Source organism: Paraburkholderia sp. RCC_158 (genome assembly GCF_041355255.1).
Classification (GTDB): domain Bacteria; phylum Pseudomonadota; class Gammaproteobacteria; order Burkholderiales; family Burkholderiaceae; genus Paraburkholderia; species Paraburkholderia graminis.
Map to the genome: position 1 here is coordinate 113646 of NZ_JBFUPM010000013.1, position 56112 is coordinate 169757.

Annotated in this window: 57 protein-coding genes (2 of these 57 running past the window's edge); 43 read left to right on the forward strand and 14 right to left on the reverse strand. The window is 63.5% G+C overall.

The window, feature by feature from the left end:
- Positions 1–19, forward strand: partial view of a Na/Pi cotransporter family protein gene (locus AB6809_RS23605; RefSeq protein ID WP_006048103.1) — the 3' end only. It extends 1649 nt beyond the left edge of the window; the window shows 19 of its 1668 coding nt (coding positions 1650–1668); its start codon lies beyond the left edge, outside the window; it ends in the stop codon at positions 17–19.
- A gap of 44 nt (positions 20–63) precedes the next feature.
- On the opposite strand, the gene AB6809_RS23610 is transcribed toward AB6809_RS23605, so the two are convergent.
- Entirely contained in the window at positions 64–834 is a 771-nt protein-coding gene (locus tag AB6809_RS23610; RefSeq protein WP_006048102.1) for a DeoR/GlpR family DNA-binding transcription regulator, read from the reverse strand.
- Positions 835–1142: 308 nt separating this feature from the next.
- Between AB6809_RS23610 and ugpQ the strand changes: the two genes are divergently transcribed.
- From ugpQ to AB6809_RS23650, 8 genes are all read left to right on the forward strand, one after another.
- A complete protein-coding gene (gene ugpQ / locus AB6809_RS23615) occupies positions 1143–1907 on the forward strand; it encodes a glycerophosphodiester phosphodiesterase (protein WP_371027328.1) in 765 nt (254 codons plus the stop codon).
- Positions 1908–2052: 145 nt separating this feature from the next.
- Positions 2053–3165, forward strand: coding sequence for an ABC transporter substrate-binding protein (locus AB6809_RS23620; protein ID WP_310400091.1), 1113 nt, complete (start codon positions 2053–2055; stop codon positions 3163–3165).
- A gap of 96 nt (positions 3166–3261) precedes the next feature.
- On the forward strand, positions 3262–4200 hold the full coding sequence (locus AB6809_RS23625) for an ABC transporter permease subunit (protein ID WP_006048099.1): 939 nt from the start codon (positions 3262–3264) through the stop codon (positions 4198–4200).
- Positions 4197–4988, forward strand: coding sequence for an ABC transporter permease (locus AB6809_RS23630; protein ID WP_006048098.1), 792 nt, complete (start codon positions 4197–4199; stop codon positions 4986–4988). Before AB6809_RS23625 ends, AB6809_RS23630 begins: the two co-directional genes overlap by 4 nt.
- Positions 4989–5007: 19 nt before the next feature.
- On the forward strand, positions 5008–6078 hold the full coding sequence (locus AB6809_RS23635) for an ABC transporter ATP-binding protein (protein WP_006048097.1): 1071 nt from the start codon (positions 5008–5010) through the stop codon (positions 6076–6078).
- Between the two features lie 393 nt (positions 6079–6471).
- Complete coding sequence (locus tag AB6809_RS23640; protein WP_029969651.1) at positions 6472–7752, forward strand: dicarboxylate/amino acid:cation symporter; 1281 nt, start codon at positions 6472–6474, stop codon at positions 7750–7752.
- Between the two features lie 61 nt (positions 7753–7813).
- Positions 7814–9814 carry an ATP-binding protein gene (locus tag AB6809_RS23645; RefSeq protein WP_307251323.1) on the forward strand — a complete coding sequence of 667 codons (2001 nt, stop codon included), beginning with the start codon at positions 7814–7816 and terminating at the stop codon, positions 9812–9814.
- A gap of 16 nt (positions 9815–9830) precedes the next feature.
- Positions 9831–11183, forward strand: a complete 1353-nt coding sequence (locus AB6809_RS23650) for a sigma-54 dependent transcriptional regulator (protein ID WP_006048094.1) — start codon at positions 9831–9833, stop codon at positions 11181–11183.
- A gap of 100 nt (positions 11184–11283) precedes the next feature.
- Here AB6809_RS23650 and AB6809_RS23655 read toward each other — a convergent pair whose 3' ends face one another.
- Positions 11284–11817, reverse strand: a complete 534-nt coding sequence (locus AB6809_RS23655) for a TlpA disulfide reductase family protein (protein WP_307251325.1) — start codon at positions 11815–11817, stop codon at positions 11284–11286.
- Between the two features lie 257 nt (positions 11818–12074).
- On the opposite strand from AB6809_RS23655, the gene AB6809_RS23660 reads away from it, so the two are divergent.
- Complete coding sequence (locus AB6809_RS23660) at positions 12075–12731, forward strand: hypothetical protein (protein ID WP_307258393.1); 657 nt, start codon at positions 12075–12077, stop codon at positions 12729–12731.
- A gap of 342 nt (positions 12732–13073) precedes the next feature.
- Here AB6809_RS23660 and AB6809_RS23665 read toward each other — a convergent pair whose 3' ends face one another.
- Together AB6809_RS23665 and AB6809_RS23670 are read right to left on the reverse strand one after the other, a co-directional pair.
- A complete protein-coding gene (locus AB6809_RS23665; RefSeq protein ID WP_307251327.1) occupies positions 13074–14657 on the reverse strand; it encodes a YifB family Mg chelatase-like AAA ATPase in 1584 nt (527 codons plus the stop codon).
- A 123-nt stretch (positions 14658–14780) separates the two neighbouring features.
- Positions 14781–15038 carry an accessory factor UbiK family protein gene (locus AB6809_RS23670; RefSeq protein WP_371027330.1) on the reverse strand — a complete coding sequence of 86 codons (258 nt, stop codon included), beginning with the start codon at positions 15036–15038 and terminating at the stop codon, positions 14781–14783.
- 466 nt (positions 15039–15504) lie between these two features.
- On the opposite strand from AB6809_RS23670, the gene AB6809_RS23675 reads away from it, so the two are divergent.
- The 7 genes from AB6809_RS23675 to ptsP (AB6809_RS23705) all read left to right on the forward strand — a co-directional run bounded on the left by AB6809_RS23675 (position 15505) and on the right by ptsP (AB6809_RS23705) (position 23248).
- The gene (locus tag AB6809_RS23675; RefSeq protein ID WP_006048089.1) at positions 15505–15843 is read left to right on the forward strand and encodes a P-II family nitrogen regulator; all 339 of its coding nucleotides are present in this window, start codon (positions 15505–15507) and stop codon (positions 15841–15843) included.
- Between the two features lie 44 nt (positions 15844–15887).
- Entirely contained in the window at positions 15888–17387 is a 1500-nt protein-coding gene (locus tag AB6809_RS23680) for an ammonium transporter (protein WP_006048088.1), read from the forward strand.
- A 275-nt stretch (positions 17388–17662) separates the two neighbouring features.
- The gene (gene gshA / locus AB6809_RS23685; RefSeq protein ID WP_006048087.1) at positions 17663–18952 is read left to right on the forward strand and encodes a glutamate--cysteine ligase; all 1290 of its coding nucleotides are present in this window, start codon (positions 17663–17665) and stop codon (positions 18950–18952) included.
- Positions 18953–19097: 145 nt separating this feature from the next.
- Entirely contained in the window at positions 19098–20054 is a 957-nt protein-coding gene (gene gshB, locus AB6809_RS23690; RefSeq protein ID WP_307251408.1) for a glutathione synthase, read from the forward strand.
- Positions 20055–20394: 340 nt separating this feature from the next.
- Complete coding sequence (locus AB6809_RS23695) at positions 20395–20883, forward strand: PTS sugar transporter subunit IIA (protein WP_006048085.1); 489 nt, start codon at positions 20395–20397, stop codon at positions 20881–20883.
- A 98-nt stretch (positions 20884–20981) separates the two neighbouring features.
- A complete protein-coding gene (locus AB6809_RS23700) occupies positions 20982–21251 on the forward strand; it encodes an HPr family phosphocarrier protein (RefSeq protein ID WP_006048084.1) in 270 nt (89 codons plus the stop codon).
- Between the two features lie 248 nt (positions 21252–21499).
- Entirely contained in the window at positions 21500–23248 is a 1749-nt protein-coding gene (ptsP, locus tag AB6809_RS23705) for a phosphoenolpyruvate--protein phosphotransferase (RefSeq protein ID WP_053857456.1), read from the forward strand.
- 93 nt (positions 23249–23341) lie between these two features.
- Here the strand turns inward: ptsP (AB6809_RS23705) and AB6809_RS23710 are convergent, their stop codons facing one another.
- The 3 genes from AB6809_RS23710 to gpmA all read right to left on the reverse strand — a co-directional run bounded on the left by AB6809_RS23710 (position 23342) and on the right by gpmA (position 26817).
- A complete protein-coding gene (locus tag AB6809_RS23710) occupies positions 23342–24100 on the reverse strand; it encodes a HesA/MoeB/ThiF family protein (protein ID WP_307251414.1) in 759 nt (252 codons plus the stop codon).
- A 63-nt stretch (positions 24101–24163) separates the two neighbouring features.
- Positions 24164–25741, reverse strand: coding sequence for a S41 family peptidase (locus tag AB6809_RS23715; RefSeq protein WP_006048081.1), 1578 nt, complete (start codon positions 25739–25741; stop codon positions 24164–24166).
- Positions 25742–26070: 329 nt separating this feature from the next.
- A complete protein-coding gene (gene gpmA, locus AB6809_RS23720; protein WP_006048080.1) occupies positions 26071–26817 on the reverse strand; it encodes a 2,3-diphosphoglycerate-dependent phosphoglycerate mutase in 747 nt (248 codons plus the stop codon).
- Positions 26818–26954: 137 nt separating this feature from the next.
- Here gpmA and AB6809_RS23725 point away from each other — a divergent pair, with 137 nt between their 5' ends.
- The 5 genes from AB6809_RS23725 to AB6809_RS23745 all read left to right on the forward strand — a co-directional run bounded on the left by AB6809_RS23725 (position 26955) and on the right by AB6809_RS23745 (position 29969).
- Positions 26955–27380, forward strand: coding sequence for a rhodanese-like domain-containing protein (locus AB6809_RS23725; protein ID WP_029969654.1), 426 nt, complete (start codon positions 26955–26957; stop codon positions 27378–27380).
- A complete protein-coding gene (gene grxC / locus AB6809_RS23730; RefSeq protein WP_006048078.1) occupies positions 27377–27637 on the forward strand; it encodes a glutaredoxin 3 in 261 nt (86 codons plus the stop codon). The genes AB6809_RS23725 and grxC overlap by 4 nt, the downstream gene beginning before the upstream one ends.
- A gap of 154 nt (positions 27638–27791) precedes the next feature.
- The gene (secB, locus tag AB6809_RS23735; RefSeq protein WP_006048077.1) at positions 27792–28262 is read left to right on the forward strand and encodes a protein-export chaperone SecB; all 471 of its coding nucleotides are present in this window, start codon (positions 27792–27794) and stop codon (positions 28260–28262) included.
- Positions 28263–28283: 21 nt separating this feature from the next.
- Entirely contained in the window at positions 28284–29282 is a 999-nt protein-coding gene (locus AB6809_RS23740; protein WP_114155757.1) for an NAD(P)H-dependent glycerol-3-phosphate dehydrogenase, read from the forward strand.
- 138 nt (positions 29283–29420) lie between these two features.
- Positions 29421–29969 carry an O-acetyl-ADP-ribose deacetylase gene (locus tag AB6809_RS23745; protein WP_307251422.1) on the forward strand — a complete coding sequence of 183 codons (549 nt, stop codon included), beginning with the start codon at positions 29421–29423 and terminating at the stop codon, positions 29967–29969.
- Here the strand turns inward: AB6809_RS23745 and trmL are convergent.
- On the reverse strand, positions 29942–30412 hold the full coding sequence (gene trmL, locus AB6809_RS23750) for a tRNA (uridine(34)/cytosine(34)/5-carboxymethylaminomethyluridine(34)-2'-O)-methyltransferase TrmL (RefSeq protein ID WP_307251424.1): 471 nt from the start codon (positions 30410–30412) through the stop codon (positions 29942–29944). The two genes, AB6809_RS23745 and trmL, sit on opposite strands and share 28 nt — an antisense overlap.
- 18 nt (positions 30413–30430) lie before the next feature.
- Positions 30431–31216: a ComF family protein gene (locus AB6809_RS23755; protein WP_307258396.1), complete on the reverse strand. Its 786-nt coding sequence runs from the start codon at positions 31214–31216 to the stop codon at positions 30431–30433.
- Between the two features lie 83 nt (positions 31217–31299).
- On the opposite strand from AB6809_RS23755, the gene AB6809_RS23760 reads away from it, so the two are divergent.
- From AB6809_RS23760 to AB6809_RS23795, 8 genes are all read left to right on the forward strand, one after another.
- Positions 31300–32265: a methyltransferase domain-containing protein gene (locus AB6809_RS23760; protein WP_029969662.1), complete on the forward strand. Its 966-nt coding sequence runs from the start codon at positions 31300–31302 to the stop codon at positions 32263–32265.
- 279 nt (positions 32266–32544) lie between these two features.
- Positions 32545–33018, forward strand: coding sequence for a DUF2244 domain-containing protein (locus AB6809_RS23765; protein ID WP_006048071.1), 474 nt, complete (start codon positions 32545–32547; stop codon positions 33016–33018).
- 80 nt (positions 33019–33098) lie between these two features.
- The gene (gene coxB, locus AB6809_RS23770; RefSeq protein WP_006048070.1) at positions 33099–34757 is read left to right on the forward strand and encodes a cytochrome c oxidase subunit II; all 1659 of its coding nucleotides are present in this window, start codon (positions 33099–33101) and stop codon (positions 34755–34757) included.
- A 43-nt stretch (positions 34758–34800) separates the two neighbouring features.
- A complete protein-coding gene (ctaD, locus tag AB6809_RS23775; RefSeq protein WP_006048069.1) occupies positions 34801–36414 on the forward strand; it encodes a cytochrome c oxidase subunit I in 1614 nt (537 codons plus the stop codon).
- 126 nt (positions 36415–36540) lie between these two features.
- On the forward strand, positions 36541–36675 hold the full coding sequence (locus AB6809_RS23780) for a cytochrome oxidase small assembly protein (RefSeq protein WP_006048068.1): 135 nt from the start codon (positions 36541–36543) through the stop codon (positions 36673–36675).
- A gap of 41 nt (positions 36676–36716) precedes the next feature.
- Positions 36717–37331 carry a cytochrome c oxidase assembly protein gene (locus AB6809_RS23785; protein ID WP_006048067.1) on the forward strand — a complete coding sequence of 205 codons (615 nt, stop codon included), beginning with the start codon at positions 36717–36719 and terminating at the stop codon, positions 37329–37331.
- Between the two features lie 54 nt (positions 37332–37385).
- Positions 37386–37595, forward strand: a complete 210-nt coding sequence (locus tag AB6809_RS23790; protein WP_053857464.1) for a DUF2970 domain-containing protein — start codon at positions 37386–37388, stop codon at positions 37593–37595.
- Positions 37596–37746: 151 nt separating this feature from the next.
- Complete coding sequence (locus AB6809_RS23795; RefSeq protein WP_006048065.1) at positions 37747–38604, forward strand: cytochrome c oxidase subunit 3; 858 nt, start codon at positions 37747–37749, stop codon at positions 38602–38604.
- 190 nt (positions 38605–38794) lie between these two features.
- Here AB6809_RS23795 and AB6809_RS23800 read toward each other — a convergent pair whose 3' ends face one another.
- A complete protein-coding gene (locus tag AB6809_RS23800; protein ID WP_006048064.1) occupies positions 38795–39004 on the reverse strand; it encodes a twin transmembrane helix small protein in 210 nt (69 codons plus the stop codon).
- 111 nt (positions 39005–39115) lie between these two features.
- Between AB6809_RS23800 and AB6809_RS23805 the strand changes: the two genes are divergently transcribed.
- From AB6809_RS23805 to AB6809_RS23825, 5 genes are all read left to right on the forward strand, one after another.
- The gene (locus AB6809_RS23805; protein WP_006048063.1) at positions 39116–39832 is read left to right on the forward strand and encodes an SURF1 family protein; all 717 of its coding nucleotides are present in this window, start codon (positions 39116–39118) and stop codon (positions 39830–39832) included.
- 69 nt (positions 39833–39901) lie between these two features.
- Positions 39902–40630 (forward strand): SCO family protein, encoded by a 729-nt coding sequence (locus AB6809_RS23810; RefSeq protein ID WP_370882094.1) that lies wholly within the window; start codon positions 39902–39904, stop codon positions 40628–40630.
- 22 nt (positions 40631–40652) lie between these two features.
- On the forward strand, positions 40653–41762 hold the full coding sequence (locus AB6809_RS23815) for a heme A synthase (RefSeq protein WP_371027333.1): 1110 nt from the start codon (positions 40653–40655) through the stop codon (positions 41760–41762).
- 6 nt (positions 41763–41768) lie between these two features.
- The gene (gene cyoE, locus AB6809_RS23820) at positions 41769–42674 is read left to right on the forward strand and encodes a heme o synthase (RefSeq protein WP_371027334.1); all 906 of its coding nucleotides are present in this window, start codon (positions 41769–41771) and stop codon (positions 42672–42674) included.
- Between the two features lie 6 nt (positions 42675–42680).
- On the forward strand, positions 42681–43298 hold the full coding sequence (locus AB6809_RS23825) for an SCO family protein (protein WP_371027335.1): 618 nt from the start codon (positions 42681–42683) through the stop codon (positions 43296–43298).
- Between the two features lie 54 nt (positions 43299–43352).
- Here AB6809_RS23825 and AB6809_RS23830 read toward each other — a convergent pair whose 3' ends face one another.
- Positions 43353–43643, reverse strand: coding sequence for a YciI family protein (locus AB6809_RS23830; protein WP_371027337.1), 291 nt, complete (start codon positions 43641–43643; stop codon positions 43353–43355).
- Between the two features lie 279 nt (positions 43644–43922).
- Here AB6809_RS23830 and AB6809_RS23835 point away from each other — a divergent pair, with 279 nt between their 5' ends.
- On the forward strand, positions 43923–44735 hold the full coding sequence (locus tag AB6809_RS23835) for a MetQ/NlpA family ABC transporter substrate-binding protein (protein WP_006048057.1): 813 nt from the start codon (positions 43923–43925) through the stop codon (positions 44733–44735).
- Between the two features lie 9 nt (positions 44736–44744).
- Here AB6809_RS23835 and AB6809_RS23840 read toward each other — a convergent pair whose 3' ends face one another.
- Positions 44745–45671, reverse strand: coding sequence for a helix-turn-helix domain-containing GNAT family N-acetyltransferase (locus AB6809_RS23840; RefSeq protein WP_006048056.1), 927 nt, complete (start codon positions 45669–45671; stop codon positions 44745–44747).
- Between the two features lie 365 nt (positions 45672–46036).
- Between AB6809_RS23840 and AB6809_RS23845 the strand changes: the two genes are divergently transcribed.
- The 5 genes from AB6809_RS23845 (at position 46037) to nagE (ending at position 53374) form a co-directional block, all read left to right on the forward strand.
- Positions 46037–46771 carry a GntR family transcriptional regulator gene (locus AB6809_RS23845; RefSeq protein ID WP_029969675.1) on the forward strand — a complete coding sequence of 245 codons (735 nt, stop codon included), beginning with the start codon at positions 46037–46039 and terminating at the stop codon, positions 46769–46771.
- Between the two features lie 56 nt (positions 46772–46827).
- Positions 46828–47931: an N-acetylglucosamine-6-phosphate deacetylase gene (nagA, locus tag AB6809_RS23850; RefSeq protein ID WP_006048054.1), complete on the forward strand. Its 1104-nt coding sequence runs from the start codon at positions 46828–46830 to the stop codon at positions 47929–47931.
- A complete protein-coding gene (locus tag AB6809_RS23855) occupies positions 47924–48931 on the forward strand; it encodes an SIS domain-containing protein (RefSeq protein ID WP_371027347.1) in 1008 nt (335 codons plus the stop codon). Before nagA ends, AB6809_RS23855 begins: the two co-directional genes overlap by 8 nt.
- Positions 48932–48969: 38 nt before the next feature.
- The gene (ptsP, locus tag AB6809_RS23860; protein WP_307251441.1) at positions 48970–51534 is read left to right on the forward strand and encodes a phosphoenolpyruvate--protein phosphotransferase; all 2565 of its coding nucleotides are present in this window, start codon (positions 48970–48972) and stop codon (positions 51532–51534) included.
- 73 nt (positions 51535–51607) lie between these two features.
- Positions 51608–53374 carry an N-acetylglucosamine-specific PTS transporter subunit IIBC gene (gene nagE, locus AB6809_RS23865; RefSeq protein WP_371027338.1) on the forward strand — a complete coding sequence of 589 codons (1767 nt, stop codon included), beginning with the start codon at positions 51608–51610 and terminating at the stop codon, positions 53372–53374.
- A 127-nt stretch (positions 53375–53501) separates the two neighbouring features.
- Here the strand turns inward: nagE and rpoH are convergent, their stop codons facing one another.
- Positions 53502–54437, reverse strand: coding sequence for an RNA polymerase sigma factor RpoH (rpoH, locus tag AB6809_RS23870; protein ID WP_006048050.1), 936 nt, complete (start codon positions 54435–54437; stop codon positions 53502–53504).
- Between the two features lie 360 nt (positions 54438–54797).
- On the opposite strand from rpoH, the gene AB6809_RS23875 reads away from it, so the two are divergent.
- Both AB6809_RS23875 and AB6809_RS23880 read left to right on the forward strand, forming a co-directional pair.
- Complete coding sequence (locus AB6809_RS23875; RefSeq protein ID WP_053857471.1) at positions 54798–55361, forward strand: acyloxyacyl hydrolase; 564 nt, start codon at positions 54798–54800, stop codon at positions 55359–55361.
- A 39-nt stretch (positions 55362–55400) separates the two neighbouring features.
- Positions 55401–55784 carry a nuclear transport factor 2 family protein gene (locus tag AB6809_RS23880; RefSeq protein WP_006048048.1) on the forward strand — a complete coding sequence of 128 codons (384 nt, stop codon included), beginning with the start codon at positions 55401–55403 and terminating at the stop codon, positions 55782–55784.
- Between the two features lie 2 nt (positions 55785–55786).
- Here the strand turns inward: AB6809_RS23880 and ybiB are convergent, their stop codons facing one another.
- A protein-coding gene (gene ybiB / locus AB6809_RS23885; RefSeq protein ID WP_371027339.1) for a DNA-binding protein YbiB crosses the window boundary here: on the reverse strand, positions 55787–56112 show its end. 646 nt of this gene lie beyond the right edge of the window; 326 of the gene's 972 nt are visible here — the last part of the coding sequence; the start codon falls outside the window, past its right edge — the gene reads right to left on this strand; it ends in the stop codon at positions 55787–55789.

A 56112-nucleotide genomic window follows, 5' to 3' on the forward strand; every position in this document is an offset into this window, starting at 1 on the left:
GATGCATGTGAAGGAATGAATCGCGAAGCGCGGCAATGCGCGTGAAGCTTCACGCTCCGCGCTTCACGCCAGCACCACTTCTTCCAGCTTCTTTTTCAGCGCACCGAAATCAGCCGCATCGGCGGCCTTCTTATTGGTGACGAGCACGTCGATCTGCTCAACGGGGCAATACGAAATCCGGCTGCGTTGCCCGATCTTGCTGTAGTCGGCGAGGATCACCACACGGTCCGCATTCGCGACCATCGCGCGCGCCACTTCGGTTTCGGCGTGATCGTAATTCGTCGCGCCATGCCGGTGGTCGATGCCGACCGGCGACAGCAGCGCGAGGTCCGCGCGATACCGCTGAATGTCGAGCACGGTGGTCGCGCCGGTGGTCGCCATTGCGCGGTCGCTAATCGTGCCGCCGAGCAGAATCACTTCGTTGCCGGCTTCCGACTGCTCGGCCGCGCCGCGCATTTTCAATGCGACGTCGATTGAATTTGTGACGATGGTCAGATTCGCGAGCTTCGCGAGTTCCTCGGCGAGCGCGGCGGTGGTCGTGCCCGCGTCGATAAAAAGCGTCTGGCCGCTCGCAATCAACCCGATTGCCGCTTTGGCAATGGCCGTTTTCGATTTGACGCGCATGTGGGCGCGCTCGGCGATCGGCGCTTCGTCGGCGGGTTTGATCGCGCCGCCGTGCACACGCCGCAGTTCACCGAGCGCTTCGAGATCGAGCAGGTCGCGCCGCACCGTTTCGCGCGACACGCCCAGGTCCGCCATGATCCGTTCGGTCGACACTCTATGGAGCGTCGACAATAACGCGCGTATTCTCTGATGACGGTCTTCCTGCCACATGCATTTTCCTTGGATGCGAAGGCGCTCGCACAACGTGTTTCGACTGACGACATCGTGGACATGAATGTGTGTCGAGACGATGTCAAGCGTACTACTTCAGCCGGATTGTGTTGTATTTTTTTGGTAGCTTGCAAGTTTGTGTATTTGACTTTAGCCTTCGCAAATCGAAGCGCCGCCTGATTCGAACATCGAATCGTCGAAGGGAAAGTTAATCTGTGCTTTCGCGCTTTGTCATGGCGTTTTTTGACAAGACCGTTGGCGTCGGCGCGCGGCGAAACGCGCTTATTCTGAGTGAAAGGTGACGGGACGTGGCAAACGGGATCGATCGTGCATCACCTGCAGACTGGCCGTATCCGCCGCTCGTCGCGCATCGCTGCGGCGGCACGCTTGCGCCGGAGAACACGTTAGCGGGCTTCGACGCCTGCGTGCGTTACGGTTACCGCATGGTCGAATTCGACGCCAAGCTTTCCGTCGACAACCAGCTTTTCCTGCTGCACGACGACACGCTCGAGCGCACCACCAACGGGTATGGCGCGGCGGCGGTCTACACATGGGCGCAGCTTGCGTTGCTCGATGCCGGCGCCTGGTACGGGCCGCAATTCGCGGGCACGCGTCTGCCGACGCTCGCCGATGCGACCGCGCGTTGCGCGCGCGATGGCATCGCGGCGAACATCGAGATCAAGCCCTGTCCTGGCCGCGATGAGATCACCGGCCAGCTCGTCGCGAGCGCCGCGCTCGAGTTGTGGAAAGACCAGACGCCGCCGCTGCTGTCGTCGTTTTCTTTCGACGCGCTCGCAGCCGCGCGCGATGCCGCGCCTTCATTGCGGCGCGGCATGCTGTTCGAGGAAGTGCCCGCGGACTGGCTGCGTATCGTGCGCGAACTGGACTGCGTGTCCTTGCACGCGAGCCATCTTTATCTGACCGAACCGCTCGTCGCGGAAATTCGCGCGGCCGGCTTGCATGTACTCGCTTACACCGTCAACGATCCCGCGCGCGCCGAATTGCTCGCGCAATGGGGCGTCGACATGATTTGTACAGATCGCATCGATAAGCTGTCGCACGACATGCTTTGAGCGCCGCAGCCGGCGCGGGCATGGCGTGGGCACGAAAGCACGAAAGCACGAAAGCACCAGCGGACGAGTGCGAGCGAGCTGTGCCCTTGAAGTCGAACCAGCAACTTTCCAAACGCAACAACTTCGGCAGAGGATGGGGAAAACTATGAACCGCACCGTGTTAGCTCGGATACTTTCGATGTCGGCCGTCGCGGGTGTCGCCGCCGCCGGCGTGAGCAGCGCATCGGCCGCGCCGCTCGACGCACTGATCGCCGCCGCGAAGCAGGAAGGCCAGCTTACCGTGATCGCGTTGCCGCACGACTGGTGCAACTACGGGCAACTCGTCGCGGGTTTTCAGAAGAAGTACGGCATCAAGATCAACGAACTGAATCCGGACGCGGGCTCGGGCGACGAAGTGGAAGCCATCAAGGCGAACAAAGGCAACAAAGGTCCGCAAGCGCCCGACGTGATCGACGTGGGCCTGTCGTTCGGTCCGACCGCGAAGGCCGACGGCCTGCTGCAACCGTACAAGGTGTCGTCGTGGAACTCGATTCCGAAGGAGTCGAAAGATCCGGACGGCTACTGGTACGGCGATTACTACGGCGTGCTTGCGTTCGAAGTCAACGCCGACATGATCGACAAGGCGCCGTCCGACTGGAGCGATCTGCTCAAGTCCGATTACAAGAACGCCGTGTCGCTCGCGGGCGATCCGCGCTCGGCGAATCAGGCGATCCAGGCGGTCTATGCGGCGGGCTTGTCGCAAAGCAAGGGCGATGCGGCGAAGGCGGATAAAGCCGGCCTCAAGTACTTCGCCGACCTGAACAAGAGCGGCAACTTCGTGCCGGTGATCGGCAAGGCGGCATCGCTTGCACAAGGGACGACGCCGATCGTCGTCCGTTGGGATTACAACGCGTTGGCCGATCGCGATACGCTGAAGGGCAACCCGAAGGTGCAGGTCGTGATTCCGAAAACGGGCGTCGTCGCAGGCGTCTATGTTCAGGCAATTAGCGCCTACGCGCCGCATCCGAACGCAGCGAAGCTGTGGATGGAGTACCTCTATTCCGACGAAGGCCAGCTTGGCTGGTTGGCCGGCTATTGCCATCCGATGCGCTACAACGAACTCGTGGCCGCGAAGAAAGTGCCGCAAGCGTTGCTCGACAAATTGCCGCCGCCGTCGTCGTATAAGAACGTGGTGTTCCCGACGCTTCAGCAGCAGGACGCGTACAAGGAAACCATCACGAAGCATTGGGACGAAGTGGTCGGCGCGAACGTCAAGTAAGCGCAGCTTTAGAAAGCGCGAAGTCATGTGTGCGCCGCGGCGCCGTTCGCAAAGAGCGGCATTTGCGGCGTTAGTCATCAAGCCCAAAGGTGAGCTATGAGCGCTTCATCGGATGCTGGATCGGTGCCGCCGGATCTGCTGGTGCCGCCCGTGCCCACGCCGACGCCGCGCGTCGACGGTCCGGGCCGCGCGTCGCAGATGCTGGCGTGGATCGGCGTCGTGCCGTTCTTCACGTTCGCGCTGCTGTTCCTGATTCTGCCCACCGGCTTTCTGATGATCGGCGCGTTCCAGGACGCGCAAGGTCACTTCACGCTCGCCAATCTACGCGATCTGTTTCAGCCGTCGATACTCGACGCCTACTGGATCAGCTTCAAGGTGAGCGCGGCGTCCGCGGCGGGCGGCGCGCTGATCGGCTCGCTGCTCGCGTGGGCGGCGGTGCAGGGCAAGCTGCCCGGCTGGATTCGTCCGACGTTGATGACATTCTCGGGCGTCGCGTCGAACTTCGCGGGTGTGCCGCTCGCGTTCGCGTTCATCTGCACGCTGGGGCGCGTCGGGCTCGTCACCGTGCTGCTGAAGAAATACCTCGGCTTCAATCTTTACTCGACGGGCTTCAGCATCTTGAGCTTTTCGGGGCTCACGCTCACTTACCTCTACTTCCAGATTCCGTTGATGGTGCTGATCGTCACCCCCGCGCTCGACGGCCTGAAACGCGAATGGCGCGAAGCATGCGATTGCCTCGGCGGCACCGCGTATCAATACTGGCGCCACGTCGCGTTGCCCGTGTTGTGGCCTAGCGTGCTGGGCGCGACGCTGCTGCTCTTTGCCAATGCGTTCGGTGCGGTGGCCACGGCTTACGCGCTGACGGGCAGCTCGCTGAACATCGTGCCGATCCTGCTGTTTGCACAAATACGCGGGGACGTCATGCATAACCAGAACCTCGGCTACGCGCTCGCGCTCGGCATGGTGCTCGTGACCGGGCTGTCGAATGGCGGCTACATCTGGCTGCGTTCGCGCGCCGAAAGGGGCCGTCGATGAAAAGCCAATCTCGCGTCGGAGCATGGACCGCGACGGTGATCGGTTCGCTGTACTTCCTGATTCCGCTGATCGCCACGTTCGAATTCAGCTTGCGGATGAAACGCGGCACCTACAGCTTCGAGGCGTATAGCGTCGTGCTGAGCGATCCGCGCTTTCAGGCCTCGTTCGGCTATTCGATCCTGATGGCGCTGCTGACCATCGTCGTCGGCATATTGCTGGTGGTGCCGACCGCTTACTGGGTGCAATTGCGTTTGCCGAGGCTGCGGCCGGTCGTCGAATTCATCACGCTGCTGCCGCTCGTCGTGCCGGCTATCGTGATCGTGTTCGGCTATCTGCGCATCTACAACAGCAGTTCGATTCTGCCGCTCACGGGCAACGAGCGCGCGACCGATCTGCTGCTCGTATTCGGCTACGTGACGCTCTCCTTGCCCTACATGTACCGCGCGGTCGATGCGGGCCTGCGCGCCGTGGACGTCCGCTCGCTCACCGAAGCCGCCGAATGTCTCGGCGCGAACTGGCCGACCATTCTGTTCAAGGTGATCTTTCCGAATATCCGCTCGGGCATTCTGTCCGGCGCCTTTCTCACCTTTGCGGTCGTGATCGGCGAGTTCACGCTCGCGAGCCTGCTCGACCGTCCCGCATTCGGTCCGTATCTGCAACTGATCGGCGCGAACCGCGCGTATGAGCCCTCGGCGCTGGCGATTATCGCGTTCATGATTACGTGGGCGTCGATGGGATTGATCCAGGTGTTCGGCTCGGCCCGCGCGTTGAGCGGCCAGAAAATCTGACGCACTGAGGCAGCGAACCATGGCATTTCTCGAGATAGAAAATCTGCACAAGTCCTTCGCGTCGAACATCGCGCTGCATCACTTCGACATGAAGATCGAGCGCGGCGAGTTCGTCACGTTCCTCGGACCGTCCGGTTGCGGCAAGACGACCGTGCTGCGCATGATCGCCGGATTCGAGACGCCGACGCGCGGCATTATCCGGCTCGACAACAAGGACGTCACGCATCTGCGCACGCGGCAGCGCAAGGTCGGCATGGTGTTCCAGTCGTATGCGCTCTTTCCAAACATGACGGTGGCCGAGAACATCGGCTTCGGGCTGAAGATCACGCATCGGCCGCAGGCAGAGATCAATCAACGCGTCGAGGAGATGCTGCATCTGATCAAGCTGCCGCAGCTCGGCGGCCGTTATCCGTGGCAACTGTCGGGCGGTCAGCAGCAGCGCGTGGCACTCGCTCGCGCGCTCGCGGGCAAGCCGCAGGTGTTGCTGCTCGACGAGCCGCTGTCCGCGCTCGACGCGAAAATCCGCATCTCGTTGCGGCAGGACATTCGCGCGTTGCAACGCGAACTCGGCATCACGTCGATCTTCGTCACGCACGATCAGGAAGAGGCGTTGTCCATTTCCGACCGCATCGTCGTGATGAACGAGGGGCGCGTCGAACAGATCGGCTCGCCATCGGAAATCTACAACTATCCGCGCACGCGTTTTGTCGCGTCGTTCGTCGGCACGCTGAATATTCTGGCCGGGCATGTGATCGATCCGGCGACGGGCAAGATGGCCGTGGACGGTCAGGAGCTCATCACCACGCAGCAACTTCCTTCCGCCGATGCCGGCAAGAAGCGCCTGCTCGCGCTGCGTCCCGAAGCGATCGTGCTCGAACCTGCGGCGCCCGGCCGCAACACGCTGAATGCGACCGTCGAAGAAGTGAATTTTCTCGGCGCGGTAGTGCGCATCAGAACGCGTGTAAAAGACGCAGTGATTTCGCTCGACGTATTCAACGACCCGAATCGCGGTTTACCCGAAAGAGGGCAGCCGGTGTCGCTCGGCTTTTCGCACGACAACCTGCTGGTGCTCGAGGAAGGCAACGCCTGACAATCCGCCAAAGCCCGCCAAAGCCCGCCGAAGCCCGCCCGCAAAGGCCTCGGGTTTTCCCGAGGGTTTGCGCGGCGGCGAATCCGGGTTTCCCGACGCCGCTCGTCCGGATTTCCGGAATCCCGGAAGGCGCGCGCCAGGTCTTACGCGCAAACCCATAAGAATCAAGGGTATGTCTTAGGCATCAAGCTGGCATCGACCTTGCAAAATAGATAACGCGGCCGCAACGGTCCGACAACTAAAGCAAGGAGACAACGATGTCTGATTTCCCTTCCCGGTATTTCTGAATTCGTCGTCTTGTCGCGGCCTAATGCCGTGCAGAGGCGACGTTCATTCGTTCGCATGATGCGCAGCGTGGCAGGCCATGGGCTCACCCACATCGCAGGAAACATCGTGAAGAAACCTATCCACAAAGTGCTGTACGTCCAGGTGATCGTGGCGATCATCATCGGTATCGCGCTCGGCCATTTCTATCCGACCTTCGCCGTCGACATGAAGCCGCTCGGCGATGCGTTCATCAAGCTCATCAAGATGGTGATCGGACCGATCATCTTCTGTACGGTCGTGACCGGCATCGCCGGCATGGAAGACATGAAGAAGGTCGGGCGCGTCGGCGGCAAGGCGCTGCTGTACTTCGAAATCGTCTCGACGTTCGCACTGCTGCTCGGCCTCGCGGCGACGCACCTGCTGCGGCCGGGCGTCGGCTTCAACGTCGATCCGGCTACGCTGAACGGCAAGGAAGTCGCATCGTATGCCGCGAAGGCGCACGGTCAGACGACCGTCGACTTCCTGATGCACATCATTCCGGACACGCTCGTGTCGGCATTCTCGCAAGGCGAAATCCTGCAGATCCTGCTGATCGCGCTGCTGTTCGGGGCGGTGCTCGCGCACATCGGCGAACGCGGCAAGCCGGTGACGAGCTTTATCGAAAGCCTGTCGAGCATCCTCTTCGGCATGGTCGGCATCATCACGAAGCTCGCGCCGATCGGCGCATTCGGCGCGATGGCGTTCACCATCGGCAAGTACGGCATCGGCTCGCTGCTGCCGATGCTCAAGCTGATCGGCACGTTCTATCTGACCGCGATCGTGTTCGTGGTGGTGGTGCTCGGCGCGATTGCGCGTGCGGTGGGCTTCAATATCCTGCGCTTCATCGCGTACATCAAGGAAGAGATGCTGATCGTGCTCGGCACGAGCTCGTCCGAAGCCGCGTTGCCGCAACTCATGCTGAAGCTCGAAAAGCTCGGCTGTTCGCGTTCGGTGGTGGGCCTCGTCGTGCCGACCGGTTATTCGTTCAACCTCGACGGCACCAACATCTACATGACGATGGCCGTGCTGTTCATCGCCCAGGCGACGAACACCGACCTTACGTGGACGCAGCAGCTCACGCTGCTCGCGGTGACGATGCTGACCTCGAAGGGCGCGAGCGGCGTGACCGGCGCGGGCTTCATCACGCTGGCCGCGACGCTGGCGGTGGTGCCGACCATTCCGCTGTCGGGCATGGTGCTGATTCTCGGCATCGACCGCTTCATGAGCGAATGCCGTGCGCTGACCAACATCGTCGGCAATGGCGTGGCGACCGTCGTGGTGTCGGCATGGGAAAAGGAACTGGACCGCAGCAAGCTGGAAGCGGCGCTGCGCGGCGACGTGCCGGTCGACGAACCGGCCAGCGTCTAAGCCGGACGTCGTCGGGCATCGCCTGAAATAGCGTGATGTTTGCGGCCGCGGACACCAGCCCATGCAACCGGTGAACGCGCGCCCAACCCCAGTGCCGTCGGCCGAGGAAGCGCAGGCCGACGGCGCTTCTCCTTATGCCACAATATCCGATCCCACCCGACCGGATAGTGCCAACGTGACCCGCCGCCTGCTGATTCTCTTCGCGCTCGTCGCCGGGCTCGTTGCGGCGTGCGGGCTCACGTACAGCATCGCGTGGCAAAGCGGCATCGACAGCTTGCGGTTGAATGCGGCGGGGCGCGTCGACCGAACCGCGAGTTCGCTCAAGAGCACGCTCGAGCGCTACGAATCGCTGCCGTATCTGCTCGCGGAACATCCGATCGTGCAGGACGTGCTGGTCGATCCGTCGCCCGCCAACGTCGAGCGCGCGAATCTCTATCTTGAAGACCTGAACCGCCACGCGCGCGCGACGGTCACCTACATCATTCCGCTCGACGGCTACTGCGTGGCCGCGAGCAACTGGCAGGGGCCAGGAAGTTTCATCGGCGCGGGCTATCAGTTCCGGCCGTATTTCGTCGATGCAATCAAGGGCGGCGTGGGCCGCTTCTTCGGCATCGGCACGATCTCGCAGGCGCCGGGCTATTACATTTCGCAGCCGGTGCGGCGCGACGGCAAGATTGTCGGCGCGGCGGTCGTCAAACTCGATCTCGAATGGTTTCAGGGCTCGGACGCGTCCGAGCCGTTGCTCGTCACCGACGATCATGGCGTGATCTTTCTGTCGTCGGTGCCCGCGTGGAAATACCACACGATACGGCCGCTGTCGGGCCAGGTCGCCGATTCGATTTACCAGGCGCGTCAATACGCACAGCAGCCGATCGCGCCGCTGCCGGTGACGATCGAGCGCAAGCTGGAAGGCGACGCGCAGATTGTGCGCGTGGGCGGCGGCCGCTATGCGCCGCGTTATCTCGCGTCGCGGCGCGGCATGGGCGAACCCGATTGGCATCTGATCACGATGGCGCCCGTGAGCCCCGTCGATGCCGACGCGCGCAACGCGACCATCGTCACGGGTTTTGGCTATGTGTCGCTCGTGCTGCTCGCGTTCTACTGGAGGATGCGCCGCTCGCGCGTGCGCGAGGTGATGCGCAGCCGTACGCTGCTGCAAAAGGCGTATGCCGAACTGAATCAGCGCGTCGCGGAACGCACCGCCGATCTGTCGCAGGCGAACGAGCAGTTGCAGAAGGAAGTCGCCGAGCGCACGCGCGCCGAGCAGGAACTGCGCGCCGCGCACGACGAGTTGATCCAGGCCAGCAAGCTCGCCGCGCTCGGTCAGATGGCGGCCGGCATCACGCATGAACTGAATCAGCCGCTTGCTGCGTTGCGCGGTTTTTCCGACAACACGCGCGTGCTGCTCGAGCGCGGCGATCAGGCGTCGGCGCGTGAAAATCTCGAAGCGATCGCGGCGCTCACCGAGCGCATGGGCAAGATCACGAACCAGTTGAAGCTGTTCGTCGGAAGGGCGCGGCCGCGCAGCGCGCGCGCGTCGGCAGTGCGCGCGCTGCGCAATGCGCTCGCGCTGTTGCAGAAGCGCTTTCAGGGCGTCGAACTGCAGCTTGCGCTATTCGATGTCGAAAGCGGTACGCGCACGCCGCTCGATCTTGCCGACGATCATCCCGACCTGATCGCGCATTGCGACGATCTGCGTCTCGAACAGGTGCTGATCAATTTGCTCGGCAATGCGCTCGACGCCACCGCCGGCATGAGCGCGCCGCGCATTTCGGTGCATATCGAGGTGGCTTCGGACAATCTCTCGTTCGCGGTGGGCGACAACGGTCCAGGCATCGCCGAAGACGTGCTGCCGCGCCTGTTCGAACCTTTCTTCACCACCAAGGAAATGGGCCAGGGACTCGGTCTCGGGCTCGCGATTTCATCGTCGATCGCACGCGATTGCGGCGGCACGCTGGTGGCGCGCAACGCGCCGCAAGGCGGTGCACTCTTCGTGTTGACGCTGCGCCGCGCCCGCGTGCAGACGAGCCCTACCGCGGACCCGCTCACCACGGGTTCCTGATTCCGATGAGAACGACATGCTGAACGACGGCTTGCAAGTGCTGTATATCGAAGACGACGAACTGGTGCGGCGCGCGAGCGTGCAGAGTTTGCAACTGGCGGGCTTCGATGTGGTCGGCCATGCGTCGGCGGAATCGGCGGCGAAGTCGATCAGTGCGGATTTTTCCGGCGTGATCGTCAGCGATATTCGGCTGCCTGGCGCGAGCGGTCTCGAGTTGCTCGCGCAGTGCCACGAACGCGCGCCCGATGTGCCCGTGATTCTCGTCACCGGTCACGGCGATATTTCGATGGCCGTGCAGGCGATGCGCGACGGCGCGTACGACTTCATCGAAAAGCCGTTCGCCTCCGAGCGTCTGATCGAGACCGTGCGGCGCGCGCTGGAGCGGCGCAAGCTCGTGCTCGAAAACCTCGCGCTGCGCCGCGAACTCGCGGGGCAGAACACGGTGGCGCCGCGGATCATCGGCCGCAGTCCGGCGATCGAGCAGGTGCGGCGGCTCATCGCGAACGTCGCGCCGACCGATGCGTCGGTGCTCATCAACGGCGATACCGGCGCGGGCAAGGAACTGATCGCGCGCAGTTTGCACGAGTTGTCGCCGCGGCGCGACAAGCCGTTTATCGCGGTGAATTGCGGCGCGCTGCCCGAGCCGATGTTCGAGTCCGAGATGTTCGGCTACGAGCCCGGCGCGTTTACGGGCGCGGCGAAACGCCGGATCGGCAAGCTCGAACATGCGTCGGGCGGCACGCTGTTTCTCGACGAAATCGAAAGCATGCCGCTCGCGCTGCAGGTCAAGCTGTTGCGCGTGTTGCAGGACGGCGTGCTCGAGCGGCTCGGTTCCAATCAGCCGATTCGCGTGAATTGCCGCGTGGTCGCGGCGGCGAAAGGCGATATGGCGGAACACGTCGCGGACGGCTCGTTCCGCCGCGATCTGCTGTACCGGTTGAATGTGGTCACGATCGCATTGCCGCCGCTCGGCGAGCGGCGCGAGGACATCGTGCCGCTTTTCGAACACTTTCTGCTCGACGCGGCCGTGCGTTATCAGCGGCCCGCGCCGATCCTCACCGACCGTCAGCGCGCGAGCCTGATGCAGCGCGACTGGCCGGGCAACGTGCGGGAACTGCGCAACGCCGCGGACCGCTTCGTGCTCGGTGTCGCCGACGATCCCGTGATGTCTTTCGGCGACGAAAGCGGGCAGGCGCAGCCGCTGAAGGAGCGCGTCGAGCAGTTCGAGCGCGCGGTGATCGCGGAAGCGCTCGAGCAGTGCGGCGGCGTGGTGGCGGTCGCCGCCGACCGGCTTCAGCTCGGCAAGGCGACGCTCTACGAGAAGATCAAGCGGTATGGCCTCGCGGCCAAGGGCGATGGGGAGAGGTGAAATAGAAACGCCGGCAAGTGGGAGTGCCGGCGTTTTTGTTTGAGCTTGCGGTGGCGTGGCCTGGGCTGGCCTGGGTTGGCTTGCCTTTGCTTCGCGACTGTTAAGCCGCGTTGAGCGCCTTCTCCAGCAACTGATCGAGTTCCGCGAACTGCGGTTCGCCGACGTAGCGCTTCAGAATCTTGCCGTCTTTGTCGACGAGGAAGGTGGTCGGCGTGAGCTGCACGTTGCCAAACTGTTTGGCGGCCGAGCCGTCGTCCATGGCGACCTTGAAGGGCAACTGGCGCGTTTGCGTGTAATTGGTCACGTACATCGGCGCGTCGTAGCTCATGGCCACCGCGACGAATTCGAGCCCTTTGCCTTTGAAGCGGTTATACGTCTGCACCATCTGCGGCATTTCCTTCATGCAGGTGTCGCAGCTCGTCGCCCAGAAGTTGACGAGGTAGACCTTGCCTTTGAGGTCGGCGGTCGTGACTTTCTGGCCCGACAGCAGCGTGAAGGTCGCGTCGGGCACGCGCTGCTGGCCGGCAAACGCGAAATAGCCGGCGACGCCGATCGCAATCGCCACCGCGGCGATGATCAGATAGCGAAGCGGATTCGTGCGCTTGACGGCGCTGGTCGATGCGATGGAACTCATGAGCGGAACCTCGGAAGTCGCGCAAGGGCGCAGGACAGTGCGTCGGCTGGGGCTTGGAGCGTGCCGCAACGGAGCGTTGATATTGTAGTCCTATTCGGGATGCGGGGCAGGGAGCGCAACCCGCAACCCGCGTTGCGCCGGCACAGCCAAACGGGCGCTTGGCCGCTTGGCCGCTTCCGCGCGCTCCATCAGCTTGCAGCGGATAATGGCGTTTTGCGCTTCGCGTCAACTTCACCGCTTCACGGTCTCTCTTGCTCATGTTCCAGATAGTTTTCCGCATCTATTCCCTGTTCCTTCGAATTCCCTCGCGTCTGTTTTCCAGCCTCGTCTTCCATGGCAATGCCGCGGCTCGCATGCTGCGCGGCCAGCCACGCGCGCAGTCGATGACCCGCGCGGCGGTTTGCGCGCTTGCTATGGGCGTCGCGCTGAGCGGCTGCTCGCCGACCTTCGACTGGCGCACCGTCATGAATAACGACAACGGCTACAGCATCGACTTGCCTGCCAAGCCCGGCAACGATCAGCGCGCGGTCCAGGTCGACGGCACGCCGATGCAGATGGCCATGCAGACGGCCGAAGCCGGCGACGCCGTGTTCGCGGTCGGCACGATCATGCTGCCGGACGACAGCGAAGCGACACAGCGCAAGGCGCTCGAGTTCCTGCGCACCGGCCTCGCGCGAAACGTGGGCGTGACGCCAGAGGCGCGCGCGGTGCAAATTCCGCTCGCGGCAGGCGGCAAAGTTTTGGGGCTCGAGATGACGCTGAGCGGCGAGGCCGGCTCCAGCCATGAAAAGCGGACCGTCTATGCGCGCCTCGTGGCGCGTGGCCGGCACGCGTATCAGGCCGCGATCATCGCGTCAGGGCCGCTGCCCCAGGAACAGGTGGACCAATTTTTCTCGTCGTTCCAACTCTATTGAACCGGTAGATTTGGCCGACTCGGGGCCGACCTGACGCCGAAGCGACGCGCGGACGTACTGAAAGTTCCTTCGCAGCTTTCGGCGCTAATTCGCGGTTTACGTTGAAGTTTTCCACCTCGCCGGGCGTCCTGTGGATAACTCTGTTGAGAAGTCCGCTTTTTTTGCCGCAGATGCCCGCGCCGTGGGCATTCCGTCAGTCTGAATGTAGTTGGTGCAGAAGAAAAAATCCTTTGAAATCAATGCCGTTTGGATCTGACTTTCTAAGTACCTTTCAGATGTTTCTAAATCTATCTGGAACGCGGGCATGTGCATAAGTCAAGTCTTGACAGCATTTTTTTCTCCTCAACCAGAGCCAAAAGCCCGTCGGTACTGAACCGCCTCGCCGATCTGCGCGGCGCTCGGCATGCTCGCGCCTGCGAGGTCAGCAATCGTTCGTGCGACTTTCAGGACGCGGTAATATGCGCGCGCCGACCAGCCGAAACGCTCGCCTGCTTCCCGCAGCAGCGCCTCCCCGGCCGCGTCCGGACGGCAGACTTCGTCGACTTCTTTGCCCGTCAACTCACGGTTGGTTTTGCCTTGCCGAGCCAATTGCCGTTCGCGCGCGGCGAGCACCCGCCGCGCGATGGCCGCGCTCGTTTCTCCGGCGGCGTGCGCTCGCGCGGACAATTCCGCCGACGTCAGCGCCGGCACTTCTAGCTGAATATCGATCCGGTCCAGCAGCGGGCCGGATAATTTGCGCAGATAACGCGCCGCAATCTCCGGCGTGCAGCGACAACGCCCATTCGGGTCGCCGCGCCATCCACAGGGACACGGATTCATCGCCGCGATCAGTTGGCACGCCGCCGGAAAGTCCGCCTGCAGCGCCGCGCGCGAAATCGTGATTCGCCCGGCTTCGAGCGGCTCGCGCAGTGTTTCGAGCACGTGGCGGTCGAACTCCGGCAGTTCATCGAGGAAAAGCACGCCCAGGTGCGCGAGCGTGATCTCGCCCGGTTGCGGAGGATTGCGCCCGCCCACCAGCGCCGCCGCGCTCGACGAATGATGCGGCGCCCGGAACGGCCGCTGCCGCCATTGCGCCGGCGTGAAACCGGCGCGGCTCGCCGACAGCAACGCGGCCGAGCTGAGCGCCTCGTCGTCGGTCATCGGCGGCAGCAGACCGGGCAAGCGGGCGGCGAGCATCGACTTGCCCGCGCCCGGCGGGCCGATCAGCAGTACATGGTGCCCGCCGGCCGCGGCGACTTCGAGCGCGCGGCGCGCGCCGCGTTGGCCGATCACGTCGCCCATGTCGGGCACGGCGGCAGGGCGCGTATCGGCCAGGTTTGGCGCGGCGACCGGATAGAGGCGGGCGTCGGGCGCATCGGCGAGATGCGCGCATAGCGACGGCAGATCGCTCGCGCCGTACACATCCACGCCGGGGACGAGCGCGGCTTCCGCCGCGCTGGCCGCGGGAAGATAGAGCTGCGGATTACGCTCGGGCGGCGCGTGCCCGGCCGCGGTTTCGGCGAGACCAGGAGCCGCCGCGCAAACCGCCGCGCCGCGCGCGGTGCCGCAAGCCATCGCGAAGGCGCCGCGCATCGGACGCAGCGCGCCGGTTAAGGAAAGCTCGCCGGCAAATTCGCGGTTGACGAGCGATTCGGCCGGGATTTGCCCGCTCGCCGCGAGAATGCCCAAGGCAATCGGCAGATCGAAGCGGCCGGATTCCTTCGGCAGATCGGCGGGAGCGAGGTTGACCGTGATGCGCCGCACGGGAAAATCGAAGCCGCAGTTTTGCAGCGCTGCGCGCACGCGCTCGCGGCTTTCGCGGACTTCCAGATCGGGAAGTCCGACGATCGAAAAAGAGGGTAGCCCGTTGGCGAGGTGAACCTCGACGGTTACTTCGGGCGCGCGGCCGGCGGCCGGCGCGCGACTGCGCACCACGGCAAGCGACATGTTTTCTCCCGTCGGACCGCGCGCAAGTGGCGCGCTGCGGTCCCCTTAATACGCTGATGACGTCACGGCTCGCTTGCCTGTGATGTGCAGCTCGATGCAGCTAACGCGCTGCTTGTGAAACCGTCAGAGCGTTTGCGTCGTGACGGGCAGCTTCTGTTCGAGTTCCGCGACGCGGCGCTCCAGTTCTTCGAGGCGCGCACGCGTGCGCACCAGCACCTGGGTCTGCGTATCGAATTCCTCGCGCGTGACCAGATCGAGCTTCGAGAAGCCTTGCGACAGCATCGCTTTCACATTGCGTTCGACGCCTTTGGCCGGCGAGTTCTTGAACAGCTCGCTCATGCGCGCCTGGATGTCGTTGAAAACGTCGTTTGGTTGTTTCATGGTGTTCCCCTTGATGCACAAAAAATGTGCAGTGTTTCGTTACGTCTGTGCCTCGCGTCTGACGATGCGCTGCGTTGGTGCGTGCACGCCGGCTGTGCTTCGCCGCGTGAGCCCGTTTGGTGCGCGTCGGCGCTTGCAGACCCTGCGGACACTCTAGCAATGATCCAGGCGGCGCGCCACAGCGCAGCGCGCGCGTTGGCCATCTGGACAAGGGCGGCTGCGCCCCTTGCCGGGCGTGCACCGGCGGCAGTCTGACACAACATGGCATACGAGTTGCTCTTACTGCCCCGCGCGTTCTGCCGGCACGAATTTCCGGCAGGGCAACGAGACCAGGCGAAAGGGCAACGAGTACCACCAGGCTTGCGCGAGCGGGCTACAGGCAGCTTACGAGACGGTTACGCAGCGGTTCCGCGGCGGTTACGCAAACGGGTTAGCAACGGTTTTTGGCAACTAAGCGAGGGATTTCATGAAACTCATCACCGCAATCATCAAGCCGTTCAAGCTCGATGAGGCGCGCGAAGCCTTGTCGGCGATCGGCGTCTCCGGCATCACGGTAACCGAGGTCAAGGGGTTCGGCCGTCAGAAGGGCCATACGGAGCTGTATCGCGGCGCGGAGTACGTCGTCGATTTCCTGCCGAAAGTGAAGATCGAGGCGGCTGTCTCGGACGACATCGTCGATCAGGCCATCGAGGCGCTGGAACGCGCGGCGCGCACCGGCAAGATCGGCGACGGCAAGATTTTCGTCACGCCGATCGAGCAGGTCATCCGGATTCGCACCGGAGAGACCGGCGCGGATGCTCTGTAACACCAAAAGATAGCGACACAGATAGCGACAAGAGGAAACGAAAGATGCGCAAATTATTGATGTCCTTGCTGATGGCCGGTTCGCTGCTTGCGGGCGGTATCGGCGCCGCCCTCGCGGACGACGCTTCCGCCCCCGTAGCCGCCTCGGCCGCTGCATCCGATACGGCGGCAAGCGCGCCGGCAGCGGACGCTTCGGCGGCCGCAGCAGCATCGGCGCCCGCCGCCGACGCCTCGGCTGCACCTGCAGCAAGCGCCGCCGCGGCCGCCCCCGCCGCATCGGACGCCGCTCCGGCTGCGCCCACCGCGCCGTTCTCGGTCGACTCGTCGAAAATCAATTCGGGCGACACCGCCTGGATGCTGACCTCCACCGCGCTCGTGCTGTTCATGACGATCCCGGGCCTCGCGCTCTTCTACGGCGGCATGGTCCGCAAGAAGAACGTGCTCGCGACGCTGATGCAAAGCTTCGCGATCACCTGCCTCGTGACGATCATCTGGGCGGTCGTGGGCTACAGCCTCGCGTTCACGCCGGGCGGCTCGTTCATCGGCGGCTTCTCGCGCTTCTTCATGTCGGGCATGAACTACATCAAGGGCGACAAGGCCACGACGCTGACCGTCAGCCACCTCGCGCAGACGATCCCGGAAACGGTCTACTTCGTCTATCAGATGACGTTCGCGATCATCACGCCGGCGCTGATCACCGGCGCATTTGCCGACCGCATGAAGTTCTCGGCGATGCTCGTCTTCATGAGCCTGTGGTCGATCATCGTCTACTCGCCGATCGCGCACATGGTCTGGGAACCGACCGGCTGGCTGGCGACCGCGGGCATCCTCGACTTCGCGGGCGGCACGGTGGTGCACATCAACGCCGGTATCGCCGGTCTGGTCTGCTGCCTCGTGCTCGGCAAGCGTGTCGGCTACGGCAAGGAAGCGATGGCTCCGCACAACCTCACGCTGACGCTGGTCGGCGCCGCGATGCTGTGGGTGGGCTGGTTCGGCTTCAACGCGGGTTCGGCAGTGGCGGCAGACGGCCGTGCCGGTTTCGCGATGTTCGCAACGCAAGTGGCAACCGCAGCGGCAGCGCTCGCATGGATGTTCGCCGAATGGGCCGCGAAGGGTAAGCCTTCGGTGCTCGGTATCGTGTCGGGCGCAGTGGCGGGTCTGGTCGCCATCACGCCGGCTTCGGGCTTCGTCGGCATGACGGGTTCGCTCGTGATCGGCATCGTGGCGGGCGTGGTCTGCTTCTGGTCGGCAACGTGGCTCAAGCACAAGCTCGGTTACGACGATTCGCTCGACGCGTTCGGCGTGCACTGCGTCGGCGGTATCGTCGGTGCGCTGCTGACCGGCGTGTTCGCGGTGAAGGACATCGGCGGCTTCGACGGCAGCGTGCTGCTGCAAGCCAAGGGCGTCGTGACGACGCTGGTCTACAGCGGCGTGGTGAGCTTCATCCTGCTGAAGGTCATCGACATGACGATGGGCATCCGCGTGACGGAAGAACAGGAACGCGAAGGTCTGGACGTGAGCCTGCACGGCGAACACGTCGAATAACGAAGGCGTTTCACGAGCCCGCGCTCCCGGGCTCGCCGAGCCTCACCGGCTCATAAAGGTAGCAACAGGCAGCAACAGGTAGCAACAAGCGCAGCGATTTGGCCCGCCTTCATGGCGGGCTTTTTTCTTGCTGGCCTTCTTGTTCACGACAGTTTCCCCTGCCTATCATTGCGATAGGGAGAATGCATTCCGGCTGGCTTGCGAATGGAGAAACCATCCCCAAATGGGCAAAGCATTTGCTCTACAATCTTTTTTCTCCAGTCTGCGAGTGATCAATGGTTCCGCACCTAGTTACGGCGTTAAACGGCCCGCTGCTCGATCTCGAGCGGAAGATCCTCGACGCTACTCCCGCAATCGAACGCTGGTTCCGGCTCGAGTGGCAGGAGCACACGCCGCCGTTCTATTGCTCGGTCGACCTGCGCAATGCGGGTTTCAAGCTCGCGCCCGTCGACACCAATCTGTTTCCCGGCGCGTTCAATAATCTGCCGCAGGAAGTGCTGCCGCTTGCCGTCCAGGCGGCAATGGCGTCCATCGAAAAAATCTGCCCGGACGCGAAGAATCTGCTCGTCATTCCCGAGCGCCACACACGCAACGCGTTTTATCTGGAGAACGTCGCCCGGCTCGCCGCGATCATGCGCCAGGCCGGCTTGAACGTGCGTTTCGGCACGCTCGACGAAAGCATCAACGGGCCCGTCACCATTGCGCTGTCCGACGGCCAGAAACTCGTGCTCGAACCGCTCGAGCGTTCGCAGCGGCGCCTCGGGCTGAAGAATTTCGATCCCTGCTCGATTCTGTTGAATAACGATCTGTCGGGCGGCATTCCGCCCGTGCTGGAAAATCTGCACGAGCAGTATCTGCTGCCGCCGCTGCATGCCGGCTGGGCCGTGCGCCGCAAATCGACGCACTTCTCGTGCTATGACGACGTCGCGAAGAAATTTGCGAAGATGGTCGAGATCGATCCGTGGATGATCAATCCGTACTTCGCGCATGTGGAAGGCGTGGATTTCCAGGAGCGCACCGGCGAGCAGGCGCTGGCCGACGCGATCGACGGCGTGCTGAAGAAGATCGCGAAAAAGTATCGCGAGTACGGCATCTCCGAAAAGCCGTATGTCGTCATCAAGTCGGATGCGGGCACGTACGGCATGGGCGTGATGACGGTGCACGACGCGTCGGAAGTGGCCGCGCTCACGAAACGCGAACGCGCGAAGATGGCGGCGACGAAAGACGGCCTCGAAGTGCACGACGTGATCGTGCAGGAAGGCGTGTACACGTTCGAGCGCATCGGCGAGGAAGTGGCCGAGCCGGTCGTCTATATGATCGACCGGTATGTGGTGGGCGGCTTCTACCGTGTGCATGGCAGCCGCGAGCGCGACCAGAACCTGAACGCGCCGGGCATGCACTTCGTGCCGCTCGGCTTCGAGCATACCGCGCTGCCGGACGCGCACGCGAAGCCGGGCGCCGCGCCGCCGAACCGCTTCTACATGTACGGCGTGGTGGCGCGGCTCGGCTTGCTGGCTGCGTCGGTCGAACTGGAAAAGACCGATCCGGAAGCCATTCAGGTTTGAACGCAGCCGTGTGAGATTGCGGGGCACGGGCAGCGCGTAGGCCGCCCCGCGCCGTTTTCATCGACGATGTTCACGCCGCATTCACGCGTAATACACGCTCGATTCACGATCAACGCCAGGCCCTTCAGGGCGCAACGGGACCTTCATGGACATTCTTTTCATCGCCGATCCGCTGACGCAGTTCAAGATCTACAAGGACTCCACTTACGCGATGATGGCCGAGGCCGCGCGCCGCGGCCATACGCTGTACTTCTGCGAGCCGAAGCATCTCGCGTGGACGGGCGGCGACGTCGAAGCCAACGTGCGGCGTTTTGGGATCACCGGCGACGTGACCGATCTGCACCGCGACGAATGGTATGTGGCAGAAGCCGCCGCGCCGCGCTCGCTGAAGGACTTCAGCGCCGTGGTGATGCGCAAGGACCCGCCGTTCGACATGGAATACGTGACGTCCACGTGGCTGCTCGAACTGGCCGAGCGCGCGGGTGCACGCATCTTCAACAAGCCGCAGGCGATTCGCGATCATTCCGAAAAGCTCGCTATCGGCGAGTTCCCGGAGTTCGTCGCGCCCACGCTGGTCACGCGCGATCCGGCGCGACTCAGGGCGTTTCACGAGCAGCATGGCGACGTGATTCTGAAGCCGCTCGACGGCATGGGCGGCATGGGCGTATTCCGCGTGAAGCCGGACGGCATGAACCTGGGCTCGATCGTCGAAATGCTGAGCCACGACGGCGCGCGCTCAGTGATGGCGCAAAAGTTCATCCCCGAAATCAAGGACGGCGACAAGCGCATTCTGCTGATCGGCGGCGAAGCTGTGCCGTATTCGCTCGCGCGGATTCCACAAGGCAACGAGGTGCGCGGCAATCTGGCCGCGGGCGGTTTGGGCGTGGCGCGTCCGCTGACCGACCATGACCGCAAGATCGCCGATACGCTCGCGCCCGTGCTGGCGGCACGCGGTCTGCTGCTGGTGGGGTTGGACGCCATTGGCGACTGGCTGACCGAAGTGAACGTGACGAGCCCGACGTGCTTCCGCGAGATCATGGATCAGACGGGCTTCGACGTCGCCGCCATGTTCGTGGACGCGCTGGAGCGCGCGGCGGGTTGAGCGGCCGTCTTGAAACCGGGCGGCGGCCCCCAAACTGACAGACAGGATCAGCATCATGTCCGCTGCGGGCGGAACGGCGGCGCGGGCCCGAAAAACGGGCCTGCTACAATGCCCGCTCTCCGCGTCGATTTGTAGCGATGCGCTCCGCAAGGAGTCATCGCATGCACGGCGGAGCCTTGAAACGGGCAGGTTCGGTGGGCGCCGCTGCGGCGTCGCATTCGAGGTTCTGTTCGCGAAAGGCGTATTTCCGGCTCTCATGGCCAACGGCCGGCCGAGGGCGCGAGCGTTTCGGACAGCGTTCCGATCCACGTTTGGGGCCGTCTTTTTGCAGTAGGCTGACATGGCAGGCATTCTGATCATTGCGCACGCACCGTTCGCCACCGCGTTGCGCGACTGTATTTCGCATATTTACGGCGGTTTGCCGGCTCGCATCGGCGTGATGGACGTATCGCCCGACTGCGATCCCGCGCAAATGGTTTCCTTCGCCGAGTCCGAGATTGCGCGCCTCAAAGAAGAGAACGGCGCTCTAGTGCTCACCGACATGTTCGGCGCCACGCCCGCCAATATCGCCGGGCGGCTGGCTTCCGTGCCCGACGTGCGCGTGCTGTGCGGCGTCAATCTGCCGATGCTCGTGCGCGCGGTGTGTTATCGCGCGACGCCGCTCGACACGCTGGTGGACAAAGCGCTCGCCGGCGCGACCAAGGGCATTCACGCGATCGGCCCGGCAGCACCCGCGCCCGCCGAGGCCGCGGCTGTCACCGCCGACTGTCTGCCCGCGTTGCCGGCCGATGCGGACCTCGCACAGAAGACCGGGCCGGCCGGTTTATAGTCGCTCGCAGTGCAAGCTTGCAGTGCAACCTTCGCAGTACACCCTGATTCGCAGTTCTACTTTTCACAACAACACTTACCCGCGCTTCGGACCAACACATGCTGCAACAGGAAACGACTATCGTGAACAAGCTGGGGCTGCACGCGCGCGCGTCGGCCAAGTTGACGCAACTCGCAGGCAACTATCAGTCGGAAATCTGGATGAGCCGCAACGGCCGCCGCATCAATGCGAAAAGCATCATGGGCGTGATGATGCTGGCTGCGGGCATCGGCAGCACGGTGCTGATCGAAACCGAGGGCGCCGACGAAAAAGAAGCCATGGACGCATTGTTGAAACTGATCGCGGATAAATTCGGCGAAGGCCAGTGAGCTGGCGAATCGACAGTGCAATGTAAAAGAACGCCGCGGCTATCGCTCCGCGGCGTTTTTTTTAGCGCGCGACAATATGCGGACGCGCATGACTACGCGGGCGTTATGCCTCGCTCTTACGCGCTTTCGTGCTGCACTGCACACAGCATTCGCGTACGTCTGCGGCGGCGCGGAATTTATAATGACGACGAGAGTCTGAGAGCATTGCAGCGGTTTGCCGCGGCATCACACAACTAGAGGAGGTGCGCGTGTCGTTCACGCTGCATGGAATTCCCGTGTCACGCGGTATCGCCATCGGGCGGGCCTATCTGATCGCCCCGGCTGCACTTGACGTAGACCACTATCTGATCGAACCCGCGCAGATCGAGAGCGAGGTCGAGCGCTTTCGCACGGCCCAGCAACGCGTGCATGTCGAGCTCGACGCGTTGCGCGCCGACCTCGCCGCAGACGCGCCTAGCGAAATGGGCGCGTTCATCAACGTTCATTCAATGATCCTGAACGATGCAATGCTCGTTCAGGAAACCATCGACCTCATTCGCACGCGCCGCTACAACGTGGAGTGGGCGCTGACCGAGCAGCTCGAACGGCTGTCGCGTCATTTCGACGACATCGAAGACGAATATCTGCGCGAGCGCAAAGCCGATATCGAGCAAGTGGTGGAGCGCGTGCTCAAGGCGCTGGCGGGTGCGTCGGCTACGCTCGTGGACGGCGTGCACGGCGCCTGCAGCGAGATGATCGTGGTCGCGCACGACATCGCGCCGGCCGACATGATGCAGTTCAAAACGCAAACGTTTCAGGGCTTCGTCACCGATCTCGGCGGCCGCACGTCGCATACGGCGATCGTCGCGCGCAGCCTTGGCATTCCTGCCGCGGTCGGCGTGCAGCACGCGAGCGCGCTGATTCGTCAGGACGACCTGATTATCGTCGACGGCGATCATGGCATTGTGATCGTCGATCCCGCGCCGATCGTGCTGGAGGAGTACTCGTACCGGCAAAGCGAAAAGGCGCTCGAGCAACGCAAGCTGCAGCGCCTCAAGTTTTCGCCGACGCAAACGCTGTGCGGCACGCGCATCGAACTGTGCGCGAACATCGAGTTGCCGGACGACGCGCGCGCCGCGCTCGATGCGGGCGCGACCGGCGTCGGCCTGTTCCGCACCGAGTTCCTGTTCATGAATCACAAAGACCGCATGCCCGAGGAGGAGGAGCAGTTCGAAGCCTACCGGCGCGCGGTCGAGTTGATGAACGGGCTGCCCGTCACGATTCGCACGATCGACGTGGGCGCCGACAAGCCGCTCGATTCGATGGGCGGCGGCGACGGCTACGAGACCGCGCCCAACCCGGCGCTCGGGCTTAGGGCGATTCGCTGGAGCCTGTCCGAGCCGCAAATGTTCCTCACGCAATTGCGCGCGATTCTGCGTGCATCGGCGTTCGGCACGGTGAAGATTCTGGTGCCCATGCTCGCGCATGCGCAGGAAATCGATCAGACGCTCGACCTGATTCGCGAAGCGAAGCGTCAACTCGACGACGCAGGGATCGCGTACAACCCGAACGTGCAAGTCGGCGCGATGATCGAGATTCCGGCCGCCGCGATTGCGCTGCCGCTCTTTCTGAAGCGGCTCGATTTCCTGTCGATCGGCACCAACGATCTGATCCAGTACACGCTCGCTATCGACCGCGCGGACAATTCCGTCGCGCATCTGTACGACCCGTTGCATCCGGCGGTGCTGCATCTGATCGCGTTCACGTTGCGCGAGGCGAAGCGGGCGGGCGTGCCTGTGTCGGTCTGCGGTGAGATGGCCGGCGATCCGACGTTGACGCGTCTATTGCTCGGCATGGGGCTCACTGAGTTTTCGATGCATCCGAGCCAGTTGCTCGAGGTCAAGCAGGAAGTGTTGCGCTCGCATCTGAAGACGCTGGAGAAGCCGGTGGCCGATGTGCTTGCATCGTTTGAACCGGAAGAGGTGCAGGCTGCGCTGAAGCGGGTCGCGCAAGCCTGATTGATTGATCACACACACGCGTGAATGACAAACGCCGCACATGTGCGGCGTTTGTCGTTGTGGCTTACCTCGCGGTCCCGCTCGTGCTCGTGCTCAGTGGCCGTGGCGTTTTCCGCAGACGGGGCAGTCCGGCTGACGCGCAATGCGCATCGTGGTCCATTCCATTCGCAGCGAATCGAGCATGGTCAGCCGCCCGGCGAGCGACGTTCCGATTCCGCCGATCACCTTCAGTGCCTCCGCCGCCTGCATCGAGCCGATGATGCCGACCGTAGGCGCAAACACGCCCATCGTGGAACACGCAACTTCTTCGAACGGCTGGTCTTCGGGGAACACGCACGCGTAACACGGCGATGCTTCGTCGCGGAAATCGAATGTGCTGATCTGGCCGTCGAAGCGCAACGCCGCGCCCGACACGAGCGGCACGCCGTGCTTCACGCAGGCGCGATTGATCGCATGACGAGTCGCGAAGTTGTCCGTGCAATCGAGCACGACCGTGGCGCCCGGCACTTGCCGATCGAGCCAAGTATCGTCGACGCGTTCGGCCACCGCGTTCACATGCACTTCGGGATTGATCTGCGCGAGCGTGTCGCGGCCGGACTCGACCTTCTTGCGTCCGACCGACGCGCTCACATGCAGGATCTGCCGTTGCAGGTTGGTGAGGTCGACCGTATCGGCATCGACCAGCGTCAAGCGTCCGACGCCCGCCGCCGCGAGGTACATCGCGGCAGGCGAACCCAGCCCGCCCGCGCCGACGATGATCGCGTGCGCATCGAGAAAACGCTGCTGCGCCTCGATGCCGATTTCGTCGACGAGAATGTGGCGGGAATAGCGAAGGAGTTGATCGTCGTTCATGGCGGGAGCCGGCGTGTCTTCGCGGCGCATTGACCGCGAAGACACGTGAGGTTGCTTGCGCGACTACTTGCCTTGCGTGGCCGGAGCCGACGCCGGAGCCGGACCCGACGCGCCGGGCACCGGTTGCGTCGGCTTCACAGCAACCGGCGCGGACGCCGACGTAGCCGGCTTGTTCTGCGCGAGACGCCGTTCGGTTACCGACTTCGACTCCTGCACCGGCTTGCCTTCGAGCTTGTTCAGCGCCTGCGTCAGCATGAAGTCGTCGGCGGAACCGAATTCGACCGGCTTGCGCTCACGATCTTTCTGACGCTGTTCCGGCGTCTTCTTGTCGTTCTGCTCTTCGAGCTGACGCAACTGGTCCATGCGATCCTGCTCGCGCTTCTCGGCTTCCTTCTTCTCGTTCGGATCTTGCGTGTTGGCAAGGTGGTTCGAGTAGTCGACCTCGCGCGTGACGAGTGCGTCGTCCGGATCGCCTTCCGCGTATTGATCGACCGCGATGTCAGGACGGATGCCCTTGTTCTGGATCGAGCGGCCGCTCGGCGTGTAGTAATACGCCGTGGTCAGACGCAATGCGGTGTCGGCGGTCATGGGGCGCACGGTCTGCACCGAGCCCTTGCCAAAGGTCGTCTTGCCGACGATCAACGCGCGATGCTGATCCTGCAACGCACCCGCGACGATCTCCGACGCCGACGCCGAATACGCGTTGGTCAGCACGACCATCGGCACCGTCTTGAAGATCGGCGCTTCGTCCTTCAGCGGATCGCTGTCGAAAGATTGCAGACGGTAGTTGTCGTAAGTGTCGCGATAAACCTGCTTCGAATCGGGAATCTGCCCGTTGGTGGACACCACGACGGAGTTCGGCGGCAGGAACGCGCCGGCGACGCCGACCGCGCTTTGCAGCAGACCGCCGCCGTTGTTGCGCAGGTCGAGCACGAGGCCCTTCAGGTTCGGCTGCTGACGCGCGATGTCCTGCAGCTTCGCCGCGAGGTCAGGCGTGGTGCGTTCCTGGAAGCTCGTGATACGCACATACGCGTAGCCCGGCGCAAGAATCTTCATCTTCACCGACTGCACCTTGATGACGGCGCGCGTCACGGTGAGCGGGAACGTGCGGTCGTCGGTCTTGCGGAAGATGGTGAGCGTGACCTTGGTGCCCGGCTCGCCGCGCATCTGCTTGACGGCCTGGTCGAGCGTCATGCCGCGCACCGGCTTGTCGTTGATGCGCGTGATCAGGTCGCCCGGACGAATGCCGGCGCGGAACGCAGGCGTGTCTTCGATCGGCGAAATGACTTTAATCAGGCCGTCTTCCGACGAGATTTCGATGCCGAGGCCCGCGAAGCGACCTTTGGTCTGCTCCTGCAGTTCCTCGTAATCGGTCTTGTCGAGGTAGGACGAATGCGGGTCGAGGCTCGACACCATGCCCTTGATCGCGGCGGTGAGGAGCTTTTTATCGTCGACGGGTTCGACGTATTCGTGCTTGATCTGACCGAACACTTCGGCAAAGAGCCTGAGCTGGTCCAGCGGCAAGGGCGCGGCGGCGGCGCTGGCGGGCTGCTGCGCCGAAGCCGAAAGTTGCAGGGTGGCAAATACACCGGTAGCAAGGCCCGCGGCGATCAGGCCGATATTTTTCAGGTTCTTTCGCATAGAGTCTGTTGCGGTCGGAAGCGCGTGGCAGCGTCGATAGAGATGGGGACGGACAAGTATAACTGCACACCCGCCAACAGAGGGCGCGGGGTAGGCAATCGTGATTCGACAGCGGGATGCGTGCCGGGTTCGGCGCAATGTGCGCGCGGCTGCGAAGTAATGTGCCGTAACGGAAGACGGCGGCCAGAATGGCGCGCTCAAAAGAAACGGACCGCGCTAACCGGTACGTCTTGCCGGTCGGCGTGGTCCGCTGGCGACGCACTGCTGCGTTTCTCGTCACCTTGTTTAACAAAGAGTGGCGGCCAATGAGCACGCCATGCCGGCCAACCTTAGCCGGCTTTGCCCTGCTTGGCGACGGCCGCCTGCGCCTTCGCGATCGCTTCCTGGTCGCCCAGATAGTAGTGCTTGATAGGCTTCAGGTTTTCATCGAGTTCATAGACGAGCGGCACGCCGTTCGGAATATTCAGCCCGACGATGTCGTCGTCCGAAATGTTGTCGAGGTACTTCACCAGCGCGCGGATCGAGTTGCCGTGCGCGGCGATCAGCACCTTGCGGCCCGACTTGATGGCCGGCGCGATCGACTCGTTCCACAGCGGCAGCACGCGCGCGACCGTGTCTTTCAGACACTCGGTGAGAGGCAGTTGCTCGCGCGGCACCTTCGCGTAGCGCGGGTCGTTGTACGGCGCGCGCTCGTCGGTCGGCTCGAGCGCCGGCGGCGGTGTGTCGTAGCTGCGGCGCCAGACGAGCACCTGTTCGTCGCCGAACTTGGCTGCGGTTTCGGCCTTGTTCAGACCCGACAGCGCGCCGTAGTGGCGCTCGTTCAGACGCCACGAATGGACGACGGGGATATACATCTGATCCATCTGATCCTGCACGTGCCACAGCGTGCGAACGGCGCGCTTGAGCACCGACGTGTACGCGATGTCGAACGTATAGCCGTTTTCCTTCAGCAGCACGCCCGCCTGCTGCGCTTCACGGTTGCCCTGTTCGGTCAGGTCGACGTCGACCCAGCCCGTGAAGCGGTTTTCCTTGTTCCACGTCGATTCGCCGTGGCGGATGAGAACGAGTTTGTACATAAGATTGCCGGTCGGTAGTGAGGAAGCGGTAAAGCGCTGCGAAGCGCCCGCCGAGGAGCGCCGCCATCGCGTCAGACGCTTATTTTATAATGGGCGGATTGCCCTTTCCGATTTCTCTCTTTTTCGGCGGATTTTCCGTGAAGTTTTTCACTGATTACACAAACCTTGTCCTGATCGCGATCGTCCTCATCTCCGGTGGGTTGCTGCTGTGGCCGACCATCAGCCGGCGCGGCCGCGGTGGCCTGTCGGCCGCCGAAGCCACGCAACTGATCAACCGGCGCAACGCGGCCGTTATCGACCTGCGTCCGTCGGCCGACTTCGCCAAGGGCCATTTGCCCGCGGCGCGGCACCTCGAATTCGCCGAGTTGCAAGCAAAGGTCGCGCAACTGGTGAAGAATAAGAACAACCCCGTGCTGCTGGTCTGCCAGACCGGCCAGCAGTCGAACAAGGCAGCGCGTATCGTGCAGGACGCAGGATATGCGGAAGTCCACGTTCTGGAAGGCGGCGTCGACGCCTGGCAGAAAGCCGGCATGCCGGTTGTGAAACAAGGAGTAGCCAAGTGAACAAAGTGATCATGTACAGCACGCAGGTGTGCCCGTATTGCCAGATGGCCGAACGTCTTTTAAAGTCGCGCGGCGTCGAGAATATCGAAAAAGTACTGATCGACAAGGACCCGGCCCGTCGTGAGGAAATGATGACCAGGACCGGTCGTCGCACGGTGCCGCAGGTGTTCATCGGCGAGAAGCATGTCGGCGGGTACGACGACCTTTCCGCGCTGGATCGCGCGGGCGGTCTGACGCCTCTGCTCGAAGCCGCCTGAATTCGCGCGCCTGTTGCGCGCGCGTGTCGGCGGGTGAAACACAAGCCGGCGCATCGTTGCTCCTGAAAGGGGCGGACGGCGCGCCGCAACTATCTGGCGGCCCTTGAGACTCAGGGGCCGCCGCTACGCATATCTATCAGGGAATCACACCATCATGTCCGACGAGAATAACCAGCCGTTCTTCAACATCCAGCGCATCTATCTGAAGGACATGTCGCTCGAGCAGCCGAATTCGCCCGGCATTTTCCTCGAGCAGGATATGCCGTCGGTCGAAGTGGAAGTCGACGTGAAGGCCGAGCGTCTCGCCGACACCGTCTTCGAAATCCTCGTGACAGGCACCGTTACGGCCAAGGTCGCGGACAAGGTTGCGTTCCTGATCGAAGCGAAGCAAGCGGGCATTTTCGACATCCGCAATATTCCGGCTGAGCAGGTCGATCCGCTCGTCGGCATTGCATGCCCGACGATCCTGTTCCCGTATCTGCGTTCGAACATCGCGGACGCGATCACGCGCGCCGGCTTCCCGCCGATCCACCTCGCCGAAATCAACTTCCAGGCGCTGTACGAGCAACGCCTCGCGCAGATGGGCGGCGAGAACGGCGCGGCGCAAAACGGCGTCACGCATTAAGTGTCCCAGGCAGTGCCGGCTATGAAGGTTGCTGTCCTCGGAGCCGGCGCGTGGGGCACAGCCCTCGCCGGCCATCTGGCCGTTCGGCACGACACGGTGCTGTGGGCGCGCGAACCTGCGCTCGTTACGGATCTCGCCGCTTCGCATGAAAACGCCCGCTATCTGGCGGGCGTTGCTTTGCCTGCGGCGCTTCGCTACGAAGCGGATCTCAACGCAGCGCTCGACCACGCGCTCGCCGACGACGCGTTATGCGTCGTCGCGACGCCCGTCGCCGGACTGCGCAGTCTCATCCAGTCGATGCGCGATGCCGGCAAAGTGCCGGCGCATGTCGTGTGGCTTTGCAAAGGCTTCGAGGCCGACTCGCAGTTGCTGCCGCACCAGGTCGTCGCGGCCGAATTGCCGGAGCACGGCAGCAACGGCGTGCTGTCGGGGCCGAGCTTCGCGCGCGAAGTGGGCCAGGGCTTGCCGGTCGCGCTGACCATCGCGAGCGCTTCGGCGGCGTGCCGCGAACGCACGGTCGCCGCGTTCCATCACGGCGCGATGCGCATTTATACCGGCGACGATGTTGTCGGCGTCGAAGTAGGCGGCGCGGTGAAGAACGTGCTGGCTATCGCGACGGGTATCGCGGACGGCCTCGGTCTCGGCCTGAACGCGCGCGCCGCGTTGATCACGCGTGGTCTCGCCGAAATGTCGCGCCTCGGCGTGACGTTGGGCGGACGGGCGGAGACGTTCACCGGCTTGACCGGTCTTGGCGATCTGATTCTGACCGCGACCGGCGATCTGTCGCGCAACCGCACGGTGGGTGTGCAACTCGCGGCAGGCCGCTCGCTTGCCGATATTCTCGGCGGCCTCGGGCATGTGGCCGAAGGCGTGCGCTGCGCGCAAGCGGTTCTCGCGATCGCACGCGCTCATGCAATTGAAATGCCGATCACACAGGCCGTCTGTGCCGTGCTGTTCGACGGCGTGGCGCCCCGCGACGCCGTCAGCGCTCTGTTGCGGCGCGATTCCAAGGCCGAATAAGCTGGAACAAGCAGGAAAAAGCCGTCTTGCGGTTCTTCCTTGAGCCGTTTCAATCAGCCGTTCGGTGTGTAAAACGCTGAACGGCTGTCTGCTCTCGCTGTCCACTGTCTATCGACGCTTCGGATCAGCGAGGTTCACATGCTCAGTATCGATCGTTGCACGCTGGAAGCACGCGTGGCCGACATCACCACGCTTGACGTGGATGCCATTGTCAACGCAGCCAATACTTCGTTGCTCGGCGGCGGCGGTGTGGATGGCGCGATCCACCGCGCGGCCGGCAACGAATTGCTGCGCGAATGCGAAGCACTCGGCGGCTGCGCAACCGGCGACGCGAAACTCACGCGCGGCTACCGTTTGCCCGCGCGTTATGTGATCCACGCGGTGGGCCCCGTATGGCGAGGCGGCACGCACGGCGAGGCCGACTTGCTGGCCTCGTGCTATCAGCGCTCGCTCGAAGTGGCGCGCGAGGCGAATTGCGCGAGCATTGCGTTCCCCGCGATCAGTTGCGGCATCTACCGTTTTCCCGCCGATCAGGCAGTCCGCATTGCGGTCGACACCGTACTGGAAAATCTGCCGCGCATGCCGCAACTGCGCAGCGTGATCTTCGCCTGCTTCGACGACGCGATGTTGGAGCGCTATCAGTCCGAATTGAAAAGCCGTCAGGCGCCGCCTTCGAATCCCATTTGACGCCACGCTTCGAACACTACGATTGCCACCGTATTAGACAGATTCAGGCTGCGGTTGCCCGGACGCATCGGCAGGCGCACGCGCTGCTCGCCGGCGAATTGCTCGAGCACCGAGTCGGGCAGGCCGCGCGTTTCCGCGCCGAACACAAACCAGTCACCCTCCTGAAACGCGTGCTCGTGAAAGCGGCCCGAGCCGCGCGTGGTGAACGCGAACATGCGCGAGGGATCAGGCGATTCCTTCGCGACAAACGCGGCCCAATCGGCATGCACGTTCATTTGCGCGTACTCGTGATAGTCGAGGCCGGCGCGGCGCAGCTTGGCGTCGTCGAGCGGAAAGCCGAGCGGCTCGATCAGATGCAGACGTGCGCCGGTGTTCGCACACAGGCGGATGACGTTGCCGGTGTTCGGCGGAATTTCCGGTTCGACAAGAACGACATTGAACATAAGGTGACCAGGTAGAGACTAGTTTTTCGGTGTGCGCAGCGCGACGAAGTTGGTAACGCGCCGCGCACCCGCTGCTTTCAGTGTGCGAGCCAGCGCTTCGAGGGTTGCGCCGGTCGTCATGACATCGTCGACGATTCCGACGTGCAGCCCTTGCACGTTGTCGGCAACCTCGAATGCGCGCCCGACGTTCATTCGGCGCGCATCGAGATCGAGCCGCGACTGTGGCGCCGTATCGATCACGCGGCGCAGCAGCGTCGCGTCGTGCGGCACATGCAACGCGCGAGCCAGCGGTTTGGCGATCTGCCATGCCTGGTTATAGCCGCGCTTTCGCAGACGCCGGTCCGCAAGCGGCACAGGAGCGATCACGTCGGGACACTCCGACGGATCTTGCCAGGCATCGTGCGCGAGAAGCGCGAGGCGCCGCGCGAATTCCCGCGCAAGCACGAGCTGCGCACGAAACTTGAGGCCGACGGCGAGCGTGTCGAGCGGCGCACGATAGTCGGCGAGCGCGAAGGTGGCGTCGAACGGCGGCTTTTCGGCGATGCAATCTCCACAGCAATATGACGCTCGACGCCCCCGATATGTGACAGGCAACGGAACCGCGCAAACGCAGCATCGCAAAGCGCCTTCATTCCAATAGGATTCGTCGCAAAAGCCGCACAGCGCGTTATGCGACAAATTGCCGCATAACGCGCATGCGTTAGGCAGTATCGCCTGCATCGCATGCGGCCACGCCGAGCGAAAGCCGCGCGCGAATCGCGTGAAGGGGCTTCGTGAAGACGGAAAACGGGCTCGGAATGGCATGCATGGGCGGCCGCAAAGGCCTTTGGCGCTGAATCGAAGGAAGCGAACGAGTATACTTCGGGCTCCACGCCAGCACGACACCCATGTCCCCAACGCCCCCTCAATCTGGCCGTCCGGCCTATGACTCCCGGCGCCTGCGGCGGATTTTCGACCGCCGCGCAGCGACTTTCGACGACGTCGCCTTCCTTCCGCGCGAAATTTCGCAGCGCATGCGCGAGCGTCTCGATTACATCAAGGTCGCGCCGGCGGCCGTGCTCGACGCGGGTTGCGGTGCAGGCGAGGACATCCCCGCATTGCGCGAGCGCTTTCCCGAAGCACCGGTGTTCGGCACGGACCTGTCGCGCGGCATGCTCACGCGCGCGCTGCGCCACGATTCCGGCGATACCAGTTGGCGGCGTTTCTTGCCGGCCACGCTCGGCAAGGCGCTCGGCGCACGCGGTCCGCGCTTCGCGCAAGCGGACTTTGCCGCGCTGCCTTTCGCCGCGGGCGCGTTCGAATTCATCTGGTCCAATCTCGCGCTTCACTGGCACTCGCGCCCGGATCTCGTCTTCCCGGAATGGCAGCGCGTCTTGAAGGTGAACGGCCTGCTGATGTTCAGCACGCTCGGCCCCGACACGCTGAAGGAGTTGCGCGGCGCCTATGCCGAAGTCGAAGCGGCGCATGGCGTCGGCTCGCGCAAGCACGTGATCGACTTCGTCGACATGCACGATCTTGGCGACATGCTGGTCGAAAGCGGTTTCGAGATTCCCGTGATGGACCAGGAAACTATCACAATCACCTATAAGTCACCCGAGTCGCTGCTCGCGGACGTGCGCCGTTGGGGCGCGTATCCGTTCGAGCGCGAAGCGTCGTCGGGTGCGGCGGCACGGCGGTTGCACAAGGCATTGCTGGCGGCGCTCGAAGCGCGCCGGCGCGGCGACGGCACGATCGCGCTGACCTTCGAGGTGATCTACGGACACGCATGGAAAGCGGTGCCGCGCACGACGGCCGAAGGGCATGGCATCGTGCGAATCGAGGACATTGGACGAGGCTCGTCAAGGAATCGCTGAAGCGGTAAAGAGGACATCTGTTATGTCTGAAATTACCGTTTCCAGACACGCGCAAAACGTGCGGCAAAACGGCGCGGAGGCTTGTCGCGCCTGGCTTGTGAGGCAGCCGGGGCTTGCTTGTGGATGCTATGGATCGCGCCTATAATGCGTCAGTTTGTCGCCCGGAGTTCCCACATTTGGGGCGGCAGGCCCGAGGCACAGGGCAGCAAGACTGGTTGGCGCGGTAGTGGTGAATAGAGGTCGATAGCGGGCCTTTGGGACGATCGGCAGGAGGCAGCGATGGAAGCATCTGATCTGCTGGCGGATTCGGAACCGGTCCTTAAAGACTGGACGATGAAGCGCAACTGTTCCATGTCGCCGCGGCAGTTCGTATGTTTCTACGTGTCGCTTGCGTTGTTCTCGTTGGCAATTGCTTTCATGCTGGTTCTGGTCGGCGCCTGGCTGGTGTTGCCGTTCACCGGTATCGAATTGCTGGCGGTGGGCGTCGCGTTTGCCATCTATGCGCGTCATGCTGTCGATTACGAACGCATCCGGCTGTTTCCGAACCGGCTCGTGATCGAACAGGTGAGCGCCGAGCAGGTCACGCAGTTCGAGTTCAATCCGCGCTGGGTGCGGATCGAGGCTGGCGCAACACCGCGTGATCAGATCAGACTGGTCTCGCGCGGCGAGACGATCATGATCGGGCAGCACCTCGCGCAGCACCGGCGCGCGCAGTTTGCCGGCGAATTGCGCAGATGGCTCGCGCGTTGTTAGTCGCGTCGGGGCATGCGGCGTTCGCCGCAGCGGAGCAGCGGGTGATCGGGGCGAGCGGGCCGGCGGGGTCGAAGGTTTGAATGGAAATTTTGGGTAAGGAAGCTATGAAAACAATCAAGCGAGCGCTCATGGGCGTGCTGGCGATGAGCGGACTGCTTTTCGCCGGTGCCGCCCTGGCAGTGGGCGATGTTCCGGGCGGCCCCGCCGTCAACGAGATCAATCTCCAGCCGCCTGCGACGAAAATCGCTGAGGAGCTCTACAGCCTCCACACGCTAATGCTGATTCTGTGCACGGTGATTTTCATCGGCGTGTTCGCTGTGATGTTCTATTCGATCTTCGCTCACCGCAAGTCGAAAGGACATAAGGCTTCGAATTTCCACGAAAGCACCACCGTCGAAATCATCTGGACGATCGTGCCGTTCATCATCGTCGTGTTGATGGCGCTGCCGGCCACCAAGACGGTCGTCGCGATGAAGGACACGACCAATGCCGACGTCACCATCAAGGTCACCGGCTACCAGTGGAAGTGGGGCTACGACTACGTGAAGGGTCCGGGCGAGGGCATCAGCTTCCTCTCCACGCTCGCCACGCCGCGTTCGGAAACCGACGGCCGTCAGCCGATTTCCACCACGTATCTGCAGGAAGTCGACAATCCGCTCGTCGTGCCGGTCGGCAAGAAAATTCGCATCATCACCACCGCGAACGACGTGGTCCACTCCTGGTACGTGCCGGCTTTCGGCGTGAAGCAGGACGCGATTCCGGGCTTCGTGCGCGACACGTGGTTCAAGGCCGAGAAGGTCGGCACGTTCCGCGGCTTCTGTACCGAACTGTGCGGCAAGGAACACGCGTTCATGCCGGTCGTCGTCGAAGTGCTCTCCACCGACGACTACGCGAAGTGGGTCGACGCGCAGAAGAAGAAAATGGCCGCGGGTCAGGACGATCCGAACAAGACGTACACCATGGCGGAACTGATGGAACGCGGCGGCAAGGTCTACGCGGCGAACTGCGCGGTCTGCCACCAGCCGACGGGCAAGGGCGCGGGCGCGTTTCCAGCGCTCGACGGCAGCAAGGTCGCCAACGGCGCGATCGCCGAGCATGTCAGCATCGTGCTGAAGGGCAAGAACGCCATGCCTTCGTGGGCGCCTACGCTGAACGACGTGGAGATCGCATCGGTTGTCACGTTCGAGCGTAACTCGTGGGGCAACCATACCGGCGACATTCTCCAGCCGAAGCAGGTCGCGGACGCCCGCAACGGCAAGCTGCCCGAAGGCGGCAATCATCTGGCCGACACGGGCGCGGCCGCAAGCGGCGCTGCTGCTTCGGGCGCCGCGGCTTCGGAAGCATCGGGTGCACAGGCAGCGGGTGCACAGGCAGCTTCAGCGGGTTCGGAAAGCGCGGGCGCATCGCAAGCTGCGCTGCCCGCCAGCGTCTACTTCGATACCGGCAAGAGCACGCTGCCGGCCGACGCGAAAGCGGCAGTCGAGGCAGCCTCGGCTTATGCCAAAGCGCATCCGGACGCGAAGTTCACGCTGTCGGGCTTCACCGACGCATCCGGTTCCGCCGACACCAACGCGAAGCTCGCAAAGAGCCGCGCCGAAGCCGTGCGCGACGCGTTGAAAGCAGCCGGCATCGCCGAAGACCATATCATTTTGAAAAAGCCGGAAACGATCACGGGCGGCGGCGACGCGAAAGAAGCCCGACGTGTTGAAATTAGTGCGGCTGCAAGTCCGGCTGCCTGACGTGTTCATGATCGCACCGCAGTATTCGCTTTAGGAGATTGTCATGTCTAGCATCGGACACGATGTAGTCGCGGGCCACGAGCACGTGCACGGCGACCATGCCCACGAAACGCCGCACGGCTGGCGTCGTTGGCTGTTCGCAACCAACCACAAGGACATCGGTACGCTGTACCTGATCTTCTCGTTCACCATGTTCCTCTCCGGGGGCGTGATGGCGCTGATGATCCGTGCCGAACTGTTCGAACCGGGTCTGCAGATCATGCGTCCCGAGTTCTTCAACCAGTTGACCACCATGCACGGCCTGATCATGGTGTTCGGCGCGATCATGCCGGCCTTCGTCGGCTTCGCGAACTGGATGGTGCCGCTGCAGATCGGCGCATCGGACATGGCTTTCGCCCGCATGAACAACTTCAGCTTCTGGCTTCTGCCGGTCGCGGCTGTTCTGCTGGTCGGTTCGTTCTTCTCGCCGGGCGGCGCGACCGCCGCGGGCTGGACGCTGTACGCGCCGCTCTCCACGCAGATGGGCCCGGGCATGGACTTCGCGATTTTCGCGGTCCACCTGATGGGCGCTTCGTCGATCATGGGCGGGATCAACATCGTCGTGACGATCCTGAACATGCGCGCACCGGGCCTCACGCTGATGAAGATGCCGATGTTCGTCTGGACCTGGCTGATCACCGCGTATCTGCTGATTGCCGTGATGCCGGTTCTGGCAGGCGCGATCACGATGGTGCTGTTCGATCGCCACTTCGGCACGTCGTTCTTCAATGCGGCAGGCGGCGGCGACCCGGTCATGTACCAGCACATCTTCTGGTTCTTCGGGCACCCCGAGGTGTACATCATGATCTTGCCGGCGTTCGGCATCGTGTCGCAGGTGATCCCGGCGTTCTCGCGCAAGCCGCTGTTCGGCTATAGCTCGATGGTGTACGCAACGTCGTCGATCGCGATTCTGTCGTTCATGGTCTGGGCGCACCACATGTTCGCAACCGGCATGCCGGTTACGGGTCAGCTCTTCTTCATGTACGCCACGATGCTGATCGCAGTGCCGACCGGCGTGAAGGTGTTCAACTGGGTTGCGACGATGTGGCGCGGTTCGCTGTCGTTCGAAACGCCCATGCTGTTCGCAGTCGGCTTCCTGCTGGTGTTCACGTTCGGCGGTCTGTCGGGCCTGATGCTGGCAATGGCGCCGCTCGACATTCAGTACCACGGCACTTACTTCGTGGTGGCGCACTTCCACTACGTGCTGGTGGCGGGTTCGCTGTTCGCGCTGTTCTCCGGCTGGTACTACTGGGCGCCGAAGTGGACCGGCTGGATGTACAACGAGACGCGCGGCAAGATCCACTTCTGGGCGTCGATGTTCTTCTTCAACCTCGCGTTCCTGCCGATGCACTTCGTGGGTCTCGCCGGCATGCCGCGTCGTTATGCCGACTACCCGGCGCAGTTCACCGACTGGAACCAGGTGATCTCGATCGGCGCATTCGGCTTTGGTCTCGCGCAGGTCTACTTCCTGTTCGCGGTCGCGCTGCCGGCGTATCGCGGCGGCGGCGAGCACGAAAAAGCGGCCGACAAGCCGTGGGACGGCGCAACGGGCCTGGAATGGACTGTGCCGAGCCCGGCTCCGTTCCATACGTTCGAACACCCGCCGACCGTCGAATAATCGGCGTTGGGCGAGACGGCCGGTTCCGGCGGCGGCATGATGGTTGTGCCGTCATCGGAACCGGGCAGCCGCCGAAGCGGCAACCGCAGTGACAAAAGCAGCAGCAAGGTATTCAGAAACTCGAGCATGACGCGCAATCCACAGGAAAGACGTACCCCGGAGCAGATTCGCGCGAGCAACAGGCGGTTAGGTCTCGTGCTGCTTGCCATCGCAGCGGTTTTTTTCACCGCCGTCATCATCAATCAGGGCTGGTTTTCCTGACCAGGCGGTAACTCTGGTTTGCAGGTTTGTTAAGGATTGAGATGTCGACGCAGCCGCCGGCTCAGGCCGATCGCTCTTTTAACCGTTCGATGCTGATCAAGCTGTTCGTCGTCGCGTTGATGATGTTCGGCTTTGGTTTTGCGCTGGTGCCCATGTACCGCGCGATCTGCCAGATCACCGGGATCAACAACCTGGTGCAGCGCGACGCGACGGTGCGCGAGGCGAAGAACACGCAAGTCGACATGAGCCGCACGATTTCGATCGAACTGGATGCGAACGCGCGCGGCCCGCTCGGTTTCAAGCCGGAGCAGCGCAGCCTCGACGTGCATCCGGGCGAAGTGACCACGGTGATGTACGAGGTGAGCAACGAACAGGCGCGCTCGATCCAGGCGCAAGCCATTCCGAGCTACGCGCCGAAGCAGGCGACCGAGTACTTCAAGAAGATCGAGTGTTTTTGCTTTACGCAGCAAACGTTGAAGGCGAACGAAACGAAGCGGATGCCGGTGGTGTTCGTCGTCGATCCGAAGCTGCCGAAGGATGTGAAAACGATCACGTTGTCGTACACGTTTTTCGAGTTGAACACGCCGGCAACGGCGAAGGTTGGAAGCGCGGCGCTTCCGGCTGAGACGGGGGCCACGGCCGCCAATCCCGCCTGATGGTAAGGGCCGAAACCCAGGCCAAGGCGCAGGCCCAGGCGAAGGAAGACAGCAATGAGCGATAACAGCGGCGGCCCGCGCAAGAGCAGCTTTGGCCAGTCGATGCGGGCGGTGTTCTGGTCGTTTTTCGGCGTGCGCAAGCGGCGCGATCTTGAAAGCGACGCGACGCAACTGAACCCGCTGCATGTGATTATCGCGGCGCTGATCAGCACGGCTATTTTCATCGGCGTGCTGGTTCTGGTGGTTCGCGCGGTGGTCGGCTGAGACGGTCAAGACGGCTCGCGCAGCGTGACGATGCAGGAAGGACCGGGCGCCGCAGCGCCCAGGGATTAGAGTGAAGCGGTGCGGTAGCCACGCGCCGTCGAAGATACAGCCGGAGCTTCCGGAACAACTGGACTGAAGTGGAGAATCAAGAATGAGCGGTCAAAACGAGAGCCCGTACTATTTCGTACCGCATCCGTCGCGGCATCCGATCACCGCCGCGGTTGGCTTGCTGATCATGCTCGGATCGCTGGCGGCCTGGATCAACGAACATGAACTGGCGCCGATCGGGGTTGTCGTCGGTCTGCTGTGGCTGCTCTTTACGTTGTGGCACTGGTTCGGCGACGCGATTGCCGAGTCCGAAGGCGGCATGTACGGCAAGAACGTCGACAAGTCGTATCGCTGGAGCATGAGCTGGTTCATCTTCTCCGAAGTCATGTTCTTCGGCGCGTTCTTCGGCGCGCTGTTCTACGCACGCGCCATCGCGCTGCATGAACTGTCGAGCCTCGACTACAAGCTGATCTGGCCGGACTTCTCGGCGGTGTGGCCGAACAACGGTCCTGCGGCGCTCGTGTCGACCTTCAAGTCGATGACGCCGTGGCCGGTGCCGACTATCAATACCGCGCTGTTGCTGTCGTCGGGCGCGACGCTGACGGTCTCGCACCACGCGCTGCGCGAAGATCATCGCAAGAAGGCGATCATCTGGCTGGCGGCTACGCTGGTGCTCGGCGTCTGCTTCCTGTTCCTGCAGGGCTTCGAATATTTCCACGCGTACAACGAACTGAACCTGACGCTGGCTTCGGGCGTGTATGGCTCGACGTTCTTCCTGCTGACCGGCTTCCACGGTTTCCACGTGTTCCTCGGCGGCACGATGCTGGCGGTGGTGCTGGCGCGCATGATCCGCGGCCACTTCACGGCGGAGCACCATTTCGCGTTCGAAGGCGCGGCCTGGTACTGGCACTTCGTGGACGTGGTCTGGCTCGGACTGTACGTCGTCGTGTACTGGCTGTAGGGTTGAACTGTCCGCGCGGGCCGGCGCTTGCCGGAACTGCGCGGGCTGTTGCCCAACGTGTTTTTCGGCGGGCGCTCAGGCTGTACGCAATCAGCAGTACGCAGAAGCAGGCATACCGGTTTGATGCAGCGCCGCCCTCGACCCTGTCAGGGCGGCGTTTTGTTTAGAGCGGTAAAACCTCTTGCCGGATTCAGCGCCCGTACGGAATGCCCGTCGAGTGAATCCAGCCCATCCAGTAAGCAAACAGGATGAAGAGGAACAGCGAGATCGACAGTCCGACTCGCGTGGCGAGCGACCAGACCATCCGCTTGGTTTTGCCCTTGTCATGCATCATGAAGTACAGCGCCGACACCATGCTGGCGATGATCAGTGCGAAGGCAATGGGGACGAGAATGTGCATGGAATCTGCTGAAACGGAAAAGCGCAAAGGCGAGACGTTTATTATCTCACCGCGCGTCGGCGTTTGCCCTGCGTTCCCCGCGGCGCTCAATGCAGGCAGGGAGTATCGTCGATGAAATTCCGGCTCGTGCCCGCGTTATTGATCCTGCTGGTGGTCGCGGTCACTATGCGGCTCGGCTTCTGGCAGCGTGACCGCGCGCATCAGAAAGAAGCGCTCGAGGCGCGCATCACGCAGTTCGAAAACGCGCCCGCTCAGCCCGTGACCCGCGCGCCGGTGGCATTGAAGGACATCGAATTTCATCGTGTGAAGGCGCGCGGCACGTTTGTCGCGGACAAGGTCGTGTACCTGGATAATCGTCCGTATAACGATCAGCCGGGCTTTTACGTCGTGATGCCTTTTAAACTCGCGGACGGCGGTTATGTGCTGATCAATCGCGGATGGTTGCCGCGCAATATGAGCAATCGCGAGACGATCGCGCCGTACGTCACGCCGCAGGGTGAGATCGAGATCGAAGGCATAGCGCGCGCTGATGCGTCGCGTGCTTACGAACTCGGGCAGGGCGGTTCGGCCGCGCATCAGCCGATTCGCCAGAACCTGGATATCGCCGCTTACGCCGCTGAAACCGGACTGCCTTTGCAGCCGTTCGTGATCCAGCAATTGAGCGACGATGGCGACAAGCTCGTGCGCGACTGGCCGGCTCCGACCAGCGGCGTCGAGCGCAATTACGGCTACATGTTCCAGTGGTGGGGCATGGCGGCGGCGGCGGTGGCCTTCGGCCTTTACGCCGCGCGCCGCGCCGCCAGAAAAGAGCACGCGCCCGGCGTGTGACGCAGCGTGCTTCGCGCCGCTCCATGTGAGTTCGACGCGAGCCGCACAATCATTGAGAGAGGTCACGTAGTGTCGACGCAATCTCCCCGTTCGCCTGAAAGCAGCAAATCCGGCGGCAAATCCAACGGACAGTCCAACGCGAAACCTGGCAACGCGAACCTCGCCGCCGCCCAACGCGCTGCAGCGAAACCAATGCCCGGCCAACCGAACGGCCGCGGCTCGTGGCAGCGCGGCCGCTGGATGCTGCTGCTGCTGGCCATCGTCTGCGGCGCGCCGATCGCCATCTCCTACTTCATGTACTACGTCGTCAAGCCGACGGGCGGTTCGACGAGCTACGGCACGCTCGTCGAACCGCAACGGCCGATTCCCGAGTCGCTCGTCGTGACCGGCGAAGACGGCAAGCCGCTCAAGCTCGCCACGCTGCGCGGCCACTGGCTGCTGGTTTCCGTCGACAACAGCGCCTGCGACAAAGCCTGCGTCACGAAGCTGTACTTCATGCGGCAAATCCGCGCGGCCCAGGGCCCGGAACGCGAGCGTGTAGTAGAAGTGTGGCTGCGCACGGATGCGGGCAACGTCGCTGACGTGATACAAAAAGCGTATCCCGACACCAACATGCTGATTGCCGATCCGGCGCAAGTGTCGGCATGGCTGCCCGTCGACAAGGGCACTCGAGTGACCGACCACCTCTATATGGTCGATCCGAACGGCAATCTGATGATGCGTTTCCCGAAAGATCCCGACCCGAGCAAGATCAAGGGCGACCTGACCAAGCTGCTCAAGTGGTCCCGCATCGGCTGATGCCGCAACCAGGGTAATCAAGATGTTCGTATTGCAATTGGGCCTGATCGGTTTGTGTATCGCGTTGTTGCCGCTGTCCTACGTGTGGGTCAAGGCCGACGACAACAAATTCCGCAAGCTCGTCTGGTTCACCACGTTCCTCACGCTCGACCTCGTGATGTTCGGCGGCTTCACGCGTCTCACCGATTCCGGGCTCGGCTGTCCGGACTGGCCGGGCTGCTACGGCACGTCGTCGCCGTTTATCGCGCATGCGGCCATCACGGCCGCGCATCAGGCGATGCCGACCGGCCCCGTCAGCATGACGAAGGCCTGGATCGAGATGGTCCATCGCTATTTCGCAATGGCCATCGGCGTGCTGATCGTCGCGCAGACGGTCATCGCGTGGGTCGCGCGCATCAAGCGCCGCCCGCTGCATGTGTCGCCGTGGTGGCCGACGTCGCTGCTGCTGCTGATCCTCGTGCAAGGCGCGTTCGGCGCGTGGACGGTTACGCTGAAACTGCAGCCGGTCATCGTGACGACGCATCTGCTGCTCGGCCTCGCGTTGCTCGGCATGCTCGGCTGGCTCGCCGCGCGGCAAACGCCGCTGCCGGCCTACGAGCCGGAAGCCGCACGCTGGCGCACGGCGGCGCTCGCGGGTCTCGCGTTGCTGATCGCGCAGATCGCGTTGGGCGGCTGGGTCAGCACGAACTATGCGGTGCTCGCCTGCACCGACTTCCCGACCTGCAACGGCCAATGGCTCCCGCCGATGGACTTCGCTCACGGCTTCCACCTGTGGCGCGCGCTCGGCATGACGGGCGACGGCGACATGATCACGCAGGAGGCGCTCGTGGCGATCCATTGGACGCATCGCACGTTTGCGTTCGTGGTGATTGCCTACCTCGTGTGGTTTGCGCTCAAGCTGCGCCGCTTCGAGTCGCTGCGGCGTCCGGCGAACGGCGTATTGCTGGTGGTGTTGATCCAGTTCATCACGGGATTGTCGAACATCGTCCTACAATGGCCTTTGCCTATTGCGGTAGCTCATAACGGCGGCGCGGCGGTCCTGCTGCTCCTGCTCGTTATGCTAAACTTTCGAATCGCTTATAGCCGTCCCGGCCGTGCCGTATTGCCCGCGCACGATGCCGCGCCAGCGTGACTCCACATGGACAGCACAACACTTCCCCAAACGCCCGGCAGCAGGATGTCGCAGTACATCGCGCTCACCAAGCCGCGCGTCACGCAACTCGCGGTGTTCTGCGCGGTCATCGGCATGTTTCTGTCGACGCCGGGCATGGTGCCGTGGACCGTTCTGATCGGCGGCACGGTCGGCATCTGGCTGCTGGCCGGCGCGGCGTTCGCAATCAATTGCCTCGTCGAACAGAAGATCGACGCGAAGATGCGGCGCACGTCGTGGCGTCCGTCGGCGCGCGGCGAAATCACCACGTCGCAGATCCTGCTGTTCTCGGCCGTGCTCGGCGGCCTCGGCATGTGGACGCTCTACACGTTCGCCAATCCGCTCACCATGTGGCTCACGGTTGCCACTTTCGTCGGCTATGCGGTCATCTATACGCTGCTGCTGAAGCCTGCCACGCCGCAGAACATCGTGATCGGCGGCGCGTCGGGCGCCATGCCGCCCGCGCTCGGCTGGGCTGCGGTCACCGGCCATGTACCCGGCGACGCGTGGATTCTCGTGCTGATCATTTTCGTGTGGACGCCGCCGCACTTCTGGGCGCTCGCGCTGTATCGCCGCAAAGATTATGAAAACGCCGGCCTGCCGATGCTGCCGAACACTCACGGCGAGAAGTACACGCGGCTGCACATTCTGCTTTACACGGTGATCCTGTTCGCCGTCACGATGATGCCGTTCATCTCCGGCATGAGCGGCGTGGTGTACCTTGCCGCGGCCGTGCTGCTCGGCGCGCTGTTTCTCGCCTACGCGTGGAAGATCTACCTCGAGTATTCGGACGATCTGGCGCGCCGAACCTTCCGTTATTCGATCGTCTATCTGTCGCTGCTGTTCGCCGCGCTGCTGGTCGACCACTATGTGCGCGTCCTGATCGGCGTGTAATAACCCATGCTCAATATCCGCTTCGCGCGCGCCGCGCGTGCTGCTGTGATCGCCTGTGCGCTCGGCGGCGCGTTGTTTGTCGCGGGCTGCGGCAAAGAGCAGCCGGCATTCCAGAATCTCGACATTACCGGCAACACGCAATTCGGCAGCAACTTCTCGCTGCCCGACACGTCCGGCAAGATTCGCACGATGGCGGATTACAAGGGCAAGGTGGTCGTGCTGTTCTTCGGCTATACGCATTGCCCGGACGTTTGCCCGACCACGATGGCCGAGCTCTCGCAAGCGCTGCAGCAACTCGGTCCCGACTATGCCAAGCGTGTGCAGGTGCTGTTCGTCACCGTCGATCCCGAGCGCGACACTGCCGCGTTGCTCGGACAATACGTGCCGGCGTTCAATCCGAGCTTCGTCGGTCTGCGTCCCGCCGACGACGCGCAGGTCAAGAAGGTGACGAAAGACTTCCGCGTCTACTACGCGAAGGTGCCGGGCAAGACGCCCGACAGCTACACGATGGACCATACCGCGGCGAGCTATGTGTTCGACACCGACGGCAAGCTGCGCCTCTTCGCACGCGACGGCCAGGGCGCCGCGCCCTGGGTGCACGACATCAAGCTGCTGCTGGATTGATGCAGCGAAACCCAGGTCAAAAGCACGTAGCGACCACACCAACCCGCGACAACCTCAAGCCGGCATCGGCAGATTCAATCCCGGCGCGAGCCGCGTGGTCTTGAACTCCGTCACCTCATAACGCGCGAGCTTTTGCACGGCGAACGGATCGGTCGCAAGGATCGCATCCAGCTTGTCGCGCTCGATGCGCACCGCCAGAATGATCCCGCCGTCGCGCGGCACTTTCGGCCCCGCAGCCACGAACACGCCTGCTTCGAATTGCTCCGCGAGAAAGGCGCGATGCGCTTCGAGCGCGTCGTCGATCCTTTCGAGCGAAGCGGTGTAGATCAGGTTGATGACATACATGGATAGGCGTCCTCACACGCAAGTGAACATGCCGCGCACACTCGCGGCAACGTTTCGGATTATCCGTCACGGCGTGACCTTTCGCCGCGAGCCGCGAGCCGCGCGCTGCATACTCATATGCGATTGCGGTATTTCCCATCTTGCAGCGCATATGAGACGATTTACGGTCCAGCCGGCGACGTCCTTCATTGCGCGGTGACGCGCGTGTCGTCAGCGTCTGTCTTCGGCTATCACCCGAGTCCCTTGCAAATGGATTCGACCAGAAACAGAGAGAATGACATGCAGCGCAGAATTATCATCAAAGCCCTCTCCGCAGTAGTCGCCGGCGCGGCGATCGTCGCCAGCTTCGGCGCGCACGCCGACGACAAAGCCATCAAGGTCGGCACGATCAGCGGCCCCGATGCGCAGATCTGGGAAGTCGTCACCAAGGTCGCCAAGCGTGAAGGGCTGAACGTGAAGGTCGTCGAATTCAACGACTACGTGCAGCCGAACGCCGCGCTCGACGCCGGCGATCTCGACGCCAACAGCTTCCAGCATCAGCCGTATCTCGACAGCCAGATCAAGCAGCGCGGCTACAAGATCGTCAGCGCGGGTCTCACGTATATCTCGCCGCTCGGCATCTATTCGAAGAAGCTGAAGTCGGTGAAGGACTTGCAGCAAGGCGCGAAGGTCGCGGTGCCGAACGACCCGTCGAACGAGAACCGCGCGCTGCTGCTTTTGCAAGCGCAAGGCGTGATCAAGCTGAAGGCCGGCGCGGGCACGAACGGCAATAACGCGACGGCGCTCGACGTCGCGGAGAATCCGAAGAAGATCAAGCTGGTCGAACTGGATGCCGCGCAATTGCCGCGCTCGCTCGCCGATGTCGACGCGGCCGCGATCAACACCAACTTCGCACTGGCCGCGGGCCTGCAGCCGACCAAGGACGCGATCGCGCTCGAGGACGTCCACAGCCCGTACGCGAACCTGATCGCCGTGCGCACGCAGGACAAGGACAAGCCGTGGGTGAAGAAGCTGGTTGCCGCGTATCAATCGGAAGACGTGCGCCAGTTCATCAAGACGCAGTTCAAGGGTTCGGTGGTGCCGTCGTTCTGACGCGGCCGTCTATAAGCCGAGCTCCCAGCGCTCGACGATCAGGTCCTTGCCGAAACGGCGCTCCGGCGCCGCGCTGACCAGTTCGAAACCGGCGCGCTTGCACAGGCGCCGCGGTTCCTCCAAAGCGCTGGCCGTGGTCAGCGTCAATCTCGTATAGCCGGCGCGCCGCGCGAAGCGCGTCGCTTCGGCGATCAACCGCGTGCCGATGCCGAGGCGCTGCAAATCCGGTTCGACCCACAAGAGCCGCAGGCCCGCTACCGTCGTCGACACCGCGACGACGCACACCGCACCCGCCACCATGCCGTGCTGATCGGCGACGATGCACCGTTCGCGAACCGTATCGTTGCGCTGCGTGTAGTCGGCGACCACGCGCGCGAGCAGTCCCTCGAACGATTCGTCCCAACCGTATTGCGCCGCGAACCACTGCGCCTGCCGATGCACAAGCCACCCGCATTCGCCGGGGCGCGGCGCGCGCAGTTCCGCCGTGTCCGGCCGAGGCTTGTCGCCAAGCAGCCTTTCGACGATGTTCATCGCGGCAATCAACTGCTCCTGCGAGCCCGCGGTGAGCCGCCCCAGCAGGTCGAGCACTTCCTGGCTGGCGGCAGCGTCGAGCGGCGCGTACGCAGCGTGGCCGTTATCCGTCAACGCGATCAGCGACTGACGCGCGTCGGTCTCGGACGGTCGTCGCGTGATGAGATTGCGTCGTTCGAAATTGGTCAGCAGACGGCTCAGATAACCGCTGTCCAGTCCAAGCGCGCGGCCGAGCACCGACGCGGTTTGCTCGCGCCCGCGCGACAGCTCGTGCAGGACGCGCACCTCGGTCAGCGAGAAAGTGCTGTGAGCCAGATGCTCGTGCAGAGCGCCGATAAGCCGCGTGTAAAAGCGATTGAAGCGGCGGACTGCCTGAGCCCGCCGCAGCGCCTCGGAATCGGTCAAATGCTGATCTCCGGATTTTTATGCGTTCGCTATCACTATATTGGAACGCGCCCTCATTAACAAAGCCGCGTGTCCGGCAGGCGGGAATCGACTGGTATCAAGGCGGTATGAAGCTGCGGCGCGCGTGCCCGCGCAATTGGTCTGCAACTGGTCACTTGCGCGTCCCAAACGACTCGAATACGGGTAAATCCTGGGGCGTAGAAAGGGGCCGCGAGCGCGCGTTGACCGCCGCCAAACGCTTATGCGGCAAGGCTTTGCGGCAGAACATACCGGCCTATAACCAGTTCGTTGATTGGTATTATGTTGGTTATATAATGGGCTCTCATTTTTGCAGGCCGAACCTGGTCGAAGGCCGCCGGAGCGCCATGGAAACTCGCTGGTCCGCACTCATGCCTGACGCTCGCAACGTCACGCCGCTGTACTTGCAGCTCGCGCGCAATCTGGCGACGGCGATCCACTGCGGCGTGTGGTCCGCGGGCGAGGCGCTGCCTTCGGAGCGCACGCTGTCGGACGCAATCGGCGTGTCGCGCATCACCGCGCGCAAGGCAATCGAACTGCTGGTCGAGCAAGGTCTGATCCGGCGGGCGCGTGGTGCGGGCAGCTTCATCACGCCACGTGTCGAAGACCCGCTGTCCAGGCTCACCGGTTTCACGAAGAAGATGCAGCAGCGCGGCTTTCGTCCCGACTCCGTCTGGCTCGAGCGCGATATTCGCGCCGCCAATCGCGAGGAGCTGGTGCACCTGGGCTTGTCGCCGGGCGCCGCGGTCGCCAGCCTGCGTCGCTTGCGCCGCGCCGACGGCATCGTGATGGCGGTCGAACATTCGGCGCTGCCGGTTGCAATCGTTCCCGATCCGCTCGCCATCGGCGTCTCGCTTTATAGCTATCTCGAGCAACGCGGCGCGGCAGTCGTGCGCGCGTTGCAGCACTTTCGCGCGGTCAACGCTTCGAGCGAGATCGCTTCACTCATGGACATCGAACCGCGCTCGGCGCTGCTGGTCATTACCCGTATCGGTTACAGCGCCGACCAGCGCGCAATCGAATTGACCGACACCTATTGCCGCGACGACTACTACGACTTCGTCGCTGAACTGCGGACCTAAGCGGCGCCGCCGACCAGTTCAGCCATGCCCCGTATCACGCCTTGCAAGAGAGACTCATGCTGACCGGAAACATACTCACCACCGAAGGGTGGATTCACGGCACGCTCGAATTCGAAAACGGCCGCATCACCGCGCTCACCGGCGAGCGCGTCGATCCGGCGACGAACGATGCGCCGTACATCCTGCCTGGCTTCATCGACCTGCATGTGCACGGCGGCGGCGGAGCGGACGTGATGGAAGCCGGCGACGCGATCCAGACCATCACCCGCACGCATGCGCGCTACGGCACGACGAGCCTGCTCGCCACCACGATGACCGCGCCGCGCGACGAGCTGATGAGCGTGGTCGCCGGTCTCGGCGACGTCGCGCGGGTGCGCACGCCGGGCTGCGCGCGCGTGTTGGGCGTGCATCTGGAAGGGCCGTACATCAACCCCGGCAAGCTCGGCGCGCAGCCCGACGCAGCCGTGTCCGCCGTGATGGACGAGGTGCTGAAGTACCTGTCCATTGCGCCGATCCGCGTGGTGACGCTCGCGCCGGAGATTGCCGGGCACATGGACATCATCTCGGCGATGGCGGCGCGCGGCGTGCGCGTGCAGCTCGGCCATTCGCTCGGCACTTACGATGACGCCGTCGCCGCGCTCAAGCACGGCGCGTGCGGCTTCACGCATCTGTTCAACGCGATGTCGCCGCTGCATCACCGCAATCCAGGCCTCGTCGGCGCCGCGCTCGCGCACGCCGAATTCGCCGAAATCATTCCCGACCTGCTGCACGTCCATCCGGGCGCGATCCGCGCCGCGTTGCGCGCGATTCCGCGCCTCTACGTGGTCACGGACAGCACGTCGGCGACCGGCATGCCCGACGGCGAATATCGCCTCGGCAGCCAACACGTGACGAAGTGTCTCGGCGGCGTGCGTCTTGCCGACGGTACGCTTGCCGGCAGCACCCTGACGATGGATCAGGCGCTGCGCAATCTGGTGTCGATCGGTCTGCCGATCGCCGATGTATCAAACCGTTTGTCGCGCTACGCCGCCGACTATCTCGGCATCGAAGACCGTGGCCGTATCGCGCGCGGCGCGTGGGCCGACGTCGTCGTGTTCGATCGTGAACTGGCGTTGAGCGCGACTTACGTCGAAGGAGAAGCAATTGTCGAATATGCTTAAAGAGGCGCTGGCGTCCGCTGAAACGGTCGCCGCGCAACTCACGGACACCTCGCGCGTCGAGGCGCTGGCCGCGCGGCTCGCAGAAAAGCCGCGCCATGTCGCGCTCACGGTCGCGCGCGGCAGTTCGGATCACGCGGCGAGTTACTTCGCATCGCTAACCATGAGCCGCCTTGGCGTGCCGGTTGCCTCGCTGCCGATGTCGGTCGCGACGCTGCAGCAGGCGCCGCTTCAGGTGCGCGATCAACTCGCGCTCGCGTTTTCGCAATCGGGCAAGAGTCCCGATCTCGTCGGTACGATGCAGGCGCTGCGCGCGGCCGGCGCGTTGACCGTTGCCGCCGTGAACGCGCCCAGCTCGCCGCTCGCGGATGCCTGCGAATGGCATCTGCCGCTCGTCGCCGGTCCCGAGTTGAGCGTCGCGGCTACTAAAAGCTATATCGCGATGCTGTCGATCTCCGCGCAACTGGTCGCGCACTGGCAGAACGACGCGGCGCTGCTCGGCGCGCTGAACACGCTGCCGGATGCGCTGCAAGATGCGGGCAAGCTCGACTGGTCGAAGGCAGTGGACGAACTGCGCGGCATCGAACGCATGATCGTGATCGGCCGTGGTCTGGGTCTCGCGATCGCGCAGGAAGCCGCGTTGAAGCTCAAAGAAACCTCCGGCATTCAGGCCGAAGCGTTCTCGAGCGCGGAAGTGCGTCACGGTCCGATGGAACTGATCGACCGCGACTATCCGCTGCTCGTATTCGCGCCGCGCGGACCGGAGCAGGCAGGCCTGCTGCAACTCGCGCGCGATATGCAGGCGCGCGGCGCACGCGTGCTGCTGGCCGCGCCGTCCGACGTGCCCGAAGCCACGCTGCCGCTCGCCACCACCGCTCAGGCGGCGCTCGATCCGATCGCCGCGATCCTGTCCTTTTACGTGATGGCAGCGGGCCTTGCGGCCGCGCGCGGGCGCAATCCCGATGCGCCGCGCCATCTCAACAAAGTCACCGAAACTCACTGACGAGAAATCAGATGCGACGTGTCGAGGAGTCCCGTTTAATGAGCCATTCTGAAGGCCATATTGTTTTGCTCGCGCCGATGACCGGTCCGGTCGTGCCGCTCGCGAACGTGCCCGATCCGGTGTTTTCGGGCGGCATGTTCGGCGACGGCATCGGCGTCGATCCGCTCGAGGGCCGGCTCGTCGCACCGTGCGACGCAACCGTCACGCATCTCGCGCGCACCGGTCACGCGGTGACGCTGGCGACCGCGGAAGGCGCGGAGATTCTGCTGCATATCGGCATCGACACGGTCGAGCTGAACGGCAAGGGCTTTGCGCCGATGGTCGAGCAAGGCGCCAAGGTGCGTGCCGGCGATGTGCTGATCGAGTTCGATCAGGATCAGGTGGCGCTGCGTGCGCCGAGCCTCGTCTCGGTGATCGCCATCGCCAATTCGGATGCGTTCGAAATTGTCGAGCGCGCGCAAGGCGGCATGCTGAAGGCGGGCGAAACGCCGCTGTTGCTGCTGCGCGCCCGCGACGGCGCGGCGGCTGCGGCGTCGCGTCAGTTGAGCGCGACCGGCGTGACCGAGGAAGCGCGTGCGCAGATCACGCTGGTCCACGCGGGCGGCCTGCATGCACGGCCGGCGGCGCGCGCCCGCGAAGCGGCGCGTGCGTTCGATGCGCGCGTCGAAGTGCGTTATGAAGGACGCAAGGCGGCAATCGAAAGCGTGGTTGGTCTGCTTGGGCTCGGCGCGGGCCAGGGCGCGACCGTCGAACTGCTCGGCGTCGGCCCGCAAGCCAAAGCCGCAGTCGACGCAATCGCTCACGAACTGACGCGCGAGGCCCACGGCGAAGTGGAAGAGAAGCCGGCGCGGCAAAGTTCGCCGGCGCCGCAAACGGCGGCGCCTGCCGCCGGCGAAGCGCTCGCGCCGAATACGCTCGCGGGCGTGTGCGCGTCGCCGGGCGTTGCTGTCGGCAAGCTGGTGCGCTGGGACGACGCGGACCTCGATCCGCCGGAACAGGCGAGCGGCACGTCCGCTGCGGAAAGCCGCCTGCTCGACAAGGCGATCGCGACCGTCGACGCCGATCTCGGCACGACAGTGCGCGACGCGTCGCAACGCGGCGCGGTCGGCGAGGCGGGCATTTTCGCGGTGCATCGCGTGCTGCTCGAAGATCCGACGCTGCTCGACGCCGCGCGCGATCTGATCAGCCTCGGCAAGAGCGCGGGCTTCGCGTGGCGCGAAGCGATCCGGGCACAGATAGGCATCCTGAACAATGTCGAAGACGCGTTGCTCGCCGAACGCGCTGCCGATCTGCGCGACATCGAAAAGCGCGTGCTGCGCGCGCTCGGTTATACGAACGCGGCCGCGCGCACGTTGCCGGATGAAGCCGTGCTCGCCGCCGACGAATTCACGCCGTCCGATCTGTCGTCTCTCGACCGCTCGCGTGTCACGGCGCTCGTGATGGCGCGCGGCGGCGCAACTTCGCACGCGGCCATTCTCGCGCGCCAGGCGGGCATTCCGGCGATGGTCGCCGTCGGCGACGCGCTGCATGCGATTCCTGAGGGCGCGCAGGTCGTGGTGAACGCGACGAACGGCCGTCTCGAGTTTGCGCCGACTGAGCTCGATGTCGAGCGCGCGCGCCTTGAGCGCAGTCGCCTCGCGGGTGTGCGCGAAGCGAACCGCCGCATGTCGCAGCAAGCGGCAGTCACCGCGGATGGCCGCGCGATCGAAGTGGCCGCGAACATCGCCACGCTCGACGACGCAAAGACGGCTGTGGAAAACGGCGCCGACTCGGTTGGCCTGTTGCGCACCGAGCTGCTGTTCATTCACCGCGCCGCCGCGCCGACCACGGACGAGCATCGGCAGAGTTATCAGGGCATTGCCGATGCACTCGGCGGGCGAACCGCGATCATCCGCACGCTCGACGTGGGCGCCGACAAGGAAGTGGATTACCTCACGCTGCCGCCGGAGCCGAACCCGGCGCTCGGCTTGCGCGGCATTCGCCTCGCGCAGGTGCGCCCCGACCTGCTCGACGATCAGTTGCGCGGCCTGCTCGCGGTCAAGCCGTTCGGCGCCGTGCGCATTCTTCTGCCGATGGTGACCGACGTCGGCGAACTGATCCGCATCCGCAAACGTATCGACGAGTTCGCTCGCGAGCTTGGCCGCACCGAGCCGATCGAAGTGGGCGTGATGGTCGAAGTGCCGTCGGCGGCGCTGCTCGCGGATCAGCTCGCGCAACACGCGGACTTCCTGTCGATCGGCACCAACGACCTCACGCAATACACGCTCGCGATGGACCGCTGTCAGGCCGATCTGGCCGCGCAGGCCGACGGTCTGCATCCGGCTGTGCTGCGTCTGATCGCGGCCACGGTGCAGGGCGCGAACAAGCATGGCAAATGGGTCGGCGTGTGCGGCGCGCTTGCGGGCGATCCGCTTGCGATGCCGCTGCTTGTCGGCCTCGGCGTGACCGAGCTTTCGGTGGATCCGGTGTCGGTGCCGGGCATCAAGGCGCGTGTGCGCAACCTCGATTATCAACTGTGCCGCCAGCGCGCCCAGGATGCACTGGCGCTCGAATCGGCGCAGGCGGTAAGAGCAGTCAGCCGCGAAACCTGGCCGTTGGACTGAACTCCGCACGGCTTGCATCGCTACATAACTCAACGACGTCCGTCGACAACGAGACAAGGATTGGAGGTAATCAATGGATGGGAATCCGTTTCTGAAGATACAGCGCCTGGGACGCGCGCTGATGCTGCCTATCGCGGTGCTGCCGGTTGCCGGCCTGCTGCTGCGCCTCGGCCAGCCCGATGTGTTCAACATCAAGATGATCGCCGACGCCGGCGGCGCGATCTTCGATAACCTGCCGCTGCTGTTTGCGATCGGCGTGGCCGTTGGTTTTGCGAAGGACAACAACGGCGTCGCGGGTCTCGCGGGCGCGATCGGTTACCTGATCGAAGTCGCGGTGATGAAGGACATCAACGACAAGCTCAACATGGGCGTGTTGTCGGGGATCGTGGCGGGCGTCGTCGCGGGACTGCTGTACAACCGGTACAAGGACATCAAGCTGCCGGATTACCTCGCGTTCTTCGGAGGGAAACGCTTCGTGCCGATTGTCACGGGCGTGGTCTGTCTCGCGCTCGGCATTGTGTTCGGCTACGTGTGGCAGCCGGTGCAGGGCGTGATCGATACGGCCGGCCATTGGCTGACCACGGCGGGCGCGTTCGGCGCATTCGTGTTCGGCGTGCTGAACCGGCTGCTGCTCGTGACGGGTTTGCATCACATCCTCAATTCGCTGACGTGGTTCGTGTTCGGCAGCTTCACGCCGCCGGGCGGCGCGGCGGTGACGGGCGACCTGCATCGCTTCTTCGCGGGCGACCCGACTGCCGGAACGTTCATGACGGGCTTCTTCCCGGTGATGATGTTCGGCCTGCCGGCCGCGTGTCTCGCGATGTTCCATGAAGCACCGAAGGAGCGCCGTGCGGTGGTGGGCGGCTTGCTGTTCTCGATGGCGCTCACGTCGTTCCTCACGGGCGTGACCGAGCCGATCGAATTCAGCTTCATGTTCCTCGCGCCGGTGCTGTACGTGATCCACGCGTTGCTGACGGGTCTCGCGCTCGCGATCTGCTCGGCGCTCGGCATTCACCTCGGCTTCACGTTCTCCGCGGGCGCCATCGACTACGTGCTGAACTACGGTCTGTCCACCAAGGGCTGGCTGGCGATTCCGGTTGGCATCGCGTATTCGGTGGTGTACTACGGGCTGTTCCGCTTCTTCATCCGCAAGTTCAACATGGCGACGCCGGGCCGCGAACCGGCCGCTGCCGACGAGCAGGTCGAATCGTTCACGGCTGGCGGCTTCGTTTCGCCGGCTGCCGGCGCGGCCGTGCCGCGTGCGCAGCGCTATATCGCGGCGTTGGGCGGTGCGGCGAATCTGTCGGTGGTGGATGCGTGCACGACGCGTCTGCGTCTGTCCGTCGTCGATTCGAACAAGGTCTCCGAGAGCGAACTGAAGACGATCGGCGCGCGCGGCGTGCTCAAGCGCGGCGCGACGAACGTGCAGGTAATCATCGGACCGGAAGCGGACATCATCGCGGATGAAATTCGCACGGTGATCGGGCAGGGCGGCGGTGACGCGGTTGCGGCAAAGCCGGCTGCTTCGGCTGCGGCTGCAGGCGTGGCCGTTGCAACTGGCGCGGCGAACGGTCCGCTCGATCCCGATCCGTTGCGCTGGCTCGCGGTGTTTGGCGGCGCGGGCAATGTGGTGTCGCTCGATGCCGTCGCGGCGACGCGTCTGCGTATCGTCGTGCGCGATCCGTCGGCGGTGGATCGTCAGCGTCTCGCCACGCTCGATACCGCGTGGGTGTCGGCGGACACGTTCCATATCGTCGTCGGCGATGCTGCGCGGCGTTACGCCGAAACGCTGGCGACCCGCATGCCGGCGAGCGGCGGCGCGGCGCCTTTGCCAGCGTGATTGGATGACGGCGGCAGCCAGGCTGCCGCCGCTCACTTCGCGCTGAGAGATCACAGCGCGTATAAAAAAACCCTGCCGTCGTGAGACGGCAGGGTTTTTCACTTACAGCGGTTATTCGAAATGAACGTTACGCGTACTCGGTCAGCGCGCCGCGCATCTTCTTCATCGCGCTGGCTTCGATCTGGCGAATGCGTTCCGCCGACACGCCGAACTCGTCCGCCAGTTCGTGCAGCGTCGAGCCGCCCGAACCATCGTCCTGCACCTTCAGCCAGCGGGCTTCGATGATGCGGCGGCTGCGGGCATCGAGTGCCTCCAGTGCCGTCGCGATACCGTCGCTCTGCAGCTTGTCGCGCTGACGCGAGGCCAGCACGGCGGTCGGCTCGCTGTGCGAGTCGGCGAGATACGCAATGGGCGCGTACGACTCTTCGCCGTCTTCAACCTGGCCTTCCAGCGCGATGTCACCGCCCGACAGGCGCGTTTCCATTTCGGCTACTTCTTCGCGCTTGACGTTCAGTTCCTTGGCGAGACCTTCGATCTCGTCCGGCGTGAACGAGCCCAGGCCCTGCTTGTGGCTGCGCAGATTGAAGAACAGCTTGCGCTGCGCCTTGGTCGTGGCGACCTTCACCATGCGCCAGTTGCGCAGAATGTATTCGTGGATCTCGGCCTTGATCCAGTGCATCGCGTACGACACCAGACGCACGTTCTGTTCGGGATCGAAGCGCTTCACGGCCTTCATCAGGCCGATGTTGCCTTCCTGGATCAGGTCGGCGTGCGGCAGCCCGTAGCCGAGATAGTTGCGCGCGATCGAAACGACCAGCCGCAGGTGCGACAGCACGAGCCGGCGCGCGGCCTCGAGGTTGTCGTGCTCGCGGAATTCTGTGGCGAACTGGCGTTCTTCTGCCGGCGTCAGCATCGGAATCCGATTTACGGCCTGGATGTAGGCGTCGATGTTGCCCAGTTGACCGGGCAGCAGGGAGGAATGCGAGAGCGCCAGCGCACCTGCCGGAGCGGCCTTAGCCGACGACGGGCTCAGAGTACTCGGAAGGGTCAATGCATGGCTCACGTGGAAAACTCCTTTGGAATCAGGCAAAAGCTTGTTCAGGTAACGACTCCAGCGTTGGATGTTAGCACTCTCGTTTTCCGAGTGCTAATACTTAGAGGCCGTAGGGGCTTCCAAGTTCCGTAAATTCCTATCGACATCAAAGATTCAATAGCCATGATACGCCCCTTCAAAGCGCAATGCAGAGACGTATTAATTACCTGACAAAGCGCCTTCATTTATCACTTTCGACCGATTTTTTCACTTTTTAACGTCAGTAATTGCGAAAATTTAAGTTTCTTAAGATGATCCGCCGACTTCGGATTCTCTTTAGAATAAGCAAGACTGTTACAGATCGTTCAACCTGTTGAGCTCGGGTGTCAGATGAACAACAAAAAGAATGTCGTGCGTGGACTGGCTCTAAAAAGCGTCTGCGCGGCCCTGCTGTTTGGCCTTTCAGGCGTCGCCGCAGCGGATCAGTTCGGCATCCAGGTCGCCGGCGGCCTCGGCGATCACCATGTCAAGAAGCTGGATCTCGGCTTTGTGTGGGACCCGAATCTCACGTGGTGGCAGATCGGCGACTGGCATTTCGCGCTGATCGGCGAGGCGCACGTGGCCTGGTGGCATACGAACGAAGGCAATGTGCACGAGAACATCGGCGAAATCGGTGTGACGCCTATCATTCGCTTCATCAAAGGATCGGGAACGATCCGGCCTTTCGTCGAGGCCGGCGCGGGCGTGCGGCTCCTCACGAGCCCGAGAATCTCTTCGACCTTCACGCTTTCCACGGCGTTCCAGTTCGCCGATATGGCCGGCGTCGGCGTGCAATTCGGCGGCCGTCAGCAGTACCAGGCCGGCTACCGCTTCCAGCATGTGTCGAACGGCGGTATCAAAGAGCCGAATCCTGGTATAAATTTCCACCAGCTATATCTGCAATATAACTTCTGACCGTGGCCGCTACGGCTCACCGGTACAAGGGGCTGAGCAATGGCGGCAAAGACAATCGAGGCGATTCGCGGGCTGGAGCGGGAACGCTTTCGCGCAATGGTCGACGGCGACGGGCAGTCGCTCGACGCGCTGCTCGCCGACAACCTGAGCTACGTCCACACGAACGGCAAGCGCGAAACGAAGCAGCAGTTCATCGACGGCATTACGGGCGGACGCCGCCGCTACCGACAGATCGAAGTGCAGACGCAGGACGTGCTGCCGGTCGGGCGGGAAACCTGCGTCGTGACGGGCCGCGCGCTGATCGAGATGGAAGCGAATAACGGCGCGCTGCTTTTCCCCATTGCCTACACGGCGATCCACACGCAGGAAGAGGGCCAGTGGCGCCTCATTGCGTGGCAGGCAACGCGCTGCGCAATCGAGTGAGCTTACGACGGCGTTCTGGCGACATCCACGATCAGTTCGACTTGCCGCTCGATCGCGCCGGGCACCGGCGCCTCGCCGCGCAGCACGGCGCTGATCCACGCCGCGGTCGTCGCGGCGTCGCGCGCTTCGGGTAATTCGACCTCCGGCGCGTCGCGCGACGAGCGCTCATGCGGCACGCGCGTCTCGCGGATGCCGTCGTGCAGCCAGTCGATCTGCACCTGACGCCGCGTGTCGGCCACTGCTTCGCCTTCGGTGCCGCGCGCGAGCAGCGCGCCGCCCTGCGCCGCCTCGGGATGCGCGCTGAAGAGTTCCGTCAGGCTGTCCCGAT

Bases quoted from the DNA above. Each gene is read 5' to 3' on its own strand.
- gpmA (WP_006048080.1), bottom strand. From the start codon at position 26,817: ATGTACAAACTCGTTCTCATCCGCCACGGCGAATCGACGTGGAACAAG.
- AB6809_RS23665 (WP_307251327.1), bottom strand. From the start codon at position 14,657: ATGTCGCTTGCCGTGGTGCGCAGTCGCGCGCCGGCCGCCGGCCGCGCG.
- AB6809_RS23790 (WP_053857464.1), top strand. From the start codon at position 37,386: ATGAGCGATAACAGCGGCGGCCCGCGCAAGAGCAGCTTTGGCCAGTCG.
- AB6809_RS23710 (WP_307251414.1), bottom strand. From the start codon at position 24,100: ATGAACGACGATCAACTCCTTCGCTATTCCCGCCACATTCTCGTCGAC.
- AB6809_RS23745 (WP_307251422.1), top strand. From the start codon at position 29,421: ATGCTCAGTATCGATCGTTGCACGCTGGAAGCACGCGTGGCCGACATC.
- AB6809_RS23610 (WP_006048102.1), bottom strand. From the start codon at position 834: ATGTGGCAGGAAGACCGTCATCAGAGAATACGCGCGTTATTGTCGACG.
- AB6809_RS23625 (WP_006048099.1), top strand. From the start codon at position 3,262: ATGAGCGCTTCATCGGATGCTGGATCGGTGCCGCCGGATCTGCTGGTG.
- gshB (WP_307251408.1), top strand. From the start codon at position 19,098: ATGGACATTCTTTTCATCGCCGATCCGCTGACGCAGTTCAAGATCTAC.
- AB6809_RS23845 (WP_029969675.1), top strand. From the start codon at position 46,037: ATGGAAACTCGCTGGTCCGCACTCATGCCTGACGCTCGCAACGTCACG.
- ctaD (WP_006048069.1), top strand. From the start codon at position 34,801: ATGTCTAGCATCGGACACGATGTAGTCGCGGGCCACGAGCACGTGCAC.
- AB6809_RS23830 (WP_371027337.1), bottom strand. From the start codon at position 43,643: ATGTATGTCATCAACCTGATCTACACCGCTTCGCTCGAAAGGATCGAC.
- AB6809_RS23760 (WP_029969662.1), top strand. From the start codon at position 31,300: ATGTCCCCAACGCCCCCTCAATCTGGCCGTCCGGCCTATGACTCCCGG.
- nagE (WP_371027338.1), top strand. From the start codon at position 51,608: ATGGATGGGAATCCGTTTCTGAAGATACAGCGCCTGGGACGCGCGCTG.
- AB6809_RS23795 (WP_006048065.1), top strand. From the start codon at position 37,747: ATGAGCGGTCAAAACGAGAGCCCGTACTATTTCGTACCGCATCCGTCG.
- AB6809_RS23800 (WP_006048064.1), bottom strand. From the start codon at position 39,004: ATGCACATTCTCGTCCCCATTGCCTTCGCACTGATCATCGCCAGCATG.
- trmL (WP_307251424.1), bottom strand. From the start codon at position 30,412: ATGTTCAATGTCGTTCTTGTCGAACCGGAAATTCCGCCGAACACCGGC.
- AB6809_RS23645 (WP_307251323.1), top strand. From the start codon at position 7,814: ATGCAACCGGTGAACGCGCGCCCAACCCCAGTGCCGTCGGCCGAGGAA.
- AB6809_RS23855 (WP_371027347.1), top strand. From the start codon at position 47,924: ATGCTTAAAGAGGCGCTGGCGTCCGCTGAAACGGTCGCCGCGCAACTC.
- AB6809_RS23655 (WP_307251325.1), bottom strand. From the start codon at position 11,817: ATGAGTTCCATCGCATCGACCAGCGCCGTCAAGCGCACGAATCCGCTT.
- AB6809_RS23695 (WP_006048085.1), top strand. From the start codon at position 20,395: ATGGCAGGCATTCTGATCATTGCGCACGCACCGTTCGCCACCGCGTTG.
- AB6809_RS23755 (WP_307258396.1), bottom strand. From the start codon at position 31,216: ATGCCATTCCGAGCCCGTTTTCCGTCTTCACGAAGCCCCTTCACGCGA.
- AB6809_RS23650 (WP_006048094.1), top strand. From the start codon at position 9,831: ATGCTGAACGACGGCTTGCAAGTGCTGTATATCGAAGACGACGAACTG.
- AB6809_RS23875 (WP_053857471.1), top strand. From the start codon at position 54,798: ATGAACAACAAAAAGAATGTCGTGCGTGGACTGGCTCTAAAAAGCGTC.
- AB6809_RS23670 (WP_371027330.1), bottom strand. From the start codon at position 15,038: ATGAAACAACCAAACGACGTTTTCAACGACATCCAGGCGCGCATGAGC.
- ptsP (WP_307251441.1), top strand. From the start codon at position 48,970: ATGAGCCATTCTGAAGGCCATATTGTTTTGCTCGCGCCGATGACCGGT.
- AB6809_RS23815 (WP_371027333.1), top strand. From the start codon at position 40,653: ATGTTCGTATTGCAATTGGGCCTGATCGGTTTGTGTATCGCGTTGTTG.
- AB6809_RS23780 (WP_006048068.1), top strand. From the start codon at position 36,541: ATGACGCGCAATCCACAGGAAAGACGTACCCCGGAGCAGATTCGCGCG.
- AB6809_RS23620 (WP_310400091.1), top strand. From the start codon at position 2,053: ATGAACCGCACCGTGTTAGCTCGGATACTTTCGATGTCGGCCGTCGCG.
- AB6809_RS23660 (WP_307258393.1), top strand. From the start codon at position 12,075: ATGTTCCAGATAGTTTTCCGCATCTATTCCCTGTTCCTTCGAATTCCC.
- AB6809_RS23715 (WP_006048081.1), bottom strand. From the start codon at position 25,741: ATGCGAAAGAACCTGAAAAATATCGGCCTGATCGCCGCGGGCCTTGCT.
- AB6809_RS23765 (WP_006048071.1), top strand. From the start codon at position 32,545: ATGGAAGCATCTGATCTGCTGGCGGATTCGGAACCGGTCCTTAAAGAC.
- secB (WP_006048077.1), top strand. From the start codon at position 27,792: ATGTCCGACGAGAATAACCAGCCGTTCTTCAACATCCAGCGCATCTAT.
- AB6809_RS23630 (WP_006048098.1), top strand. From the start codon at position 4,197: ATGAAAAGCCAATCTCGCGTCGGAGCATGGACCGCGACGGTGATCGGT.
- AB6809_RS23785 (WP_006048067.1), top strand. From the start codon at position 36,717: ATGTCGACGCAGCCGCCGGCTCAGGCCGATCGCTCTTTTAACCGTTCG.
- AB6809_RS23635 (WP_006048097.1), top strand. From the start codon at position 5,008: ATGGCATTTCTCGAGATAGAAAATCTGCACAAGTCCTTCGCGTCGAAC.
- cyoE (WP_371027334.1), top strand. From the start codon at position 41,769: ATGGACAGCACAACACTTCCCCAAACGCCCGGCAGCAGGATGTCGCAG.
- AB6809_RS23740 (WP_114155757.1), top strand. From the start codon at position 28,284: ATGAAGGTTGCTGTCCTCGGAGCCGGCGCGTGGGGCACAGCCCTCGCC.
- AB6809_RS23835 (WP_006048057.1), top strand. From the start codon at position 43,923: ATGCAGCGCAGAATTATCATCAAAGCCCTCTCCGCAGTAGTCGCCGGC.
- AB6809_RS23805 (WP_006048063.1), top strand. From the start codon at position 39,116: ATGAAATTCCGGCTCGTGCCCGCGTTATTGATCCTGCTGGTGGTCGCG.
- AB6809_RS23680 (WP_006048088.1), top strand. From the start codon at position 15,888: ATGCGCAAATTATTGATGTCCTTGCTGATGGCCGGTTCGCTGCTTGCG.
- AB6809_RS23675 (WP_006048089.1), top strand. From the start codon at position 15,505: ATGAAACTCATCACCGCAATCATCAAGCCGTTCAAGCTCGATGAGGCG.
- nagA (WP_006048054.1), top strand. From the start codon at position 46,828: ATGCTGACCGGAAACATACTCACCACCGAAGGGTGGATTCACGGCACG.
- coxB (WP_006048070.1), top strand. From the start codon at position 33,099: ATGGAAATTTTGGGTAAGGAAGCTATGAAAACAATCAAGCGAGCGCTC.
- AB6809_RS23700 (WP_006048084.1), top strand. From the start codon at position 20,982: ATGCTGCAACAGGAAACGACTATCGTGAACAAGCTGGGGCTGCACGCG.
- gshA (WP_006048087.1), top strand. From the start codon at position 17,663: ATGGTTCCGCACCTAGTTACGGCGTTAAACGGCCCGCTGCTCGATCTC.
- AB6809_RS23880 (WP_006048048.1), top strand. From the start codon at position 55,401: ATGGCGGCAAAGACAATCGAGGCGATTCGCGGGCTGGAGCGGGAACGC.
- AB6809_RS23825 (WP_371027335.1), top strand. From the start codon at position 42,681: ATGCTCAATATCCGCTTCGCGCGCGCCGCGCGTGCTGCTGTGATCGCC.